The 56,876-nt window shown below is 62.3% G+C and carries 54 protein-coding genes and 1 pseudogene (2 of these 55 running past the window's edge); 31 read left to right on the forward strand and 24 right to left on the reverse strand.

Translation table 11 applies throughout. From position 1 onward, the window contains the following. The 5 genes from FVE66_RS09070 to FVE66_RS09090 all read right to left on the reverse strand — a co-directional run. On the reverse strand, positions 1 to 207 hold the 5' portion of the coding sequence (locus tag FVE66_RS09070) for an acyl-CoA dehydrogenase family protein (protein ID WP_151447055.1). Its footprint begins 963 nt before the window's first position; the window shows 207 of its 1,170 coding nt (coding positions 1-207); it begins with the start codon at positions 205 to 207; its stop codon lies beyond the left edge, outside the window. Between the two features lie 11 nt (positions 208 to 218). Then, complete coding sequence (locus FVE66_RS09075) at positions 219 to 1,772, reverse strand: AMP-binding protein (protein WP_241673103.1); 1,554 nt, start codon at positions 1,770 to 1,772, stop codon at positions 219 to 221. 4 nt (positions 1,773 to 1,776) lie between these two features. Then, entirely contained in the window at positions 1,777 to 2,637 is an 861-nt protein-coding gene (locus tag FVE66_RS09080) for a MaoC/PaaZ C-terminal domain-containing protein (RefSeq protein ID WP_151447056.1), read from the reverse strand. A 106-nt stretch (positions 2,638 to 2,743) separates the two neighbouring features. Further along, entirely contained in the window at positions 2,744 to 3,727 is a 984-nt protein-coding gene (locus FVE66_RS09085; RefSeq protein WP_241673104.1) for a Bug family tripartite tricarboxylate transporter substrate binding protein, read from the reverse strand. A 114-nt stretch (positions 3,728 to 3,841) separates the two neighbouring features. After that, the gene (locus FVE66_RS09090) at positions 3,842 to 4,804 is read right to left on the reverse strand and encodes a Bug family tripartite tricarboxylate transporter substrate binding protein (protein ID WP_151447057.1); all 963 of its coding nucleotides are present in this window, start codon (positions 4,802 to 4,804) and stop codon (positions 3,842 to 3,844) included. Between the two features lie 252 nt (positions 4,805 to 5,056). Here FVE66_RS09090 and fabG point away from each other — a divergent pair, with 252 nt between their 5' ends. The 7 genes from fabG to FVE66_RS09125 all read left to right on the forward strand — a co-directional run bounded on the left by fabG (position 5,057) and on the right by FVE66_RS09125 (position 13,507). Beyond that, positions 5,057 to 5,809 (forward strand): 3-oxoacyl-ACP reductase FabG, encoded by a 753-nt coding sequence (fabG, locus tag FVE66_RS09095; protein ID WP_151447058.1) that lies wholly within the window; start codon positions 5,057 to 5,059, stop codon positions 5,807 to 5,809. Positions 5,810 to 5,855: 46 nt separating this feature from the next. Further along, the gene (locus tag FVE66_RS09100) at positions 5,856 to 7,970 is read left to right on the forward strand and encodes an acetate--CoA ligase family protein (protein ID WP_151447059.1); all 2,115 of its coding nucleotides are present in this window, start codon (positions 5,856 to 5,858) and stop codon (positions 7,968 to 7,970) included. Between the two features lie 45 nt (positions 7,971 to 8,015). Continuing rightward, entirely contained in the window at positions 8,016 to 9,170 is a 1,155-nt protein-coding gene (locus FVE66_RS09105; RefSeq protein WP_151447060.1) for an acyl-CoA dehydrogenase family protein, read from the forward strand. 54 nt (positions 9,171 to 9,224) lie between these two features. Next, on the forward strand, positions 9,225 to 9,965 hold the full coding sequence (locus FVE66_RS09110) for an IclR family transcriptional regulator (RefSeq protein WP_151447061.1): 741 nt from the start codon (positions 9,225 to 9,227) through the stop codon (positions 9,963 to 9,965). 39 nt (positions 9,966 to 10,004) lie between these two features. After that, positions 10,005 to 11,138: a CaiB/BaiF CoA transferase family protein gene (locus FVE66_RS09115; protein WP_151447062.1), complete on the forward strand. Its 1,134-nt coding sequence runs from the start codon at positions 10,005 to 10,007 to the stop codon at positions 11,136 to 11,138. A gap of 126 nt (positions 11,139 to 11,264) precedes the next feature. Then, entirely contained in the window at positions 11,265 to 12,017 is a 753-nt protein-coding gene (locus FVE66_RS09120; RefSeq protein WP_151447063.1) for a metallophosphoesterase family protein, read from the forward strand. Beyond that, positions 12,014 to 13,507, forward strand: a complete 1,494-nt coding sequence (locus FVE66_RS09125) for a serine/threonine protein kinase (RefSeq protein WP_151447064.1) — start codon at positions 12,014 to 12,016, stop codon at positions 13,505 to 13,507. The genes FVE66_RS09120 and FVE66_RS09125 overlap by 4 nt, the downstream gene beginning before the upstream one ends. An 89-nt stretch (positions 13,508 to 13,596) precedes the next feature. Here FVE66_RS09125 and FVE66_RS09130 read toward each other — a convergent pair whose 3' ends face one another. The 3 genes and pseudogenes from FVE66_RS09130 to FVE66_RS09140 all read right to left on the reverse strand — a co-directional run. Next, positions 13,597 to 14,043 (reverse strand): type II toxin-antitoxin system VapC family toxin, encoded by a 447-nt coding sequence (locus FVE66_RS09130; RefSeq protein ID WP_151447065.1) that lies wholly within the window; start codon positions 14,041 to 14,043, stop codon positions 13,597 to 13,599. A 9-nt stretch (positions 14,044 to 14,052) separates the two neighbouring features. Next, positions 14,053 to 14,262 carry a FitA-like ribbon-helix-helix domain-containing protein gene (locus FVE66_RS09135; protein ID WP_151447066.1) on the reverse strand — a complete coding sequence of 70 codons (210 nt, stop codon included), beginning with the start codon at positions 14,260 to 14,262 and terminating at the stop codon, positions 14,053 to 14,055. 258 nt (positions 14,263 to 14,520) lie between these two features. After that, positions 14,521 to 15,354, reverse strand: a pseudogene (locus FVE66_RS09140) (aspartate dehydrogenase); the annotation flags it as partial. 193 nt (positions 15,355 to 15,547) lie between these two features. Here FVE66_RS09140 and FVE66_RS09145 point away from each other — a divergent pair. The 8 genes from FVE66_RS09145 (at position 15,548) to ppk1 (ending at position 23,448) form a co-directional block, all read left to right on the forward strand. Further along, positions 15,548 to 16,243 (forward strand): VIT1/CCC1 transporter family protein, encoded by a 696-nt coding sequence (locus FVE66_RS09145; protein WP_151447068.1) that lies wholly within the window; start codon positions 15,548 to 15,550, stop codon positions 16,241 to 16,243. A gap of 175 nt (positions 16,244 to 16,418) precedes the next feature. After that, the gene (locus FVE66_RS09150; RefSeq protein ID WP_151447069.1) at positions 16,419 to 16,799 is read left to right on the forward strand and encodes a YegP family protein; all 381 of its coding nucleotides are present in this window, start codon (positions 16,419 to 16,421) and stop codon (positions 16,797 to 16,799) included. A 43-nt stretch (positions 16,800 to 16,842) separates the two neighbouring features. After that, positions 16,843 to 17,034: a hypothetical protein gene (locus FVE66_RS09155; RefSeq protein WP_151447070.1), complete on the forward strand. Its 192-nt coding sequence runs from the start codon at positions 16,843 to 16,845 to the stop codon at positions 17,032 to 17,034. 24 nt (positions 17,035 to 17,058) lie between these two features. After that, positions 17,059 to 18,036, forward strand: coding sequence for a DnaJ C-terminal domain-containing protein (locus FVE66_RS09160; protein WP_151447071.1), 978 nt, complete (start codon positions 17,059 to 17,061; stop codon positions 18,034 to 18,036). Positions 18,037 to 18,039: 3 nt separating this feature from the next. After that, a complete protein-coding gene (locus tag FVE66_RS09165) occupies positions 18,040 to 18,360 on the forward strand; it encodes a chaperone modulator CbpM (RefSeq protein WP_151447072.1) in 321 nt (106 codons plus the stop codon). 49 nt (positions 18,361 to 18,409) lie between these two features. Beyond that, entirely contained in the window at positions 18,410 to 19,402 is a 993-nt protein-coding gene (locus FVE66_RS09170; protein ID WP_161993231.1) for a CHAD domain-containing protein, read from the forward strand. Between the two features lie 198 nt (positions 19,403 to 19,600). After that, positions 19,601 to 21,295 carry a SulP family inorganic anion transporter gene (locus tag FVE66_RS09175; protein WP_151447275.1) on the forward strand — a complete coding sequence of 565 codons (1,695 nt, stop codon included), beginning with the start codon at positions 19,601 to 19,603 and terminating at the stop codon, positions 21,293 to 21,295. After that, positions 21,295 to 23,448 carry a polyphosphate kinase 1 gene (gene ppk1, locus FVE66_RS09180; protein ID WP_151447074.1) on the forward strand — a complete coding sequence of 718 codons (2,154 nt, stop codon included), beginning with the start codon at positions 21,295 to 21,297 and terminating at the stop codon, positions 23,446 to 23,448. Before FVE66_RS09175 ends, ppk1 begins: the two co-directional genes overlap by 1 nt. Positions 23,449 to 23,500: 52 nt before the next feature. Here the strand turns inward: ppk1 and ppk2 are convergent, their stop codons facing one another. Continuing rightward, positions 23,501 to 24,394: a polyphosphate kinase 2 gene (gene ppk2, locus FVE66_RS09185; RefSeq protein ID WP_151447075.1), complete on the reverse strand. Its 894-nt coding sequence runs from the start codon at positions 24,392 to 24,394 to the stop codon at positions 23,501 to 23,503. An 11-nt stretch (positions 24,395 to 24,405) separates the two neighbouring features. Continuing rightward, a complete protein-coding gene (locus FVE66_RS09190; protein WP_151447076.1) occupies positions 24,406 to 28,287 on the reverse strand; it encodes a DUF748 domain-containing protein in 3,882 nt (1,293 codons plus the stop codon). A gap of 186 nt (positions 28,288 to 28,473) precedes the next feature. Between FVE66_RS09190 and FVE66_RS09195 the strand changes: the two genes are divergently transcribed. Beyond that, positions 28,474 to 28,917 carry a YkvA family protein gene (locus FVE66_RS09195; protein WP_151447077.1) on the forward strand — a complete coding sequence of 148 codons (444 nt, stop codon included), beginning with the start codon at positions 28,474 to 28,476 and terminating at the stop codon, positions 28,915 to 28,917. Between the two features lie 11 nt (positions 28,918 to 28,928). On the opposite strand, the gene arsC is transcribed toward FVE66_RS09195, so the two are convergent. From arsC to FVE66_RS09250, 11 genes are all read right to left on the reverse strand, one after another. Then, positions 28,929 to 29,354, reverse strand: a complete 426-nt coding sequence (arsC, locus tag FVE66_RS09200; protein WP_151447078.1) for an arsenate reductase (glutaredoxin) — start codon at positions 29,352 to 29,354, stop codon at positions 28,929 to 28,931. Between the two features lie 24 nt (positions 29,355 to 29,378). Next, positions 29,379 to 29,684 carry a hypothetical protein gene (locus tag FVE66_RS09205; RefSeq protein ID WP_151447079.1) on the reverse strand — a complete coding sequence of 102 codons (306 nt, stop codon included), beginning with the start codon at positions 29,682 to 29,684 and terminating at the stop codon, positions 29,379 to 29,381. A 107-nt stretch (positions 29,685 to 29,791) separates the two neighbouring features. Then, positions 29,792 to 30,040: a FitA-like ribbon-helix-helix domain-containing protein gene (locus FVE66_RS09210; protein ID WP_151447080.1), complete on the reverse strand. Its 249-nt coding sequence runs from the start codon at positions 30,038 to 30,040 to the stop codon at positions 29,792 to 29,794. Positions 30,041 to 30,209: 169 nt separating this feature from the next. Next, on the reverse strand, positions 30,210 to 31,202 hold the full coding sequence (locus FVE66_RS09215; protein WP_161993232.1) for a Bug family tripartite tricarboxylate transporter substrate binding protein: 993 nt from the start codon (positions 31,200 to 31,202) through the stop codon (positions 30,210 to 30,212). Between the two features lie 47 nt (positions 31,203 to 31,249). After that, positions 31,250 to 32,287, reverse strand: coding sequence for a 2,5-dihydroxypyridine 5,6-dioxygenase NicX family protein (locus FVE66_RS09220; RefSeq protein ID WP_194164369.1), 1,038 nt, complete (start codon positions 32,285 to 32,287; stop codon positions 31,250 to 31,252). Positions 32,288 to 32,317: 30 nt separating this feature from the next. Further along, positions 32,318 to 33,124 (reverse strand): alpha/beta fold hydrolase, encoded by an 807-nt coding sequence (locus FVE66_RS09225; protein WP_277753157.1) that lies wholly within the window; start codon positions 33,122 to 33,124, stop codon positions 32,318 to 32,320. Then, a complete protein-coding gene (locus tag FVE66_RS09230) occupies positions 33,124 to 35,466 on the reverse strand; it encodes a xanthine dehydrogenase family protein molybdopterin-binding subunit (RefSeq protein ID WP_151447083.1) in 2,343 nt (780 codons plus the stop codon). Before FVE66_RS09230 ends, FVE66_RS09225 begins: the two co-directional genes overlap by 1 nt. Next, positions 35,463 to 35,987 carry a (2Fe-2S)-binding protein gene (locus FVE66_RS09235; RefSeq protein ID WP_151447084.1) on the reverse strand — a complete coding sequence of 175 codons (525 nt, stop codon included), beginning with the start codon at positions 35,985 to 35,987 and terminating at the stop codon, positions 35,463 to 35,465. The genes FVE66_RS09230 and FVE66_RS09235 overlap by 4 nt, the downstream gene beginning before the upstream one ends. Positions 35,988 to 36,006: 19 nt before the next feature. Beyond that, positions 36,007 to 36,873 (reverse strand): FAD binding domain-containing protein, encoded by an 867-nt coding sequence (locus tag FVE66_RS09240; RefSeq protein ID WP_151447085.1) that lies wholly within the window; start codon positions 36,871 to 36,873, stop codon positions 36,007 to 36,009. A 33-nt stretch (positions 36,874 to 36,906) separates the two neighbouring features. Continuing rightward, entirely contained in the window at positions 36,907 to 38,106 is a 1,200-nt protein-coding gene (locus tag FVE66_RS09245; protein WP_241673108.1) for an FAD-dependent monooxygenase, read from the reverse strand. After that, entirely contained in the window at positions 38,103 to 39,062 is a 960-nt protein-coding gene (locus FVE66_RS09250; RefSeq protein ID WP_241673109.1) for an isochorismatase family protein, read from the reverse strand. Before FVE66_RS09250 ends, FVE66_RS09245 begins: the two co-directional genes overlap by 4 nt. Before the next feature lie 31 nt (positions 39,063 to 39,093). Between FVE66_RS09250 and FVE66_RS09255 the strand changes: the two genes are divergently transcribed. Further along, complete coding sequence (locus FVE66_RS09255; protein ID WP_151447086.1) at positions 39,094 to 39,813, forward strand: IclR family transcriptional regulator; 720 nt, start codon at positions 39,094 to 39,096, stop codon at positions 39,811 to 39,813. A 371-nt stretch (positions 39,814 to 40,184) separates the two neighbouring features. On the opposite strand, the gene FVE66_RS09260 is transcribed toward FVE66_RS09255, so the two are convergent. After that, positions 40,185 to 40,880 carry a TetR/AcrR family transcriptional regulator gene (locus FVE66_RS09260; RefSeq protein WP_151447087.1) on the reverse strand — a complete coding sequence of 232 codons (696 nt, stop codon included), beginning with the start codon at positions 40,878 to 40,880 and terminating at the stop codon, positions 40,185 to 40,187. Between the two features lie 335 nt (positions 40,881 to 41,215). Here FVE66_RS09260 and FVE66_RS09265 point away from each other — a divergent pair, with 335 nt between their 5' ends. The 13 genes from FVE66_RS09265 (at position 41,216) to FVE66_RS09325 (ending at position 54,151) form a co-directional block, all read left to right on the forward strand. Beyond that, positions 41,216 to 41,626 carry an FAS1-like dehydratase domain-containing protein gene (locus FVE66_RS09265; protein WP_151447088.1) on the forward strand — a complete coding sequence of 137 codons (411 nt, stop codon included), beginning with the start codon at positions 41,216 to 41,218 and terminating at the stop codon, positions 41,624 to 41,626. Further along, positions 41,623 to 42,012: a MaoC family dehydratase gene (locus tag FVE66_RS09270; protein WP_151447089.1), complete on the forward strand. Its 390-nt coding sequence runs from the start codon at positions 41,623 to 41,625 to the stop codon at positions 42,010 to 42,012. The genes FVE66_RS09265 and FVE66_RS09270 overlap by 4 nt, the downstream gene beginning before the upstream one ends. Then, the gene (locus FVE66_RS09275) at positions 42,009 to 43,181 is read left to right on the forward strand and encodes a thiolase family protein (protein ID WP_206668731.1); all 1,173 of its coding nucleotides are present in this window, start codon (positions 42,009 to 42,011) and stop codon (positions 43,179 to 43,181) included. Before FVE66_RS09270 ends, FVE66_RS09275 begins: the two co-directional genes overlap by 4 nt. A 29-nt stretch (positions 43,182 to 43,210) precedes the next feature. Next, positions 43,211 to 44,686, forward strand: a complete 1,476-nt coding sequence (locus FVE66_RS09280) for an aldehyde dehydrogenase family protein (RefSeq protein ID WP_151447090.1) — start codon at positions 43,211 to 43,213, stop codon at positions 44,684 to 44,686. Between the two features lie 64 nt (positions 44,687 to 44,750). Beyond that, positions 44,751 to 45,515, forward strand: coding sequence for a Phenylacetic acid catabolic protein (locus FVE66_RS09285; protein ID WP_151447091.1), 765 nt, complete (start codon positions 44,751 to 44,753; stop codon positions 45,513 to 45,515). A 56-nt stretch (positions 45,516 to 45,571) separates the two neighbouring features. Then, a complete protein-coding gene (locus FVE66_RS09290; RefSeq protein WP_151447092.1) occupies positions 45,572 to 46,591 on the forward strand; it encodes a 2Fe-2S iron-sulfur cluster-binding protein in 1,020 nt (339 codons plus the stop codon). Then, entirely contained in the window at positions 46,588 to 47,571 is a 984-nt protein-coding gene (locus FVE66_RS09295; protein ID WP_151447093.1) for an alpha/beta fold hydrolase, read from the forward strand. Before FVE66_RS09290 ends, FVE66_RS09295 begins: the two co-directional genes overlap by 4 nt. A gap of 38 nt (positions 47,572 to 47,609) precedes the next feature. Beyond that, complete coding sequence (locus FVE66_RS09300; protein ID WP_161993233.1) at positions 47,610 to 49,211, forward strand: benzoate-CoA ligase family protein; 1,602 nt, start codon at positions 47,610 to 47,612, stop codon at positions 49,209 to 49,211. A 47-nt stretch (positions 49,212 to 49,258) separates the two neighbouring features. Continuing rightward, positions 49,259 to 50,446, forward strand: a complete 1,188-nt coding sequence (locus tag FVE66_RS09305) for an ABC transporter substrate-binding protein (RefSeq protein WP_151447095.1) — start codon at positions 49,259 to 49,261, stop codon at positions 50,444 to 50,446. A gap of 150 nt (positions 50,447 to 50,596) precedes the next feature. Beyond that, positions 50,597 to 51,460 (forward strand): branched-chain amino acid ABC transporter permease, encoded by an 864-nt coding sequence (locus FVE66_RS09310; RefSeq protein ID WP_151447096.1) that lies wholly within the window; start codon positions 50,597 to 50,599, stop codon positions 51,458 to 51,460. 106 nt (positions 51,461 to 51,566) lie between these two features. Further along, positions 51,567 to 52,565 carry a branched-chain amino acid ABC transporter permease gene (locus FVE66_RS09315; protein WP_151447097.1) on the forward strand — a complete coding sequence of 333 codons (999 nt, stop codon included), beginning with the start codon at positions 51,567 to 51,569 and terminating at the stop codon, positions 52,563 to 52,565. Next, the gene (locus tag FVE66_RS09320; protein ID WP_421829427.1) at positions 52,558 to 53,403 is read left to right on the forward strand and encodes an ABC transporter ATP-binding protein; all 846 of its coding nucleotides are present in this window, start codon (positions 52,558 to 52,560) and stop codon (positions 53,401 to 53,403) included. Before FVE66_RS09315 ends, FVE66_RS09320 begins: the two co-directional genes overlap by 8 nt. 25 nt (positions 53,404 to 53,428) lie before the next feature. Next, positions 53,429 to 54,151 (forward strand): ABC transporter ATP-binding protein, encoded by a 723-nt coding sequence (locus tag FVE66_RS09325; protein WP_151447098.1) that lies wholly within the window; start codon positions 53,429 to 53,431, stop codon positions 54,149 to 54,151. A gap of 531 nt (positions 54,152 to 54,682) precedes the next feature. Here FVE66_RS09325 and FVE66_RS09330 read toward each other — a convergent pair. Together FVE66_RS09330 and FVE66_RS09335 are read right to left on the reverse strand one after the other, a co-directional pair. Then, complete coding sequence (locus FVE66_RS09330) at positions 54,683 to 55,519, reverse strand: hypothetical protein (RefSeq protein ID WP_151447099.1); 837 nt, start codon at positions 55,517 to 55,519, stop codon at positions 54,683 to 54,685. Between the two features lie 5 nt (positions 55,520 to 55,524). Continuing rightward, positions 55,525 to 56,409, reverse strand: coding sequence for a nucleotidyltransferase domain-containing protein (locus FVE66_RS09335; protein WP_151447100.1), 885 nt, complete (start codon positions 56,407 to 56,409; stop codon positions 55,525 to 55,527). 203 nt (positions 56,410 to 56,612) lie between these two features. On the opposite strand from FVE66_RS09335, the gene FVE66_RS09340 reads away from it, so the two are divergent. Next, positions 56,613 to 56,876, forward strand: a protein-coding gene (locus tag FVE66_RS09340; protein ID WP_421829430.1) for an IS3 family transposase; it runs 884 nt beyond the window's last position. Within the gene, positions 56,613 to 56,876 belong to an annotated coding region that runs on past the window's edge; the region does not span the whole gene.

Here is a 56,876-nt window from a genome sequence, read left to right on the forward strand (position 1 = left end):
GGGTGCGCTTGGCAACAGCAGGCCGGTGGCGCCGGCCTTGCGCCACAGGTCACGCGGCACGAAACCTTGTTTCTCCCATTCCGGCAGTTGCGGCAGGACCTCGGATTCGAGGAAGCGCACGACGGTGCGCCGGAACAGTTCGTGCTCGGGTGAATAGAGCGAACTGGCGCTGGTGCTGGCGCCAGTACTGGTTGGTGTTGAACTCATGTCATCTCTCGTCAGTGAGCAATTTTCGTTTCTGTCGGCCAGTAGCGTTGCTTGACCAGCCGCTTCAGCAACTTGCCGGCCTCGGTGCGGGGCAGCGCCGGATCGAACTCGACCGAACGCGGGCATTTGATCGGCGACAGGCGTTCCCGGCAATAAGCCATCAACTCGGCTGCCAGGGCGGCGCTGGGCTCCTGCCCGGGCTGGAGTTGCACCACGGCCTTCACCTCTTCGCCAAACTCCTCGTTCGGCACCCCGACCACCGCGACATCGACCACGGCCGGGTGCGCGGCCAGGATGTTCTCTGCCTCCTGCGGGTAGATGTTGACGCCGCCGGACACGATCATGTTCGACAGCCGGTCGGTCAGGTAGAGGTAGCCTTCATCGTCCAGGTGGCCGATGTCGCCATAGGTGCCCCAGCCGCGGTCGTTGTAAGCGGCGCGGGTTTTCTCCGGGTCCTTGTGGTATTCGAAAGTCGGGCCGCCGGAAAAATAGATGACGCCGTTCTGTCCGCTCTCCAGTTCCCGCCCTTCTTCGTCGACGATGTGCACCTGACCGAACTCGGCCCTGCCCACCGATCCCTTGTGGGCCAGCCACTCGATCGAATCCAGCGAGGTGCGCCCGACCAGTTCGGTGCCGCTGTAAAACTCGTAAAGCCGCGGGCCCCACCAGGCGATCATTTCTTCCTTGACGCTGGCCGGGCAAGGCGCGGCCGCATGCACCGCAAAGCGCAGCGAAGACAGGTCGTAGCGCTCGCGCTCCTGCTGCGGCAGGCGCAGCAGGCGTATGAACATGGTCGGCACGAACTGGGCATGGGTGACGCCATATTTTTCGATGGCAGCCAGGGCTGCAGCCGGGTCGAATTTTTCCATCAGCACGGAGGTTCCGCCGGCGCGCAGCACCGACATGTTCCAACGCACCGGGGCGGTGTGATAAAAGGGCGCGGTCGACAGGTAGACGCTGTTGCGATCAAATGCTTTCCAGCTGCTTCTTGCCTGGTCGCCGACCCGGAAGAACTGGTTGGCGGTGGCCAGCGCACGCTTGATGCCCTTGGGCTGGCCCGTGGTGCCTGACGAATAGCAGAAATCGGTGCCTTCCGGACGCTCAGGCAAGCTGACGTCGTCGCCGAACTTGCCGACCCAGGCGTCGTAGCTGGTCAGGCCACGGCCCCCTTCGTCCATCGTCACGCAGTGCACGCCGCGCCCGGCCAGCCGCTCCGGCGAGATGCCATCCAGCGTGGCACTCGAGCAGAACAGCAGCTTGGCATCGGAGTCTTCGATGATGTACTGCACCTCCTCCTGCTTCAGGTGGCGGCTGATGGTGGTGTAGTACAAGCCTATGCGGTGCGCGGCCCACAGGATCTCGAAATAGCGAGGGTGGTTTTCGAGGTAGACGGCGATCACGTCGCCAGTCTGCATCCCGGCATCCACCATTGCCGCCGCGCATTTGCGCGAACGCAATTCAAGTTCGCGCCAGGTCACGCAGTAGTCCGACGGAATCAGGCGATAGGCGACCTGATCCGGGGTTGCTGCTGCATGAAGTTCAAGCGGTGACATGTTCGGTGACATGCATTTACCCTGCGATGTCGGCGTAGCCATTGCTGAGCACGACCTTCTCGCGCTCCTTGGCCAGCGCGCGGAAATGCGCCCCGCCCGCCGTCCGCCAGATTTCAACCCGCAGCGTCTCGCCCGGGAAGATCACCGCGGAAAAGCGCGTGGAGAAGCTCTTCATTTGTTGCGGGCCATCCGGGCAGCAGGCGCGCAGCAGCGCCCGCGCCGCCATGCCGAAGGTGCACAAGCCATGCAGGATGGGACGCTCGAAGCCGGCCGCGCGAGCGACCGATGGCTGGATGTGGACCTGGTTGAAATCACCGTTCAGGCGATACAGCAAGGCCGCCTGCGGCAGGATGGACAGTTCCACCACATGGTCCGGCGCCCGGTCGGGCGTTGCCGGCAACGCTGCCGGTGCCTGGTCTCCGGCCCCGAAGCCGCCATCGGCACGGCAGAAAGAAACGTGTTCAATGCTGGCCAAAGGCAGGCCGCTGGCCTCGTCGAAGATGTCGCGCTGGGTGATCACCAGCGCGCCCTTCCCTTCCCCTTTGTCGACCAGCCCGCTGACGCGGGTCTTGCTGCGCACGCTGGCGGCAGCCTGGACCGGATTGTGGAAGGTCATGCGGTGCTCGCCATGCAGCAACTGCAGGTAGTTGATGCCGGTGGCCGGATCGGCAGCCCACGCATTGGGTGCGCCAACGGTGGCCATCAGGGTTGGCACGACCAGCGTGTCCTTCTCGTGCACGAAGCGCAGCTCGCTTTCGTCGAGCGGATCGCTGCCATAGCCGAGCCCGAGCGCGTACAGCATGCAGTCGCGCGCGGCATAGGTATCCACGCGGTCTTCAAATTTCCAGTTGCGCAGCTTGTCGTAGATGATTGCCAAGATAAATCTCCTTCAGTACTTCCAGTTGTTCTTGCAGCCGGAGCAGCATCGCTCCGGCTCGTTACGCCCCATCAGGTCCCATCACGTCCCATCACGCCGCGTCACATCAATCGGGTTTGAGCTTGGCCGTGGTGATCACTTTTTCCCAGCGGTCTTTTTCCGCGCGGATGAACTTGTCGAAGTCCGCTGCAGAGCCACCTACCGCCACCCCGCCCTGCTTGGCGAAGGTTGCCCTGATTTCAGGGTCGGCCAGCACCGCGTTGAGCGCGACATTCAGCTTCTCGACAATCGCAGGCGGGGTTTTCGAGGAAACCAGCAAGCCGACCCAGACGCCGACGTCGATGTCCGGATAGCCAAGCTCTGCCAGGCCGGGTACGTCAGGCAGGTCGACGCTGCGGGCTTTTGTGGTGACCGCAATCGCGCGCAGCTTGCCGGCCTTGATATGCGGCAGCGCCGTGATCATGTTGTCGACCATGAAATCAACCTGGCCCGCGATCAGGTCTGTCAGCGCCGGCGCGGCGCCCTTGTAGATGACATTCACCGCCGGCACCTGCAGCCGGATTTTCAGCAATTCACCAGCCAGGTGGCCCGACGAGCCACTGGTGGATATCGCCATGCTCAGGCCGCCCGGCTTGGTTGCAGCGTAAGCCTTGAACTGCGCCAGGTTGGTGACCGGCAGCTTGGGATTGACCACCAGCACATTCGGCATGGAGAGAACGTTGATGACCGGCGCGAAGTCGGCCATCGTGTACGGCAGGTTGGTGCGCAGGGTGTAATTGGCGGCGTTGGGACCGAGGCTGCCCATCACCATCGTGTGGCCATCCGGCTCGGCACGCAACATGCCCTGCACGCCGATGATGCCGCCTGCTCCCGGCATGTTTTCAATGACGACCGGGTGCTTCAACTGATCGGACAATTTCTTGCCCACCAGACGGCTGGTCAGGTCAAGAATGCCGCCGGGCGAGCTCGGGGCGATGATGCGGATCGGCTTGCTGGGGAAAGGGTCGGCTGCATGGGCCTGGGTCAGTCCTGCGAAAGATACGGCGAGGCCAAGGGCCATCGTCAACAGGGAGTGCTTGAATGTACGCATGATGTATTCCTTGAGTGCGGTTCGCTGTGACTAGCCGATGCGGGTGCGGCGGCGCCATGCGGCCCGCCGCGCCCGCATCGGCACGAATGCTGATGCGAGCTTGTCAGCCCGCGATCATTCGACTTTCAGTCCGCTCGCGTTCACGACGCGCTGCCATTTGTCGACTTCACTCTTCAGGAAGGCCTTGGTTTCCTCGGGTCCGCCCTTCAGGGGACGCGCGTACAGGCGCTCGATAAAGGCGATCACTTCCGGATCCTTGTTGATTTCAGCCATTGCGTCAGCAAGGCGCTTGAGCACATCAGCCGGAATTTTGGCCGGCGCGGCGAGCAGGTAGCTGGCCTCGACCTCAAAGCCTTTCAAACCCAGTTCCTCGACCGTCGGAATGTTTGGCAGTTCTTTCACGCGCTCGCGGCTGGTGACGGCGATCGCATGCAGGCGGCCCGATTTGACCAGCGGCACTGCGGTCGAAATGCTGCCGAACATCAGGTCGACCGTGCCGGCCATCAGGTCCACCTCGGCCGGGGACACGCCCTTGTACGGAACATGGGTCATGTTGGTGCCGGTCATCAGCTTGAACAGCTCGCCGGCCAGATGGATCGAGGTGCCCATGCCGGCCGAGCCGAAGGTGGGCGAAGCGCCGGGTACCTTGCCTGCCGCGATCAGATCCTTGATGTTCCTGATTTTGGAATTGGCCGGCACCACCAGCAGGTTGGGCGTGGCCGCCAGCTGCGCCACCGGCGCCAGGTCGGTGTCCCAGTTATAAGGATTGCGCTTCAGTGCTGCGTTCGATGCGATGTAGTTGGCGCCGACAGCCAGCGTGTAGCCGTCCGCAGGACTTTGCGTCAGCAGCTGGATGGCAAGGTTGCCGCCCGCGCCGGGCTTGTTGTCAACCACAACCTGTTGCCCGAGTTTCTCGGAAAGTTTGCGCGCATAAGTACGTCCGAGTTGATCAGTCGCGCCGCCTGGAGCGAAACCTACCAGCAGCTTGATCGGCTTGGTCGGATATGCCTGGGCCGCGGCCAATCCGCAAACCGCCAAGCCGGCCAACACCGCCGCAAATTTCAATTTCAAAGACATTTCCAATCTCCTATGGCTATTTTTCTGGCACAAGTTAACTCGGATCTCGCCTGATTTTTTTCTACGAGATACCGAAACATACATCACGTCGCCGAAAAAGACTATCATGTTTTTCCGAGTGGATGTATAGTTTTTCGGCATCTCGCATTGGCAGCAATCATTGGCACCAATCGTTGGCACCAATGCTTGCCGGAGCGCCGGCGTACCGGGCAGCTCGCGTGAGCAAACCGAACAATCGAAAAGGAAAATGAAATGGATCTGCAAATTGAAGGCAAGGTAGCCCTGATCACTGGTTCCGGCCGCGGCATCGGCTATGCAACGGCGGTGGCACTGGCCAGGGAAGGCGTGCATATCGTGATCAACGACATCAATCCGACCGCTGTCGCCGAAGCAGTTGAAAGCCTGCGCAAAGCCGGCTATTCGGCCACCGGCATGGCCGCCAACGTGTGCGACGAGGAGCAGGTCCAGGCCATGGCCGACCACGCGGTGAAGGAATTCGGCAGCATCGACATCCTGGTCAACAACGCCGGTTTCACCCGCGACAAATACCTGACCAAGATGTCCGTGCTCGAATGGGATTCGGTGGTCGACACCATCCTGAAAGGTGCGTTCCATTGCACCCGCGCGGCGCTTCCCTCGATGATGAAAAACAAATGGGGCCGCATCATCAACATCTCCTCGCGCGCCCATTTGGGCAATCCGGGCCAGACCAACTATGCGTCGGCCAAGGCAGGCCTGCTCGGCTTCACCCGTTCGCTCGCCTTCGAGCAAGGCAAATTCAACATCACCGCCAATGCCGTGGCGCCCGGCCTGGTGGAAACCCAGTTGGTGCGCGACCTGGTGACCTACGAGACGCTGCGCACCAACGCGCTGGCACGGCAGCCGATCCAGCGCATGGGCGCGGTCGAGGACATCGCCGATGCAGTGACCTTCCTGGCGTCGCAACGTGCCGGCTTCATCACTGGCGAGACGCTGCATGTGACCGGCGGTCGTTACTCGAGCTGATGCCGGGCAGTCCAGGATAAGCATGTACCAAGGAGAAAAAAGCGAAATGAGACAGTTCCCGGATCTTTCCCGGTTTGTAAACCCGCGCAACATCGCTGTGGTCGGCGCTTCCGGGCGCGAATCCAGCCAGGGCCGCAGGCTTTACGACAACCTCGTGCTGCACTCGGACCTGAGGGGCGAGGTGTACCCGGTCAATCCCGCCTACCAGGTCATCGGCGACCAGCAATGCTGGCCGTCGATTCGCGAGTTGCCGCCGGAAGCCGAGATCGACGTCGCGATCATCATCGTCAATCTCTCCCTGGTACTCGATACCCTGAACCAATGCGTCGAGCGCCGCATTCCGTTCGCAATCGTGATGACCTCCGGCTTTGCCGAAGTCGGCGAAGAAGGCCGTGCACTGGAGGCGGAAATCGCGGACCTGTGCCGCCGTACCGGATTGCATGTGTACGGACCCAACTGCCCGGGTTTCGTCAACGTCCGTGACCGCCTGGGCATGACCTTTTCGCCCGCTTACAAGGACGACCTGAACAGCGGCGGCGTCGGGCTGGCCACCCAAGGCGGCGGACTGGGCCGCAACCTGCTGCAGGGCCTGAGCCACGGCGAGGGTGCGGCGATGTTGTTCTCACCCGGTAATGAAGTGGACCTGGATGTTCCGGATTTCATCGCCTGGATGGCAGATGATCCGCAGATAAAGGTCATCGGCGTGCTGATGGAAGGCATCAAGGATGGCCGCAAGCTGGCCGCTGCGCTGGAGCGCGCGCGCTCGCGCAACAAGCCGGTGGTGGTGCTCAAGGTCGGGCGCTCGGAAGCGGGCATCCTGGCGGCGCAGTCGCATACGGCGTCGGTCGCCGGCTCGGCCAGCGTCAACAGTGCGGTGTTCCGCCAGTTCGGCGCGATCGAGGTGGGCGACCTGGACGAACTGCTGTACGTTGCCCGCATGCTGGCGCGTCCGGCGCCGGCGCCCGGTTCGGGCGTGGCCATATTCACCTTCTCCGGCGGCACTGCTGCGCTGGCGGCGGACATTGCCGGCGCGCTGGATGTGCCGATGGCCGTGCTGTCACCGCAGACCGAGGCTGAATTGCGCAAGGTGTTGCCCGCATTCGCCCACATCCCCAATCCGGTCGACGCCACCGCCGATGTCTTTCGCGACGCGACCATGACCGGAAAATGCCTGAAGATCATTGCGCAGGACCCGAATGTCGGCACCCTGATGTTCCCGATCGCAATGGACTATGCCGGAATCACCAAGGCGATGGCGCAGGCGATCGTCGACGTGGCCGAGGAAACCGGCGCCCATATCGTGCCGGTATGGATGAGCCGCCGCCTGGGCGAAGGCTTCCAGATCCTGGAAACAAAAGGCTTGTTGCCCTTCCTGTCCTTGTCGTCGGCAATGTCGGCGCTGACCCGGCGCTTCCCCGTTGCGGCGGGTGCCAAGCCTGCTGCCGCGCACGCCACGGCAGTGCACGGTGCCACCGACACGCCGGCATCCGGCGCGCTGCGCACGCTGAACGAATCGGCGGGCAAGGCCTTGCTGCGCGATGCCGGCTTCCCTACCCCGCCCAGCCAGGTCGCCAATTCCGCGGAGCAAGCGATTTCCTTTGCCGGCGCCATGGGTTTTCCGGTTGTGCTGAAGATCGTCAGCCCCGACATCGCGCACAAGACCGAAGCGGGCGGCGTCAAGCTGAACCTGCGCTCGGACGATGATGTGCGCCAGACCTACACCACCATCCTCGAGTCCGTCGGCCGTTACAAGAGCGATGCGCGGATCGAAGGGATCCTGGTCGAAAAAATGATGCCCCCCGGCGCACGCGAAGTATTGATCGGCGTGCACCGTGATCCCGCCTACGGCCTGATACTGACTTTCGGCCTGGGCGGCGTGCTGGTGGAAGTGCTGCGCGACGTGACCCACAGGATGATTCCGCTGACGCCGCAAGATGCACGCGCAATGATCCGTGAAATCAAGCATGTCGAGGTGCTCGACGGCGTGCGCGGACAGGCACCGGTCGACTTTGCCGCGCTGGAAGACCTGATCCTGAAGACATCCGCGCTGGCCGAGAGCCATCGCGACACGCTGCACGAGATGGAAATCAATCCGGTCTGGGTCGGCACAGCGGGCCAGGGCGCGCTGCCGCTGGACGCGCTGATCACCTTCCGCGCATGAACATCGGGCCCACGGCCCGCACACTGAATATAAATCGGAGACTGTATGGATTTCCAACTCGATTCCCTGCAACTGGAACTGCGGGACGCGCTGCGCCGCTACCTGGAGGCGGAAGTTGCGCCCATGGTGCACGCGTATGAAGCGCAAAGCCTGCCGGTGCCCAGGAAAACCGTCATGGCAATGAAAGATTTCGGCTTGCTGGGAGGCCTTCTGCCTGAGGAAGTCGGCGGATTCGGCCTGCCGATGACGACCTACGGCATGCTGATCTGCGAAGTGGCGCGCGTATGGCCGTCCCTGCGCAGCATCATCAGCACCAGCAACCTTGCCGCGTCGGTACTGGTCGAAGGCGGCTCGAAGCACCTGATCGAGCGCTACCTGCCCGGCATCCTGAGCGCCGAAAAGCTGGCTGCGTTCGCCCTGAGCGAACCCAACATCGGATCGGACGCAGCGCACATCGAAACCCGCGCCACCCCCACCGCCGACGGCTGGAAGGTCAATGGCCGCAAGCTGTACATCAGCGTCGGCACCATCGCCGACGTCGGCGTGGTGTTCGTCAAGAGCCCCATGGCCGACGGCAAGCAAGGCGTCTCCTGCCTGCTGTTTGAAAACACCATGCCGGGCTTCTCGACCACGGGTATCCCCAAGATGGGCATGCACAGCTGCCCGCTGGGCGAGTTGCTGTTCGACGATGTCGCCATACCCGCCGCGAACCTGGTGGGCAAGGAAGGCCAGGCTTTTTCACTGGCCAAGAAATACCTGAATGTCGGCCGCTGCGTGGTGGCATTCTCGGCGCTGGGCATCGCCGAAGCCGCCTATGAAGCGGCCGTAAAATTCTCGCTGGAGCGTTCGCAGTTCGGCCGCAAGATCGCCGGTTTCCAGCTGGTGCAGCAAATGATTGCGGACATGATGACGCTGGTCGAAACCTCACGCTTGTTGTGCTACCGCGCCGCTGACGCGCTCGACCGCAACGCGCCCGACGCCCAGGCGCTGTGCTCGATGGCCAAGCGCTACGCCACCGACGCCGTGCTGCGGGTGGCCGAGACATCAATGCAGGTGCATGGCGGCGCCGGCTACACCGCCCTGTTCCCGATCGAGCGCTATTACCGCGATGCGCGCCATCTCAGCATTGCCGAAGGCACCAACCAGATCCAGTCCATGCTGATGGCACAGACTGTGCTGGGCGTCTCGGCGATCCGGTAGCCAGATGCAAAGCGGTAAAATCCCTGCCTCAAATTTGCGGAGCCTTGAAATCCCATGCCACAAATAATTCCGACCGCCCAGCGTGCGCTTCAGGTTTTCGAGGTCTTCGCCCGCGAACAGCGCCCGTTGACCAACTCGGAAATGGCGCGCTACCTCGACCTGGCCGACAGCAGCTGTTCGGATTTGCTGTTCACGCTGCGCCAGGCAGGATTCCTGCTTCGTACGCCAAAATCCCGTCACTTCCATCCGACCGGACGTTTGCTGAACATTGCCCAGGGAATCGCGGCATCGGATTCCTTGCAGATCTTCGCCTCCGAGGCGCTGGAAATCCTGATGCGGCAGTCCGGAGAGAGCGCGATGTGCGGCCATATCGATGGCAACAAGGTGAAGATTTTTGCCTGCAAGGAGAGTTCGCGCGCGCTGCGCTACGTGCTGCGGCCGGGTACCGTCCTTGAGGTCCAGGGTACATCCCTCGGGAAAGCGCTGCTTGGGGCCATGGAGCCGGACGAGAGGAACGCGCTGATCGACGCCTTGCCGATGATCGCCACCACGCCCAAGACGATTACCCAGCGGGACGCATTGCGTGCCGAGATCGAGGCCACCAACCAGGGCAACAAGTGCTTCATCGCCAAGGAGGAAGGCGTCGAGGGCGTGTTTGCCATAGCCATAGCCGGCAAGGTCGGCGACCGGCTGACGGCATTGTCGATCGTCGGGCCAACCCACCGGGTTTCGCAAAACATCGACGCCTGCATAAAAATCCTGACGGAAGCACGCGCCGAATTCTTCGAGTCGTAGAATCCACGACATTCACCTTTTAATGCTGGAAGACAGAACATGACTGGTCCACTCAAGGGATTTACCGTACTGGAAATGGCGGGCATCGGCCCGGCGCCATTCGCTGCGATGATGCTGGCCGACATGGGTGCCGACGTCATCCGTATCGACCGCCTGGTGCCAGGTTTCCTGGGCGGCGGCGGCACCATCGTCGACCGTGGCCGACGCACGATTGCGCTGGACATCAAGAAGCCCGGCGCGGTCGACATCGTGCTGCGCCTGATGGAAAAATCCGACGCCCTGATCGAAGGATTCAGACCTGGCGTGATGGAGCGCCTGGGCATGGGTCCCGAGGTGTGCCTGGAACGCAATCCGCGGCTGGTGTACGGGCGCATGACCGGCTGGGGCCAGGATGGTCCGCTGTCACAGGCAGCCGGGCACGACCTGAACTACCTCGCCATCACCGGCTTGCTCAATGCGATGGGCTACCCCGACCGCCCTCCCACGCCGCCGCTGCACGTCGTGGGCGACCTCGGCGGCGGCGGCATGATGCTGGCTTTCGGCGTGGTATGCGCACTGCTGGAAGCGCGCGGCACCGGCAAGGGACAAGTACTGGATTCGGCCATCTGCGACGGCGCCGCCATGCTGGCCACCCCCTACCATGGACAGGTCGCCAACGGAAGCTGGGTCAACCAGCGCCAGTCCAACATGCTGGACGGTGGCGCCCATTTCTATGGTTGCTATACCTGCGCTGACGGAAAAGCCGTCTCGATCGGCCCGATCGAACCGCAGTTCTATCGCGTCATGCTGGAGCGCTGCGGCATTACCGATCCCGAGTTCGAACTGCAATGGGAGCGCGGGCACTGGCCGGCCCTGCGCGAAAAGCTGGCCGCCATGTTCGTGACCAGGACCCGCGACGAATGGTGCGGGCTGCTCGAAGGCAGCGAAGCCTGCTTTGCGCCGGTGCTCGACTTCGAGGAAGCGACCCGGCACCCGCACAGCGTTGCGCGCAACAGTTTTACCAGAACCAGCGGCGTGCTGCATCCTGCGCCGACGCCGCGCTTCAGCCGCACCCCCGGCGTCGCCAGGCCGATTCCCAAGACAGGCGAACACACGCAGGAACTGCTGGCGCAGATCGGCATGTCGGAACAGGATATCGCCGCCTTGCGCGAACACGGCACCATTTCCTGCTAGCAGGCGTCGCCCCCTCGCTGCCAGGTGCGTGCCTGGCAGGCTTGGTCAAGGCCGGGAAACCAAGTAGCATCTTGCAGTGTAAGCATCCGGTCACGACGGCGCGGATGAGAAACACTGGAACGAACCGTGAAACTTGCCCTGCTTTCCGACCTGCATGCCAACCTGCCGGCATTCGAAGCCTGCCTGGCCCACGCCCGCAGTCAAGGCGCGACCCGGATTGCCATCCTCGGCGACCTGGTCGATTACGGCCCCCATCCTGGCGAGGTGGTCGACCTCTGCCGCGAACTTGAACAGGAAGGCGCGCTGATCCTGCGCGGCAACCACGACACGCTGCCGGTCAATCCGGTCCTGACCGGTTCGACCTGGGGTGACATCACCGCTGCCTGGACCCACAGCCGGCTGGACGACCTGCAACGCGACTGGCTGGCGCGATTGCCGCTCACCGCCGTTCTCGGCAGCGCGTTCCTGGTTCATGCCAGCGCAGATGCGCCCGAGCGCTGGCATTACGTGCACGACGAACGGGTCGCAGAGCGCAGCCTGGAAGCCGCCACCCAGAACCCCGACGTCCATCATGTCTTCGGCGGCCATGTCCACGAACAGGCTTTGTACTATCGCGGCGCCGGCCGCAACCTGATGCGTTTCGTGCCGCGCCCCGGCGTGGCGATCCCGGTCGGGCCGCACCGGCAATGGCTGGCCATCGTCGGCTCGGCCGGGCAACCGCGCGATGGCGATCCCCGCGCAAACTACGCCCTGTTCGATACCGATGCCGGGCTGCTGACTTTTCACCGTGTGAGCTATGACTTCCTCTCGGTAGCGCGGGCGATCCGCGCCGAAGGTTTGCCGCAGGTATTGGCAACCCGCCTGGAGAACGGGCTATGAGGCGGTTGGAGGCCGGTGCCGAGCTGGATGGTTTCCGCATCGAGGAATGCCTGCATGCCGGGGCAATGGCGCGAATTTTCGCCGTCACCTATGCCGACGGACGGCCATCGCCGTTTCCGATGGTGATGAAGGTGCCGCACATGGGCGCCGGCGATGGCAGCGAGAATATCGTCGGTTTTGAAATAGAACACCAGTTGCTGCAAGTACTGCAGGGACCGCATGTGCCGCGCTTCGTCGCCGCCGGCGACCTCAGCCGCCTGCCCTATATCGTGATGGAGCGGGTCAACGGCCAGACGCTGGAAGCCTGGATGCAGACCTTCGCCGATGCGCATCGCCCGATCCCGGTTGCAGCGATTGCCGACATGGGCGCGCGGCTGGCGCAGGCGGTCCATAGCCTGCATCAGCAAAATACCTGTCACCTCGACCTGAAACCTGCCAACGCGATCATCGACGAGCAGGGTCGCATCGTGCTGATCGACTTTGGCCTGTCCTGCCATTCCGACTATCCGGACCTGCTGGCCGAGGAGTTGCGCAAGGCGGTGGGTTCTCCTGCCTGGATTGCGCCCGAACAGATCGTTGGCGTGCGCGGCGACCCGCGCAGCGATGTATTTGCGATCGGCGTCATGCTGTACGAGATGGCGACCGGCAAGTTGCCCTTCGGCGCGCCGCAGACACGCGGCGGCATGCGGCAACGCTTGTGGATGAGCCCGCGTCCGCCGCGCGCGTACCTGACATACCGCAGCGACCTGCCGGAGTGGCTGCAGGAAATCATCCTGCGTTGCCTGGAGCCGCAGGCCGACCAGCGTTATCCGTCCGCTGCGCACCTGATGTTCGACCTGCACAATCCCGACCAGGTCAAGATCACTTCGCGCGGACGTGAAACACGGGTGCGCGGGTTCTGGTGGCACTTCAGGCAATGGCTGCGCGCCGCCGGCATGCACTACGAACCGAGCCCCCTGCCCTCGCAGCAAATCATGCAGGTGCCGATCGTGATGGTGGCGCTACCCAACGAAGATGTGAGCGACCTGGCCATGTACGCGCTGCGCCAGGCAACTGCCCGCTCGCTGGGAACCCGCCCCGGCGCCCGGCTGGCTGTCGTGACCGTGGTGAACCCGGCCATTGCCGCCATCGGCGCCTCCAACAGCAGCGGCGGTGAAACCGGACGTCGCCTGCAGCACCTGACCAGCTTCCGCAAGTGGGCCCAGGGCCTGGACCTGTCACTGCACCAGGCCTCGTTTCACGTGCTCGAATCGACCGATGTGGCGCAAGCACTGTTGCGCTATGCCGCAGGCAACCAGGTCAGCCTGATCATCATGGGCGCCGCCACCCATGGACTGCCGATGCAGCGCTTCGTGGCAACGGTGCCGATCAAGGTGGCAATGAACGCGCCCTGCACCGTGATCCTGGTGAAGGAGCCGGTGCCTTTGACGATGGTGGAGCGGGATGTGGCTGGCAGCGAGGAACTCGCTGATACGTACCAATCGGGATAGGAGCGCGGCCGGCCGGGGCTGTTCCGTCCTCATGGTGCAGGTCATTGGCCAAATCGTGAAGCGCAGAGCAGACCGGCGCACGCCATGAATCAGGAATTCGCCCCATCCAGCAGCGGGTTCAAGATCTTCAGCCCGTACACACCCCTGAACGCGACTCCCCTGTCCCCCGTCACGACAGTCATTCCCCGGACCAGCGCCATGGCCGCAATCTGCTTGTCGATGGTGTGTGGATCTCCCTTTTCCCCCGAGAGCAGCAAGCCCCACATCTGGGCGCTTTCCATGTCGAACCCGACAATCCGGTCAGCGAATTCGCCCAGCACGGCATCCAGCCACTTTTCATAGACGATAGCGCTTGGCCGATCATTCAGGCGACGCAGCTTTTCAATTCCGGATCGAATCTCGCCTATGACCTGAACAGGAACGAAGAGGCTTGAGTCCTCAGCGGTATTGAAAAAATGCCGTACACCGGGATGCGCCCCTTTGCCCTTCCGATACTCGCTGAGGATGTTGGTGTCCAGCAGATAGGTGGTTTCCAAATCAACCGCCTAGCGAACGTCAAAGAGATCGTCGCCGCCAAGGCTGGGCATCGAAGCAAGCACCTCCTTGAACGAGCGAGGCTTGGGTTGCTTCTCCAGTAAAGCATGGCGCAGGATTTCCCGATGCTCGGCTTCCGCGCTGCGACCGTGCTCTGCCGCACGGCGTTTCAGTTCCAGGACAAGGGCCTCATCCACATCGCGAACCAGAAGTTGTGACATCGCAATCTCCCACCAGAAGGTTTGCTATCAATGATAGCAATATAGGATGGGCTGACTGCGAATGCAAGCACTCCGAAAAACCGCACAGGCTTTGACATCAATCCGTACGACTGGCGGGCGCGTTCCGATGATTCACATTCATGGCAGGCAAAGCCCGCCGCGTGGCGTCCAACATCGATTCAGTCGGCTCGACACGCACCACGCATTGCGGCACACCGTTAGCCTGGAAATCGGTCTGGATGCAGGCGTCGGGTTGCTTCACGTACCCACGCGCAGCGGAGCAGACATCTTGCGCAGCAGCGCAATCACGCTCTTGGCCGTGATACGGCCGGTCTTGGGATTTTCAGACGGGATGTTTTCTATCGTCATCGTGAAAGACGCCGAGTCCGAATCCACTTCTATCGTGTGTGTATTGCGGGTCACACGCGGATCGGCCCACACCTGCAACTCGGTACGATCCGGCCCGATGCCGGCCAGCGAGAGTGCAATCGCCACATTCAGGTTGGCCGGAAATCCTTTGGCGGCGCCACGTGCGCTGCCCTCATACAGCGTCAGCGGCTCTTTCAGGTCGCTGATGTCGATATTGTTTTCCACCAAGAACGGTGCACCCTGCAGACCCTTCGGCGGCTTGCGGGAAATCATGCGCACCGAGTGGATGGTGCCTTCGGCTGCGGCGCTCACTGCATCAAGGCCGATCAGGGCGCCGGTCGGCACCATGATCTGGGCGCCGGTCTCGCGGCACCGGTCAACCAGGTCCATATGCTCCAGCAAGGCGCCAATCGACAGCACGACTGCCTTCTTGCCGGCGCCAATCACCGGCTTCAGTATGGCCGGCAACAGTTCGGCCGGCGCGCACTCGACCACGATATCGGCGTAGTCGGCCAACTGTTCCACCTTTACCAGCGCCACCTTGCTGTCCAGGGTCGAGAGAAATGACGCTGCCTTGTCCTGATTCCGTGCGCTCGCGGCCACCAACCGGCAACCAGGGACACCCTGATCGAGTGCCCGCGCGACTTGCTGGCCGATCGCTCCCAGCCCGGCGATGCCGATGCGCAGATCCGATTTACTGTTCATTTGAACTCCCTCTGGTGATAGATTCCATGATACGTCAGCTGCCCATGCTCTACAGCATCAGCCTGCAAGATGCGTACCTGATTGACGTACCCGATTCTTGCCGCGCACATTTGCAGGCCGGGCCGGGCTGCAGAGTGCACTATCAAGGGTAATATTGAATTACACCCGATGAGTCTGAATCAGCCACCCGGAAATTTCCGCGAAGCCCTCCATGATCTATCGCCATCTTGAAAAACACCGGTTGGAACATGTCGGATGGTTGCGCGCTGCCGTGCTCGGCGCCAACGACGGCATCGTGTCGACATCGAGCCTGATACTCGGGGTCGCTGCTTCCCAGGCGACGCATCAGGCAATACTGGTTGCCGGCATTGCCAGCCTGGTTGCGGGCGCCATGTCGATGGCCACCGGCGAGTATGTTTCGGTGCAATCGCAGGCCGACACTGAACAAGCTGCCCTCGCCACCGAACTGGCAGAGCTGCAAAGTAATCCTGAAAGCGAACTGCTGGAGCTGGAAGGCATTTATGTCGGCCGTGGTCTGGACCGACCGCTGGCCAGGCAGGTAGCTGCTCAATTGATGGAAAAGGGAGCACTGCGCGCGCACGCCAGGGATGAGCTCGGCATTACCGAAACCCTGAGCGCCAGGCCGCTGCAGGCGGCATTCGCTTCGGCAATGAGCTTTACTGCCGGAGCGCTGCTGCCGCTGCTGGTGGTAGTCCTGGCGCCGCACGCCCAACTGATTCCTTATGTCGCCGCGGCATCGCTGTTCTTCCTTGCCTTGCTTGGCGGCCTGGCAGCAAAGGCGGGCGGCGCCAACGTCGTCAGGGGCGCGATGCGGGTCACCTTCTGGAGCGTGCTGGCAATGGGCACCACCGCAGCCATAGGCGCGCTGTTCGGAACGGTTGTCTGATTGATCGCAGGACTCGCTGCCTGAGCGCCAGGTGCCATTGACTCAGGTCAAATCCCCGTCGCCTGCAGGCATCCATCTATTGTTAATTGGGCATTGGCAGTCGATAGTTGACAGGAAAATTCCGGGCCCAGCAAGATAAAGAACCCGGCCTGCAACCAAACCGAGGAGCACCAACATGTCCACATGGTACGAGTTGACCAATAGCAGCGACGGCCAGTTCCGCTTCGTCCTGAAGTCGGACGAAGGCGGCACATTGCTCACCAGCGAACTTTACAAGACAAAAAGCGCCGCTGAAAACGGCATCGAATCGGTGCAAGGCAACTGCCAGAACGACGCCCGCTACGAGAAAAAGTCGGCATCGAACGGCAAGTTCTATTTCAATCTGAAGGCGGCCAACCACCAGGTGATCGGCACCAGCGGCATGCACGCATCGGGCGAATCGTGCGCCAGTGAAATCGAAAAGGTAAAAGCCGGCGGCGCAACCCAAACCATCAAGGATTTGACCATGCCATTGAAGTCCGGGGCGGGAGCGCCTGCCAGTGAGAAACGCTTGTGAGCGTAGCCCTTGCCCCTTTGTTCAATGCTCCGATGGAGACGGCATGTACTACAAAAAACCGAGTGGCGACTACTTCGAACTGGTGGCGGTGACCCGGATCTACGTGCTGGCGCGCATTCCCGACGGCGATCTTGAAGTCCGCATGGAACTGGCGGACGGCGTCACGCTCGATCGAATGTATTCCCGCCTGGAATACAGCGAGATGATGGTCAGCCCCCCCGATGTGATCGTCTAGCGCTGCGGCAGGAGGAGTTACCGCTTGGAGTTCAAGGACTATTACCAGATCCTCGCGGTCACGCGCGGTGCGAGCGCTGACGACATCAAGAAATCGTATCGCAAGCTGGCCAGAAAGTACCATCCGGACGTATCGAAGGAGGCCGATGCGGACGTGCGGATGAAGGAAATCAACGAGGCCTACGCAGTCCTGTCCGATCCGGAAAAGCGGGCGGCATACGACAACGTCCAGCAGAGCTATCGCGCAGGCCAGGAATTCCGCCCTCCGCCTGACTGGAATGCAGGTTACGAATTCTCCGGCGGACGATTTTCCGATGCAGAAGCCGCGGACTTCAGCGACTTTTTCTCGGAGCTGTTCGGCGGCCGCGGCGCTGGCATGGGCAGGCCGGGCCAACAGGGCCGGCACGCCAGGCACGCTGGCGGCGCGCAGTTCCGGGCACGCGGAGAGGATCACCACGCCAGGATCGTGCTGGATATTGTGGACGCTTATCGCGGCGCATCCCGTTCGATCAGCCTGCGTGCGCCGCAATCGGACGCCAGCGGCCATGTCCACCTGGCCGAGCGGACGCTCGATGTGCGGATCCCGAAAGGCGTGCATGAAGGCCAGTTGATCCGGCTCTCCGGCCAGGGCAGCCCGGGCATGGGCGGCGGCGAAGCCGGCGACCTGTTCCTGGAGGTGAACTTCAAGCCGCACCCGCGCTATCGCGCCGAGGGACGCGACGTCTACGCCACGCTGCCCATCACGCCCTGGGAGGCAGCACTCGGTGGCACCGTCGAAGCCCCGGTGCCGGACGGCGCGCTGGAAGTGCGCATCCCGGAAAAGTCGCAGTCCGGCCGCAAGCTGCGGCTGAAGGGACGTGGCATTCCCGGTTCGACCCCGGGCGACCTCTACCTGGTGCTGGAGATCGTGGTGCCGCCGGCGGATGACGAGAAGGCACGCAAGCTGTACGAAACGATGGCGCGCGAATTCAAGTTCAATCCGCGCCAGGGTCTGGGAGGATGATCCATGAAGCGGGCCAACAAGCCGGAATTGATCGCGGTATTGCTGGATGAAACCCGGCTCACGCTCGACGAGCTGGCGTCAAGCTGCACGGTCAGCCGGCAGTGGGTGATTGAACGCATACAGGCGGGGGCGCTGGACGCCGATCCCGGCATGCCACCCGAGCAATGGCGCTTTTCCAGCCGCGACCTGCTACGCGTGCGTCGCCTGCAGGATGTGGAAAGAACATTCGACGCCAATCCCGAACTTGCCGCCCTTGTCGCCGACCTGTTCGATGAAGTCGGCCGGCTGCGGGCCCGGCTGCGCGCGGCAGGATTCCAGGAGTAAGGGCTTCAGCTGCACTCATCCATTCATCCATTTATCCATTCTCCAGGCGATGCATCAGTTCCCGCAGGATCGACAGCGCGGCGGCGATGAGGATCTGCTTGCTGGGGCGGTAAAGTCGGCGCCGATCCGGCTTGCGCCCGGGATGACGCTTGAGCAGGCCTTCCGGACCATCGTGAAGAATTGCCTCGCCCAGGTCCAGGCCAATGAGGACGGCGTCGCCAAAGCGCACGACGTCGAAAGCGTGCACCAGATGCGGGTGGGACTGCGCCGCCTTCGTTCGGCACTCGGCATATTCAGGAAAATCATTGCGTGCCCCGACGAGCTGCAGGCAGAGCTGGATTGGCTCGGGACCGAGTTGGGCCGCGCGCGCGACTGGGATGTCCTGGCCGGATCGACGCTGGCCGACGTCGCAACGGACATCGCCGACAGTGCGATCGTGCAGCCCGTCAGTGAAGCGGCCCGGGCGCAAGCTGCTGCCAGCCATGTGGCCGCTGCGGCAGCCATCCGTTCGCCGCGCTACGCCAGCCTGGTCCGGGCTCTCTCCGGCTGGGTGCAAGACGCGTCCTGGCGGGTGGCCGGTTCCGATGCCCGGCGGGGTACACTAGCAAAGCCCATCAGGCGCTTTGCACGCAAGACCTTGATGAGCGACCACGAGGCACTGGTCAGACGCGGGCGCCGCTTGAAAGGCGCCGATGCGCAGACAAGGCACCGGCTGCGCATCGCTGCGAAAAAAACCAGATATGCGACAGAATTTTTTGAATCACTGTTTCCGGCAAAGCGCGTGCGCCCTTATGTCGCGGCGCTGGCCCGGCTTCAGGAACAACTGGGATACTTGAACGATGCGGCGGTTGCGTCAACGCTGTTACAGGAACTGGAAGCGGCACAGCCCGAGCTGGGAGCCAAGACCGCCTTCGTACGCGGATACCTTGCCTGCCTTGCCCGAGCAGATGACAGAAGACTGCGCCAGGCATGGAAGCGAATCAGGTCGATGCCATTGCCCCTGCCCTTGCCTGATTCATTGCCCTTCCAGCGCAAGAAATAATCCTGCAGCGCCAGCGGCAAGGCTGCTCCCGGTGCGTGCCCTCGGCCGGCACCAACGCATGCTCCCGCCACGCCCTGGCCCTGCATTCAACACCATCGAGGTCCGGTGAACGATCCAGTCCAAGTCCCTCCGCGGCCGGAGCCGGGCCGCATCGTACGTCCGCGGCTGGCTGCAAACCAGACCGGCTGGTTTCGCTGGATGCCCGGATTGCAGGCCATGCGCACCTATCAGGGCGCATGGCTTGGCGCCGACATCGCGGCCGGCCTGGCGCTGACGGCGATGCTGGTGCCGGTCGGCATTGCCTACGCAGTAGCCTCGGGCTTGCCGGGCATCTGCGGCCTTTACGCGACGATCATTCCGATGCTGGCATACGCGCTGTTCGGGCCCAGCCGCATATTCGTGCTGGGGCCGGATTCTTCGCTGGCCGCACTGATTCTTGCTGTCGTGCTGCCACTGTCTGCCGGCGATCCGCAGCGGGCCATTGCGCTGGCCGGCATGATGGCCCTGGTGTCCGGCCTGATATGCATCGCGGGTGGCATCGCGCGCCTGGGCTTCATCACGGAGCTGCTGTCGAAGCCGATCCGCTACGGCTACATGAACGGCATTGCGCTGACCGTGCTGATCAGCCAGTTGCCCGCACTGTTCGGCTTTACGGTCAAAGGCGATGGACTGCTGGAGAAGGGGCAGGGATTCATCGAGGCCGTACTGGCCGGCAAAACCAATTGGACCGCCCTGCTGCTTGGCGTCGGCACGCTGGCGACGATCCTGGTGCTCAAGCGATTCCAGAGGGTGCCGGGGCTCCTGATTGCCGTGGTGAGCGTCACCCTCGTCGTTGAAGCCCTCGGCCTCGCGCAAGGCGCCGGCGTGTCGGTGCTGGGTTCGCTGCCGCAGGGTCTGCCGGACTTCAGCTTCCCGGTCATCATGGCCAGCGACCTGGTGCCAGTGCTGGTCGGCGGTTTCGCGGTAGCCATGGTGTCGTTCGCCGACACCAGCGTGCTATCGCGCAGTTACGCCGCCCGAACCGGCACCTATGTCGATCCGAACCGGGAAATGCTGGGCCTGGGAGCGGCCAACCTGGCGGCCGGATTTTTCCAGGGCTTTCCGGTCAGCTCCAGCACATCGCGCACGCCGGTTGCCGAAGCCGCCGGGGCCAAGACCCAGCTCGCCTGTGTGGTTGCCGCGCTGGCAGTGGCCGCCCTGCTGATGTTCGGCCCCGGCTTGCTGAGGAACCTGCCCACCGCCGCGCTGGCCGCGGTAGTCATCGCATCGGCACTGGGACTGATCGAGGTCAGCGACCTGCGCCGCATCTACCGTATCCAGCGCTGGGAGTTCTGGCTGTCGATCGGCTGCCTGGTGGGCGTGGCCATTTTCGGCGTGATCCCGGGCATCGGGATTGCCATCGTGGTCGCGGTGATCGAGTTCCTGTGGGACGGCTGGCGCCCTCATTACGCCGTGCTGGGGCGGGTCGACGGCATCAAGGGTTACCACGACATCAGCCGCCACCCGGAAGCCCGGCTGGTCCCGGGACTGGTCCTGTTCCGCTGGGATGCGCCGCTGTTTTTCGCCAACGCCGAACTGTTCCAGGATCGCGCGCTGGACGCGGTGGCAAGCTCGCCCACGCCGGTGCGCTGGCTGGTGGTCGGCGCCGAACCCGTGACCAGCGTCGACGTCACCGCCGCCGATGCATTGTCCGAGCTGGACGACACGCTGCGCGCGGCCGGCATCGAACTGTGTTTTGCCGAGATGAAGGGGCCCGTGAAGGACAAGCTCAAGCGCTTCGGCCTGTTCTCGCGGGTTGGCGAGGAACGGTTCTTCCCGACGATTGGCGAGGCGGTGAACCGCTACCTGAAGGCAAATCAAGTGCAGTGGCATGACTGGGAGGACCGCGCTTGATGACCCCGACTTCACGAACCGCCAAGACGAATCGCCCCAAGCGAACCCAGCGTCCTCCGAAAAAATTATCCCGGACCGATTCGCCCGGTGCCCCCCTCCCCTACCTCGATCGCGAGCTGTCCCAACTGGCTTTCAATCGCCGGGTACTGGCGCAGGCCGAGAACAAGGAAATCCCCCTGCTGGAACGGCTGCGCTACTTGTGCATCGTCAGCAACAACCTGGATGAATTTTTCGAAATCCGGGTCGCCAGCTTGCTGGCGCCGGAGAACATGAAATCGGCGCCGGCGAGCCCGCAGGCGACCGAAGAAGCGATGGAGCGAGGGAGCATCGAATGCCATCGCATCATCGCGCGGCAATACGAGATCCTGAACAATGAGGTCCTGCCCGAACTGGCGGCCAAGGGCGTGTTCCTGCTGGACCACCAGGATCGCAACGAAGCGCAACGCGCATGGGTAAAGTCCTATTTCGAACGCGCGGTACGGCCGCTGCTGACACCAATCGGACTCGATCCGGCACATCCGTTCCCGCAGGTGCTCAACAAGAGCCTGAATTTCATCGCCGAACTGTCCGGCCGGGACGCCTTCGGCCGTGAAAATGCAATCGCCATCGTGAAGGCGCCGCGGGTGTTGCCGCGCGTGATCCGCCTGCCCGATAGCCTGTCCGGCAAGGGGATCTGTTTTTGCCTGCTGTCCTCCATCATTCAAGCCCACATGGCGGACTTGTTTACCGGGCGTACAGTGACTTCCTGTTCGCAATTCCGGGTGACGCGAAACAGCGACTTGTGGCTGGATGAAGAAGAAGTCAAGAACCTGCGGGAGGCGCTGCAGCTTGAACTGTCGACCCGGCAGTTCGGGGTGGCGGTCCGGCTCGAAGTGTCAGCGGGCTGCCCGCCGCATTTGTCAGACTTCCTGCTGGCACAGTTCGCGATCGACAGGAATCGTTTCTATGCAGTGGATGGGCCGGTCAACATGGCGCGCCTGCTCGAACTGATCGACCATGTGCCACAGCCGGCGCTGCTGTTTCCACCCTTCTCGCCCGGCTTGCCGGACACGCTGTCGCAGGGCGACATCTTCGCCATCCTGCGCTCGAAGGATGTGCTGCTGCATCATCCATTCCAGTCGTTCCAGCCGGTCGCAAACTTCATTCGCACCGCGGCGGAAGATCCCGATGTGCTTGCCATCAAGCAGACCATCTACCGCACCGGCATGAATTCCGACCTGATGGAGTCGCTGATACTCGCGGCGCGGCGTGGCAAGGAAGTGACCGTGATCGTTGAACTGATGGCGCGTTTCGACGAAGAGGCCAACATCAACTGGGCCGAAAGGCTGGAACGCGTGGGTGCGCAGGTGGTGTACGGCGTCGTCGGCCTGAAGACGCACGCCAAGCTGGCGCTGGTAATACGGCGGGAACATGGCGAATTGCGCTACTACGCGCACCTGGGCACCGGCAACTACCATCCGACCACCACCAGGTTGTACTCGGACTTCGGACTGCTCACGTCACATGAAGGCATTACCGCCGAAGTCAACGAGATATTCATCCACCTCACCAGCCTGACCAAGCCGGGGAAATTGCAATATCTCTGGCTGGCCCCGTTCACCCTGCAGCGGAAATTGGTGAAAGCGATCCGGAACGAAGCGGCAATTGCCAGCCAGGGACGTCCTGGACGCATCATCGCCAAGATGAATGCCCTGCTCGACGAGTCGGTGATCGACGCCCTGTATGCGGCCTCCCGAGCCGGCGTGAAAATCGACCTGATCGTGCGAGGCGCCTGCGCGCTGCGGCCGGGCGTTCCGGGCATGTCAGACAACATCAAAGTGCGCTCCATCGTTGGTCGCTTCCTCGAACATTCGCGTATCTTCTATTTCCGCAACGACCTCCGGCACGATGTGTACCTCTCCAGCGCCGACTGGATGGGCCGCAACCTGTTCCGGCGCATCGAAATCGCTTTCCCGGTGCTCGACAAGTCGCTCAAGCGCCGCGTCATCGACGAGGGCCTGCGCCCTTACCTGAAGGACAATGCCGATGCCTGGGAACTGGATTCCAGCGGCGTCTACCATCAGAAGAAAGCGCGCAAGAAGACTTCAGCCTGGCGCGCCCAGTTGCATCTGGCCGCAACACTTGGCACCTTGGGTAGCGTCAATGACGCGTGAGGATGCGTGATGATGCGTGAGTGATGGGTGAGTGATGCGTCCAGCGCAGGATTCAGCGCGCGAGCATGCCGTTCTTCAGGCACTCCGAGTGAAATTCGAAGACCACGGTCGGGTCCGGCTGAACCAGCTTTTCGTCCTTGCCCGCGTACGGCAGATGCGACAGGATGTCGCGCATCAGGTTCAGGCGCGCAATGCGCTTGTTGTCCGCGCGAACGATGCGCCAGGGGGACAGCATGTTGTGCGTCCTGACCAGCATGGTGTCGCGCGCCGCGGTGTAAGCCTTCCAGTTTTCCAGGGCGACGCCATCGATCGGACTCACCTTCCATTGCGTGAGCGGATCGTGCTTGCGTTCATCCAGCCGCTTGGCCTGTTCGTCGCGGGAGATGTCCAGGTAGTATTTCATCAGCCTGATCGGGGCATTGACCAGCATCCGTTCGAAGTCAGGAACGGATTGCATGAACTCCTCATGTTCCTCCTTGCTGCAAAACCCCATCACATGCTCGACGCCCGCGCGGTTGTACCAGCTGCGGTTGAACAGGACCAGTTCCCGGGCTGCCGGCAGATGCGGAACGTAGCGCTGGAAATACCATTGGCTGCGATCGCGGTCCGAAGGCGTGCCGAGCGCAACGACGCGCGTCTCGCGCGGACTCAGGTGCTGGACGATGCGCTTGATGACGCCGTCCTTGCCTGCCGCATCCCGCCCCTCGATCAGGATCAGGATTTTCTGGTTGCAGCGGATGAAGTGACGCTGGAGCTTGACCAGTTCGATCTGCAGCAAGCGCAGTTCCTTCTTGTATTCCTTGGCGCTGATGGAAGGCAATTCAGGGACTTTCAATGCGGATTTTCTCCTGCCTGCTTTCGCGCTGCTTGCGGCCTGGGGATTCTTGTCCGCTGGCTGTGCATCGGTTGCCTGCGACTCTGCCGGCGGCGTCGCGGTTTTGGACATCTGCCTGCTCCTTACTTTGCTCCCAGGCTGAAATCGACCCGGCTTTGCTTGAGTTTTTCCTGCTCCGGCTTCGCGGCCGGGGCGCTGACAATGAAGATGCGCTCCGATCCGACCTGGCCGTTTTTCACCAGATAGTTTTTCACATCCATGGCGCGCTGGTTTGCCAGTTCGCGCAGATCGTCGTCGCTGACCTTGATGTTGGCCAGCATCAGCGCCTCCATCTCCGCCACCGGCAATTTTTTCGCCAGGCCGATGATGGAGCGCGGCTTGCCGGGGATTTTTTCCTGGTCATAGGCCGCGGCAAGATATTTCGGGTACTCGTCGGGCGCGATCGTGACCGCGTCTGCCGATGTTGCCGACTCACCTTCCTTGACCAGTGCTTTCAATTTCTGGGCCTTGACCTTGTGGTCCAGCGCCTTGCGCTTCAGTCCCTCCGCATCCTTCACGGGGTCGGCCCGGCCGGCTACGTCCAGCTTCAGGCTGGGGCGGTCGTGCAATGCCGTGCCCAGCGACTTGAGCTTCGACTCCGCGTCCGCCAGCAGCGCAGCGCTGCCGTAGTCGAATTCCAGGTGACTCATTTCCTGCCCGCCGCCGAACATGTTCGCGATCAGGCTGAACGGCGCAGTCACCGCCTTGACAATCAGGTTGACGATTACCTTGACGATCAGGCCGCCCATGCTGAACTTCGGATCATCCAGCGAGCCGGCGATCGGCAGGTTGAGATCGATATTGCCGTGGCGGTCCTTGAGCAGGGCAACCGCAAAGAGCACAGGAAGCTTGGTAGCAGTGGGACTGTCCACCTTCTGGCCGAAGGTCAGCTGATTGAGGATCAGGTGGTTCTCTGCCGTCAGCTTGCGGTCTTCGACCCGATACTTCACGTCGAAGGAGAGCTTGCCCTTCTCGATGCCATAGCCCGCATACTTGGCGGCATAGGGAGTGAGCGGCGAGAGTTCGAAATCGGTCAGCTTTGCCAGCAGATCAAGGAACAGGTTGCCGGACAGTGGATTGACCTTGCCGGTGATATCGAGTTGCCCCTGGTTGTTGACCCGTCCCTTGATGCCGACGTCGGCCAGCGCGCCGGGGTCGGACGAGAGGCCGGTCACGGCGCCGCCAAGATCGGTCAGGTCGGCGGAGTAATTGGGCTGGATGAAGTGGTCATGGAAATCGACATGACCGTTCTGCAGTGACAGCCTGGCGATCGTGATCGAAGGCTTGCCGGCAGCCGGAGGCGCTGGCTGCGATGACTGTGATGCCTGTGATGCCTGTGATGATGCTTGCGAAACCTGCGCCCTCGGGGCTGCAGGGGCCGCAACTGGCGCACCCTGCGCGCTTGCCAGATTGGCCGCACTGGCATTCCCTGCAGGCGTTCCGGTACCGGTTGGCGCGCCGGCAGCCTGATCCTCCTGGACCAGGATTTTCTGGACATTGAAGCTGCCGTCCGGATTGATCACCAGATGCGAGTAGAAATCCGCGAGCGAGATTTCGGCGATGCCGATGCGCAGGGACGGCTGCGTCATGGCGTTGACCTGGCGCAAGCGCAGCGATTTCCACTTCAGGAAATCTTCAGTGCTGGCATTGTCGACCGTGGCCAGGTTATCGACCCGGGCATTGCCCGCAAAAGCCGCCTGCAATGCGCCGCCCGGCGTCAGGCCGAGTTGCAGCAAGCCCTTGGCGCCGACGCTGCCGTCGGTGACCGTGATGTTGATTTTTTCCGCGAAATACGGCTGCAGCGGCAGCAGGGCCAGGCCCCTGACATCGAGATTGAGCCGGGCTGCCAGCGGGTTCATAGCAGCATCGCCGTTGACCAGCAGGCGCCCCGACTTGCCGAGCCGGGCTTGCAGGTCGAGCTTGGCCTTGCTGTCTTTCCGGTTGGAGAGATTGCTGGCCCGGATCCGGATGGCATTCGTCGCCAGCGTAGCGACCTGGCCATGCGTGACGGATTTGAGGGTGGCAGCGTAGCCGTCGACCGACAGCGTCTTCAGCGCAAATTGCCAAGGCGCGGCAGTGTCTGCGGACTTGACCACCTTGGTGCGTTCGGTGTCTCTGGCTTTGCTTGCTTTGGCTTTCTCTACCTTGGCTTTGTCTGCCTGCGGCTTGCCGGCCTTGCTGCTGGCGCTTGCTGCCGGCTTCGCGCTGGCCGGGGGCGCCATCAGATTGGCCAGGTCGATCTGGCCATCGGCGCCGCGGATGGCGATCACCGAGCCGTTCGTCGTGCTCAGTTCATCCAGCGTGAACGAACGCTTGCCGAGATCGAGTGCGCCGCCCTTCAGCGCCAGCGTGCCGATCGTCAGGAAGTCGGCCTGATCAACACTTTTCCCCTTCTTGCCCCGTTTTTCCTTGCCTGACTGCGCAGCGGCCGGCGGTCCAGGCTGCCGCAGCCGCAGCGCATCAAGCTTGCCCGCCAGTTCAGTCAGGCCGACCTGAAGCGCCTTGCCGCCGTCGGCACTGACCTTATAGCGCGTCGACAAGTCCAGCGCCCCGTCCATTACATCGAAACCCACCAGCCCTGCGTAGTAGGGCGCGTAGCGTTTCAGGCCTAGCCGCCCGAGCTGGACAATTCCTTCAACCGAGAGTGGCGCCATGCTTGCCTGCCCAGTGTGCTTGAACGTTTCCCCGCCATCGGTGGCGAACGAGGCTTCGACCGCCGCCGGTTTGCCGGGCTCGGTGGTGAAATTTTTCACATTCAGGTCGAGATCCTGCACCCGGGCCTGGAACGGCCTGGCCATACTGTCGTCGACAAACCGGACCACGCCACCAGCGAGCTTGATCTCGTTAGCCTGGAGTATGAATGGGGGTACAACTGGGACTGCAGCGCCCTTGTCTGCGCCCTTGGCCGGCGCTGTGGGCGCGGCTGGCGTTTCAGGCGCCAGCCGCGCCAGGTTCAAGCCGCCGCCCTTTTCACGGCGCACGTGCAGTTCAGGCCGGTCCAGTGCGATCTGCCGCAAAACAACCTTTCTGCTCACCAGATCTGCCGAGGCAATATCCACCGCCAGGCGCGGAAACGACAGCAGCGGACCATTTGCCCCCTGCGTCATGGCGACACCATTCAGCGCAGCCTTGCCGGACAGCGTGATGGCCGGCGCGCCCCCGGGCGGCTGCATGAACGTGATCGTCAGGCCCGCGTCCAGCCGGCCTGACGGCACCTGGAACTTCAGGTCGACCGGCACATATTTCAGGTAGAAGGGCACATCCACATTCTTGATGTCGATCTGCGCCGTGCTCTCTCGGGTTTTGCTGAATGGCTTGGACTGGCCACCGAGGCTGAATGGCGCGCCGTTCACCTTGGCCGACAGCGCCGGCTTGACGTAGATATCGGTGGCGTAATCCAGGTTGGACACGAAGGGAATCGAAAACTCGATATCCGAGACCACATGACGCGCCTGTTCCGGACGGTCGTCGAACTCGACCTTGCCGCCGTGCAGCGCGATATTGTTCAGCGAGAAGCGGGCCGGACGTGCCTCCGGCGGCGAGGGCTTGCTCAGTTCGGCAATGATGTCGCTGATGTTGTAGCTGTTATCTTCATTGCGCACCAGCCTGACGTGGGGCTTGTTGACGGTGATTTCCTCGATCACCGGCGCCAGTTTCAGCAGCGACTGGGCCTGCAGGTTCACATACAGCTCATCGACGCTCAGCACGGCAGGGCCACCACTGCGCTCGCCCAGCGTGAAACCGTTGACCCGCGCCGAAAGGTGGATCGGGTTGATGTGGATCTCCCGGATCGCCACCGGCCGGTGGAATTTTTCCTCCAGCGCGCGAATGATCAGCGGCTTGACCGCATAGGGCACCACCATGAATCCGGCGGCCCAGAGGACAAGCACGACAGCGACTGCCCACAACAGGGTTTTCCTCAGTACGGGATTCTTGGCGAAAGCGGGGATGGCGGGAGTTTGCACGCTGTTGGCACTTGTGGTTTATGGCGACAAGGGACGGAGCAAGCACGTGTTGTCGCGTGAAAGATCATGGTGAGGACCGACCCTATGATAATCGACCTGCAATCGACCTTGCCGGAATATCCGATTATCCGATGATGAACCGCACGAGCGCCGCCATTGGCACATGGCCTGGTGCAAAATAGCCGCATGAAACTCCGCGAAAAGTCCGTCCGCAAAAAGTCCGTCAGCGAAAAGTCCGTCCGCGAAAAAATCCGGGCATGGGCAGGAACCATCAAACGGGATGGCGTGACCCTCTGGTTCGCCTGCAAACATCCGCACACACCACTGGCCGCCAGGGCACTGGGGGTTTTCGTCGTCGCTTACGCGCTCAGCCCGATCGACCTGATCCCCGACTTCATTCCGGTGCTTGGTTACCTTGACGACGTAATCCTGCTGCCAGCCCTGATCTGGCTGACGATCAGGATGATCCCCGCCGGCGTGCTGGAAGCAAGCAGGGTCAAGGCTGCGGAATGGATGGAAAGGGAAGGACAAAAACCGCGAAGCAACTGGGGAATCTTGCTCGTGCTTGTGGTCTGGATTGCCGTCACTGCGGGAATGTGGACCTGGTTCGCGAAGGCGCCGGGCTGGTAGGCCACCCTCGCCTACTTCGCCACCCGGCGTCCCTGCGCATCGATCACCACTTCGCCATCTTCCTTGACGAACGCACCTTGCTGCGGCAGCGGCAATATCTCCAGGACTTTTTCCGACGGGCGGCACAAGCTGGTTCCTTGCGGCGTCACGACGAACGGCCGGTTCAGCAGGATCGGGTGGGCGACGATGGCGTCGAGAAGCTGCTCATCGCTGAGCGCCGGATCATCCAGCTTCAGTTCCGCGAACGGCGTTCCTTTTTCGCGTAGCGCCTGCCTGACGGTCAGGCCGGCATCGGCGATCAGCTTCTTCAGCTCGCCCCGGCTGGGCGGCGTTTTCAGGTACTCGATGACCTGCGGTTCGACGCCTGCGTTGCGGATCAGGGCCAGCGTGTTGCGGGACGTGCCGCAATTCGGGTTGTGATAGATGGTGATTTTCATGTTGGATGAACTGCGCTAAAGTAGCTAACGTAGCAGATTGACCCCGATCGCCACGACGGACAACAGGATGGCAACCCCGGCGGCCGCCAGCGCCAGGCTCAGTTTCCTGGACAGTTCAGCATGGCTGACCGACAAGGCGTTGATCTGCTCGGCCATGTTCCTGACCAGCTCGGCCTGCGCAATCTCCGCGCGTTCCAGCGTTTCCAGCCGCCCTGCGACGGTCGATATCTGCGATTGCGGACTCGCTTGCGGATCGACAGGTTCCGCGCGCCGCTTTTGCCAGTCGGAAAACCCCTTGATTGCCGACTTCAGAAGCTCTGCTCCTGCCAAAATTGTTCCTGGATCTACTGCCACCTGGTGTGCCTCTCTGGATTAGTGTCTACTGCATTTTTTACAGCCCGCCAAACAGAGACAGCCTGGCACATTGGAGTCAACCACTATGATGGGCGCCCCTCGCGCTTGACTTCGTCGATATCGCGAGCAGAGAATTTTCCCTTGGGCAAGGCAGCGCGCAATTCACGGGCACGAGCCAGTCGTTCGGCAGGCGGCATCCTGGTCGGCAGCAGCACGGATTCGAGGCACACAATGGCCTCGCTGTTCAGGCTCCGCCGGTGACTTTCCGCGGAGGCTTTCAGGCGCTCGTACACGGCCTCTGGAATGTTCTTCAGGGTCAGGGTAGTTGACATGGCGCGTTCACCATAATGGAACCACTATGCCTGCATTTTGCCATAAGCCGAAAGTCCAATGAAAAAAGCCCCAGGCGGGGCCAATTTCATCTGGTGGAGAAAGGGGGATTCCCCTGCCGCTGCAAACCGCGATCGCGCTGGCATGCGCGGCTGCCCTGATCGATGCTGATCAATCGATGCTGATATTTGCGCGCCGCGCCGCCTCGGTGTATTTGGCGATCTCGGCCTTGAGCATTGCAGCTGTTTCCTGCGGCCGCAGGCCAGATGGGCTGATGCCCGACTTTTCCATTTGCTGCCGGATTGCCGGCGTAGCCAGGATGGCGGCGATTTCGCGGTGCAACCGCTCGATCACTGCAGGCGGGGTTCCGGCACGTCCGAACAGGCCGACAAACACGTCGACGGCGAAGCCGGGGATGCCGGATTCGGCCACAGTCGGCACATCAGGCAAATTCCTGGAGCGGGTTGCCGAAGATATCGCAATCGGGCGGATGCGCTGCGCCTGGATCAGCGACATCACCGGCGCAATGTCGGCGACCAGCAGATCGATTTCGCCGCCAAGAATCGCCGAAACAGCCGGTGCGGTGCCCTTGTAGGGAATGAATGTCATGGTCGTGCCGGCACGCTGGTTGAACAGCTCGCCAGTCAACTGGAACAGCACGCCCGCGCCACCGAAGTTCAATGCCCCGGGATTGGCCTTGGCGCGATCGATCAGCTCGCGCGTCGTCCGAACCGGCAGGTCGAGCTTGGTGCTGAAGACGATCGGATAAGTGCCCAGTACCGTGATCGGCGCAAAGTCGTTGACCGGGTCATAGTTGAGCTTCTTCTGCACTGCCGGGTTGATGGCCATCGCCCCGCTGGCGCCGATCAGCAGGGTATAACCATCATTCGGCGCGTTCTTGACATTGACCGCAGCGATTGCGCCGCTGGCGCCCGGGACGTTTTCGACGACCACCGGCTGCCCCAATTTTTGCGACAAGGGCGTCGCAATCAGGCGGGCCAGGATATCGGTGCCGCCGCCGGGAGCGAAGCCCACCACAAACTTGATTGGCTTGGCAGGATAAGCCGCATCGCCCTGAGCCTGCGCCTGCGCCTGTGCCTGCGCTTGAGTCTGGATCACCAGGCCAGCCGCCAGCACACCCACTACCGTTTTGATCCATTTCATATTCATGACTTGCCCACCCCTTGCACGTTTTCTTGCGTTAGAAAAAATCAGGCTGAAACCTTCATCTCGGGATGAACCACATCCCCCTTGTCCAGTATCCGGACCCCATCCAGCCACAGGCTGCACTGGCGCATCGGCAGGTCCATGTGGCATGCGGTATCGTTGGTGCCGCCAAGTTCCAGGTTCGGCCCGGTCGAGAAAAGCACATTGCCGTAGAAGGACAGCGCATTCATCACATGCTCTTCGGCCAGCTGACGGGTTGCCGAAAACTGGTACCAGCGGGCCTTCTCGTTCAAACCCCAGCCGATATGCGAAATCGCAAAGGCGCGCGGATCATTGAAGCGGTCCATGTAATCCTTGATGAGCTGGGCATCCATCCCGTCACCTTCTATCGCAACCACATACCCCTTTTCCACCCGCAGCACGACCTTCGACTGCACGTACTGCTTGAAGGCCGCGATGATGTCCCCCGGCTGCAGCACGACCGTGCCGTTGATACCGCCGTCGTTACCCTGGGTAAAGGCAAAACCCGAGGGAAAATGGTCCCAGCGTCCGGCCTCGAAGGTATAGCCGTACTCCGAGATCACCGGATACTGGCCAAGCTCGTAGCGAATGTCGGTCCCTGCCTCCGAGGTGAATCGCAACTCCTTCGCCTTCTCCAGCAGGGATTTGGCGAACTCCACCCGGCGCCGTAAATCTTCAGTCGGGAACATCTGCTTCAGGACATGCAGTGGCTCCATCACCCTCAGGATCCGTGCGCCGGCCGCCTGGATTTCCGCCTGCTCGCGCGAGAACAACAGCCCGACCAGGTCAATCACCATGTCGGCCGACTTGAGGGTTTCCAAAGCAAGTTTGTTGCCAACCAGCGGATGACGGCCCTGGACCGCCACCGCATTGCGCTGGCTGCGCGAAACGTTCAGGTTGAAGGTCTGCGCGCCCAATTGCTGGGCAGCGACCATGAAGGCCTGGGCGTAATCAGCCCACTCCGCACCAGCGCTGAGCACGACCACCACTTCGCCGGGACTGACTTTGCACAGCTTCAGCTGGGCCAGGAAAAGCTCCAGCATTTCGGCATCAATTTTCATAAGCGATTTCAGGCTTCCTGAGTGGAGGGTCTATGAAGCGGGTTTATGAAGCGCATGGGCGAGGCTGGCGCACAAGCCCTCGAAGTCATCCACCTGGAGCTGGTGGCCGGCAGCGGCCAGGCGCGTTACGCGCAAGCGCGGGTTCAAGCCCTGCATTTCGCGCACATCGTCCTCGGACACCACGCCGCCCTTGCCGGCGCAGATCAACGCTACCGGTACCTGCACCGCTTGCAGGTCTGCGTGCATGTCTTGCTGGTGGAAGTCGTCATAGGTCACATGAACCACGCGCTCATCGCAGGTGGGCAGCCACTCTGCCCGCTTGAGCAGCAGCTCCTCTGGCCACGGCGCCTGGTCCGCAGCGCGCAATGCCAGTTCGCCCTCCCCGCGTTGCGCGGCGCGTAGCAGCTTCAGCGTGCGCTCCATGGGAATCGGGTAAAGCCGGCGGCCGGGCCCGCTGGTGGGCGGGTCTAGCAATATCAATTGGCTGATGCTTGAGGCATCGATGCGGGCCGCATGCAGCGCGATGCGCGCCCCCATCGAATGCCCGAGCACCACATGCGGCCCCAGTGCCAGCGCCTCGGCAAAAGCCAGGATGTCGTTGGCGCAGGCATCCACGCCGTAGTCCAGGTGCGGCCCGGACTCGGACAGGCCACGGCCGCGAACATCGAGGATGTAGCAGTCGTGGGTAAGTCCCAGCCATTGGCCGACATGATCCCAAAGTGCGGCAGGACTGACGATGCCCGGCACCAGCAGCACAACCGGGCCCGTTCCGCCATAGCGCAAATAATGTTGCCGGATGCCGTTGGCGCGGACGTGTTTGCCGTAAAGGAAGCTCATCAGGCCGGCTTCCCGGACTGGCTGGCCTGCCTGGCCTGGCCCGATCGAATCATCGCTGCCAATTTGTCGAGCGACATGGGGAGCCGGGTCACCGATACGGAACTGGCAGACAACGCGTTTGAAACCGCATTCGCCAGGGCTGCGCCTGCGCCGATGATGCCGCCCTCGCCTGCGCCCTTGACGCCGAGCGGGTTGGATGGGGAACGCGCGATCTCCAGGCTCAGCGCATCGACATTCTCGAAATCGGTGCTGGTCGGCAGCAGGTAGTCGCCGAAACTCCCGGTGATCAGCTGGCCGGCCTCGTCATAAATGAATTCGTCAAGGAAGGCGCCGCCCATGCCCTGGACTGCGGAGCCAATCGCCTGGCCATGCACGATCGCCGGGTTCAGGATGCGGCCGAGATCCTCTACACACAGGAAGTTTTCAACCCGTACCTGCGCCGTGCGCGGATCGACGCTGACATGGGCCAGGTGGACCCCGAAGGTAAAGGTCAGCCTGTCATTCGCGAATGAGGCTTCGGCGCATTCCTCGCCCCATTCCAGCGGGTCGCACTCGGGCAGTGCGGCAGCCAGCGACTCCAGCGTGGCGAGGATGGTGTTATCGCTGGCGCGGACCACGGCCGCGTTTTCCCAGGCCAGGCCTGCCGTTCCCTCCAGGCCCAGCAGCCGTGCCGCGCGCTCCAGCAAGCGTTGCTGCATTACCTTGGCCACGGCGGCAACTGCGCTGCCCCCCATGACCGCGGATCTGCTGTGGTAGGCGCCAAAACCCTGCTTGAGGTAGGTGGTACTGCCGTGATAGACGCGAATGGCGTCGAAGGGCACGCCGAGCTCATCGGCCAGCACTTGGGCCATCACGGTCTCGTGCCCCTGCCCCGCGCTTGACGATCCCACGAACAGATCGAACATGCCGCCACGGCGCAGCTCCAGCCTGGCGTGCTCGGCCGGCCCGCCGCCGGTCGATTCGACAAAACAGGCCAGGCCTGTGCCATGCAGCCGTCCGTCAATCTCGCGACCGTCCAGCGCCTTCAACTTGTCGTAGTCGAAGTGCGACAGCGCGATATCGAATACGCGGGGAAAATCGCCGGTGTCGTAGATCGTGCTCGGCTGCCCGGGAACCAGGGCGCCCGCGTCATACGGCATCTGGTCGGACCTGATCAGGTTCCTCTTTCGCAGCTCGACCGGATCAATGCCAAGGTCGGCCGCCGCAAGGTCGATCAGCCGCTCTCGGAAAAACGTGGACTCGTATCGGCCCGGCCCGCGGTAAGTGCCGGACGGGGTCTTGTTGGTCAGTACCGCGCTGACGTCGAACTCGAGATTGCCGATCGCATAGGGTCCCTGCAGGAACTGGGTTCCCTTGCCAGCCATCACGCCGGCGTTGGTGCGGACATAAGCGCCGATGTCCGAAACCACCTTGCCACGCATCCCCAGTAATAGGCCATCGGCATCCAGCGCGATCTCCAGTTCGCAATGCATCTCGCGCGAATGATTCATCGCCATCAGGTTCTCACGCCTGTCCTCGATCCATTTCACCGGCCTTCCCAGCCGCTTCGCGGCAAAAGGGATGACAAAATCTTCCGGATAGAAGTCGCCGCGCACGCCAAAGCTGCCGCCGATGTCAACCTCGATCATCTCGACCGATGTCGCCGGCAGGCGCAGCATGTCGGCCAGGATCGTCCGGTTGGCAAACGGCACCTTGCCGGCGCCCCATACCCGCATGCGCTCCGCGCCAGCATCCCATTCCGCGACCAGGCCGCGCGTTTCCAGCGGAACCGCGCTGTGGCGATGAATGTAGAAGCTTTCCTTGCGCGTGTAATGAGCATTGGCAAATGCCGCTGCGGCATCGCCGCGCGCAACGCGATAGGAAGTGGCCAGGTTGCTTCCCTGTTCGGCGTGGAGTACCGGTCCGCCTTGCGCCGCGCGAAGCGAGTCGACCACCGCCTCGAGCGACTCGTATTCCACGAACACCGCTTCGGCCGCATCTTCGGCCACATAGCGGCTCTCGGCGACTACCAGTGCGACCGGCTCGCCGACGTAGCGCACGATGGATTGTGCCAATGGCCACTGCAGGAATTTTTCCATGCCCGGCAGGGGACAAGTACGTTGCGGAATGGTCTTGGCGTACTCGGCGATGTCGGCCCAGCTCAATACCATCACCACGCCCGGCATATCCAGCGCAGCACTGGCGTCGATGCCCTGTATCCTGCCGTGTGCTATCGGACTGCGCACCATCACGGCATGCAACATGCCCGGGCGCTTGATGTCGTCCACGTAGGTGCCGCGCCCGGAAACGAAGCGCTCATCCTCGCGCCGCTCGACGGCGCGGCCGATCATGGGCTCGCTCATTGGGCGCCCCCCACGGCCGGATCAGACGAATCGGCCGCAATTGAATTCATTGCCCGTTGCCCGGCGGTCGCCATGATGGCATCGATGATCGGGATGTAGCCCGTGCAGCGGCAGATATTGCCCGAGATCGCCTCGCGCGCCTGCTCGCGGCTGGGTTGCGGATTCCTCTCCAGAAAGGCATGCGCGGTGGTCACCATGCCGGGCGTGCAGAAGCCGCATTGCAACGCATGGTGGGAGCGGAAATTCTGCTGCAGGTCGCTCAACTGCCCCTCGGGCGTCAGCCCCTCGATGGTGACCACATCGCAGTTGTCGGCCTGGACGGCAAACATCAGGCAAGCGCGTACCGATTCGCCGCCCAACAGCACAGTGCAGGCCCCGCATACGCCATGCTCGCAACCGAGATGGGTTCCTGTCAGGTCCAGGACCTCGCGCAGGAAGTCAGCCAGGGTCAGCCGTGGTTCGACCTGTTTTTCTACCCTCTTCCCGTTGACTCGCAACTGGATTTGAACCTTGTCGCTCATGATTGCTTCCTGTCCATGGTCATTGGAGCGCGCACGCTTGCTTCAGCGCGCGGGCAGTCAATACCTCGACCAACTCGAGGCGATACTCGGATGAGGCATGGTGATCGCCCAGGGGACTGACCGCCGCGCGGGCTGCGCGCGCAACCTGCGCGATCAGGTCCTCGCCTGGCTGCTGCCCGGCCAGCAGATCCGATGCAGCATCCAGCATGAAGGGCTTGTCGCTGGCCGCGAAGATGATGCATTGGGCCCCGATGCAGCGCCGCTGCTGGTCCAGATCCAGCGTACAGATCACGCCCGCCATGGCGAAGTCACCGGTTCGCCGTGACACCTCTTCGAATCCCCAGCCGCGTCCTGGCGGCCAAGCCGGGAATTCGACTGCAACGATCATTTCGTCCGGCTGCAGCGCAGTCGAATAGACCTGGCGGAAAAAGTCCTCAGCCTTGAGCCGCCGCTGTCCCTGCGTGCTTTGCAGCACGATGCTCGCATCGAGCGCCATTGCCAGTGCCGGCCATTCCGCTGCCGGGTCAGCATGCGCCAGGCTTCCGCCGATGGTGCCGCGGTGACGAATCTGCGGATGCGCGACCTTGCGCATGACTGCCGGCACCAGCGGCATGCACTCGGCAAGCAATTCGCTTCTCTCGAAATCGACATGCCGCGTCATCGCGCCGGCACGGATGGTGCCGTCGGCAAGCTGTTCGATTTCCTGCAAGTCGGTCAGCAGCCGCAGGTCGATCACATGCGCGGGATTGGCCAGGCGCAAGTTCATCGCAGGCACCAGGCTCTGCCCTCCTGCAAGCAGCCGCGCGTCGGGCCCTAGCTCGGCCAACCTGGACAATGCCTGCTCCAGGCTGGTCGGTGCTTCGTACTGGAATCGGGGTGGCTTCATGATTTGATTTGTGTTTCAGCGCACGGTTATCAATCAGATCTCGACGTTCACGGCATCGTACCGGAACAACCAGTCATAGCGCTCTCGTATGCGCGCCGGGTCCCACTCCGCCGATGTATAGGAATCGGCCAGCACCGGATCTTCCAGCTGCGCGTTGTGGAAGCGTGTCAGGTTCTCTGCAGACTTGTTGACGATGCGGGTCGTGCGTTCGACCCGTGCCTTTTCGTATCGGAGCAAAGCAGCAACTGGATCCGTGCTTTCCTGCGCGAGCGCGCGGCCAAGCACATAGCCGTCTTCAATTGCCATGTTGGCGCCTTGTGCCAGGTACGGCAAGGTGGAGTGGCATGCATCGCCAAGCAGCGTGACGCGGCCGTCGCTCCATTTCTGCAGCGGGGAACGCAGGAACAGCGCCCATTTGAATGGATGCTCGATATTCGAAATCATCAGCTGGACATCCGGATGCCAGCCCTGGTAATCAGCGGCGCACTCGGCGATTGTTCCGGGCTCGGTCCAGGACTCGACTTGCCAGTCATCCCGTTCGACATGCCCGACGAAATTGAGCAGCCGTCCGCTACGCACTGGATAAGTAATGATGTGACCTCGCGGGCCGATCCAGTTGGCGCCCACCGGCCGGCGCAAATGGGCCGGCAGCCGGTCGATCGGAATCATGCCGCGCCAGCACATGCCACCGGTGAAGGTGGCCTTGTCCTCGCCGGCCAGCTGCCGCCTGATCCTGGAATGCAATCCATCAGCACCGACCAGCACATCGCCGCGGACGCTGGTGCCGTCTTCCAGAATCAATTCGACCCCATCGGCGTCCTGCCGGAAACCGGTGCCGCGCGATGCAATGTGAATGGCGTCGGCCTTGCAAGCACGCACGGCATCGACCAGCACCTGGTGCAAGTCCGCCCTATGCATCAGCAGATAGGGAACACCATAGCGCTCGACCGATTCATCGCCCAGATTGAACAGCGGCGTGGTCTTGCCACTGCTCCAGATCCTGATTTCCTTGCCACTGGCCTGCACCGCCAGTTTTTCGACCGCATCCTTCAGCCCGAGCGCATACAGGACCCGGACTGCGTTCGGCCCCAGCTGAACCCCTGCCCCGATTTCCTTCAGCTCCTGGGCCTGTTCGAAAACGTCGACATCAACGCCGCGCTGCAACAGCGCCAGTGCGCCGGTCAGACCGCCAATGCCGCCACCAGAAATCAATACATGCAACTTGCTGTTCACCGCTGGACTCCTTTCGCGCTGCCGACATCCTGGCGGCAATTTTCTTCGATCATACGGCTCGCCTCGGCCACTGACACCACGTCCGCATATTTGCTGTCCATGTCGAACAGATTGACGGCATGCGAGACCTGGGAGCGGTCGAACACGCACTCATGCGGCACCACCACCTGGAAGCCGAATGAAGACGCATCTACGACGGTCGCACGCACGCACCCGCTGGTGGTCGTGCCGGCGACGAAAACGGTTCTTACACCGCGGTCGATCAGGTAGCTGAGCAGCGAGGTTCCGAAGAACGCGCTGGCATGCTGCTTGGGGACCAGCAGGTCGTCATCGTGGGGCGCGACTTCCTTGACGAACTCATAGCCGCGCGCCGGGATCGACATGACCGCCGGCGCCTTGTCCGCCCAGCGTCCGCCGTAGTTGCTGCGCTTGGGGGCCACATAGGGATAAATCACGGGCAATCCGTTGGCGCGAAAGCTGCTGATGAGCTTGCCGATGTGAGGCACTGCTTTCCAGCCGAACTCGCCACAACTGGTGGGATATTCCTTGATGGCCTCCCTGATCGGAAGCGGGCGCTCCCCGACCGAGCGGTACTGCAGGTCGATTACCAAGAGGGCAGCAACACCCGGCTTGAAAGACTTCTGGCCAAAGCCGATGGCCTGGTAAAGATCAAGCTCTGCCGGCGGGATCACTCCACTCCACGGGAGATCGTCGTTCGGCATGAGGATGTCGGAGTTCGCTGGCATATGGCCTTCTGATTCGGTATATTTCAGAACTTGATTCTGCCAGCCAGAATTTTGAGCGTCAATATCTATTTCGCCGGGCCGGTCAAAATGAGTAAAAGGAGCAAGGGGATCTGGCGCATCCAGTCCAAGTCCCTTGCCGCCGCTGGTTTTCCCGAACAGAAAAACCAGCCCCTGAAATGCGATAATCCGAACCGAGCCAGCCTGGCTCATCCCCCAAGCTAGCAAGCGAAGCGCTAAAAAAATGACCGAAAAAATCGATGGCGTGGCCGCAGTCGAGCGCGCACTGACCATCATGAACGCGTTCAGGATGCAGGATCAGACCCTGAGCCTGCACGAGATCGCCCAGCGAACAGGTTTCTACAAGAGCACGATCCTCAGGCTGATGGCGTCGTTGATCCGCTTCGGCTGCATCGAACAACTTCCGGACGCCAGCTACCGCCTCGGCCATGCCGTAATGACCTGGGGCAGCATCTATCGCAACTCGCTGCGGCTGGAGGACCTTGTCATGCCGGTCCTGAACGAGCTGGTCGACGCTACCGGCGAGGGGGCATCGTATTTCCGCCGCGAGGGGGACGTGCGGCTGTGCCTGTTCCGGGTCGACCCGCGCAGGTCAGTCAGGGACCATATTTACGCCGGCCAGGTGCTGCCCTTGCAGCAAGGCGCGGCCGGTCGGGTGCTGGTGGATTACGAAGGTGAACGCTCAGGCTGGCCGGACTCGCGCGTGATCGTGACCATCGGCGAGCGCGAGCCGGACATCGCAGCGATTGCGGCGCCGGTATTCGGCACCGATCAGCGGGTGATCGGTGCGGTCGCAATTTCCGGGCCGTCGATCCGCTTCACGGACGAGGTGTTACCGGACTACTCCAGCGCTGTGCTCAAGGCAGCGATCCATCTTACGCAACGGCTGGGCGGCGATGCGCAATGGCTCAGGGATGGACTGCACCCCAAGTCACAGGCTTGATGCGGGCGGGCCGCTATAGCGGCATTATGGGCATGATGGGCGTGCCGATCCTGCAGAGATGAAATTCGCATCCGATCACGGCAAGCTCAGTTTTTATATACCGGGCCAAGATTTTTTATATACGAGCCGGCCGTTCAACTCCCGTCCTCAATTCGCAAGTGATGCAACGCATCATCCACAGTGTCCGGACAGGTCACCGCGCATACCGATGCTCGGCCAAGCCCGATCGCATTGGGCAGCTTGACCACAAGCTCAAACTGACGCCACCGAGAAAACTTCAGATTTCTCAAAACGCCTGCAGCTACCAGTCGACCGGTGGGGCAACTTTCCCATGTCGAGCGCCGCCGCTTCCAGCAGGTATGCGAGTCGCCTTATTCCGCGGGAGGCGCCTTCTTGCGCGTCCGAGCCGGCTTGGCCGGTTCGGTTCGCGGCAACAGTCCCTCGCTGACCATCGTGAAATAGGTATCGATGATCTCGTCGATCGACACCGACTTGCGCGGGCTGTACCAGCGTGCCAGCCAGTTGCACATGCCGAGTATGCCGAACGCAATCATCTTGGGATCGCTGCCGCGGGCAAACTGACCGCTCTGCTGGCCCGCGGCGATCAGCGACGTCCACATTGTTTCGTAGTCTTTCCAGACGCGCAGCATCATTGCATGCAGCTCCTCGTTGCCACCCATGACGCCGTCGCGCAGGAAGATCGTCATCTCCAGGCAATGACGGTCAAAGCGCTTCAGGTGGTTGCGGATGGCCATGCGCAGCTTGTCCACCGCCGGCAAATCGCTGGCAATGACTTCCTTCATGCCGTCGATCAGGCCCACCGTCTGTGGTTCAACGATGGCAATCAGGATCTCGGTCCGGCTACGGAAATAGTAGTACAGCGCCTCACGCTTGATACCGACGGCCTGGGCCACATCGTCCAGCGAAGTGTGGGCGTAACCCTTGCGATCGAACAACTCGGTGGCGCTGTGCAGGATGGCCTCGCGGCGCAAGGCGGACTTGCGGGGTTTGCCCGTCTGCGTGGTCTCGGTGTCTGGCCGCGTAGCGGCGGTTCGCGAACTTTCCATGGGATGCGTCCTTGGTCCTCTGAGCGGGTGACGGGGTGGGCGGATCACTGCTGCAGGCGTGTGCCTCGCCTGTCTGTTTCCGCTCTCACCCCGCACCAAAAATTTTATGATTGCGTAAATTTCACAGCCATTTTTTGGCCGCAAATCTACGCAGCGTAAATTCCAGATCGAAGTCTACACTATACCCGCGCTGTACTTCCCCTAAGGGAAAGTGATTTCCACCACACGGAAACCCAAAGCCGGATCGAATTTTTATTTACGTTAGAGTAGAAAATTCTTGCGCATCCAATATTTTTCTTTTACGCTTCTGTAAAAACAAGGAGCAAGGAAGACATATGGTTTCGAAAGTACATGAAGGCAGGGAGTACCCCCCCTTTCGCATCCGCCCTGACCGGGAGCTGGTACGCAAGTACTGGACTTCGATGGGGGTTGATCCGGAGCGGCGCGAAGTCCCGCTCACCTACCTTATTTTCCTGCGCGGCGAATCGCAGGGTGTGGACCTGTTCCGCGACCTCGACATTCCGCGCCGGCAGGCCCTGCATGGTGGCCAGCGATACGAGTGGTTCGCGCCGGTCGGGCCGGACGACGAACTCGATGTCGTCGTGCGTATCGACCGGGTACTGGAGAAAGCCAGCAAGAGTGGCCCACTGTGGTTCGTCGATGCGACCTACGAATACCGCAATGCCGGCAGCGGCGCGCTGGTACTGAAAGAAGTGACGCGACTGATCAAGCGAGGCCTGCAATGAAGACCGGACAAGTGCTGTTTGACGTAGAGATCCCCGGCTCCAGCCGCGAGCTTATCGCGCTGTTCTCAGAGGCGACCGAAGACCCCAATCCGATCCACGTCGATGACGATTTCGCCCATGACTGCGGGTTCCCGCAAGTGATCCAGCAGGGTCCGATGACGACTGCCCACTTCGGGCGCCTGCTGGCTGAAGCAGTCGGCGCCGGCCAGGTGAAGATGCTCGACGTGTCCTTCAGCGCCCCGGTTTTCCCGCTTGAGGCATTGCGCCTGAATGCAGTCGTCGGCGAAGTGCGCGACGGCCGGGCGCAAGTGGTGCTGCAAGCGCAGAAGGCGGACGGCGTGGTGACCGCCAAAGGCACCGCCGAAGTCGTCGCGGAGGCCGCATGAGCACAGCGCCTCCCTGCACGGTCATGGTCGCCGGCGGCGAAGTCGGCCCCTTCGGACGCTTTGTCGACATTTCAATGAGCGCGCTGTCGCGCCCGGTAGTCGATGCCGCGCTGCGCGACGCTGGCGTGGCGGCTTCCCAGCTGCAGGCGGCCTATGTCGGCAACGGCTTCGGCGGCCTGATCCAGGGGCAGGAAACCATACTGGGGCAGATCCTGCTGGCCGATTCAGGCATCGACACCATTCCCATCCATAACCTGAAGAACGCGTGCTCCAGCGGCGCCGACGCGCTGGCCATGGCGTGGAGCGCAATCGCGTGGGGCCAATACGAATGCGTGCTGGTGCTCGGCGTGGAAAAGATGACCCATGCCGACCGCGCGCGGCCCATGCTTGCACTGGCGTCGGCATCCGACCTGGCGCCGACCGAGCCGGGCCGCTCGGTATTCATGGACCTGAATGCGGCGCGGGCCAAAGCCTACATGCAGGAATACGGCGCCACGCAGCGCGACTTTGCCATGGTGGCGGTAAAGAACCGCGCCCACGCCGTGCTGAATGAAAAGGCCGCCGAGCGCGAGCCGCTGACGCTGGAGCAAGTGCTCAATGACCGCATTGTGATCGATCCACTGACCCGCTCCATGTGCGGCGGCATTTGCGACGGCGCGGCAGCCCTGGTGCTGGTCAGCGCCAACTACGCGAGGCGGCACGGGCTCACCGGACCGACCATTGCCGCCTCTGCCGTGGTCTCCGGCAAGCCCAAGGGCGGCAGCGGGGGAAGCGCGACGGCGCGCGCAGGCTTGCTGGCTTTCGAGTCCGCCGGCATCAGCCCGCGCGAGGTTTCGCTGGCGGAAGTGCACGATCCAAGCGCACCACAGGAATTGCTGGATATCGAAGACCTCGGTCTATGCGACCGCGGCGAAGCGGCTGCGATTACCGCGCGTGGCGCAACCGCGCTGGGCGGTTCCTTGCCGGTGAATGTTTCCGGCGGATTGGCGCATCGCGGCCATCCGGTCGGCGCGACCGGCGTGGCGCAGGTCGTAGAGATCAGCCGACAGCTGACCGGACGCGCGGGCAAATCCCAGGTAATGGGCGCACGGGTCGGCCTGGCGCAAATGGCAGGCGGACTGGTCGGCAAGGATTCGGCCATCGCCTGCGTTCATCTCCTCAAGTGCTGACACGCGTCGGCCAATTTCAAGGACTGTTAATGAGCTACACAATACCCTCCTCCTACGATCATTTCGTCAACGGCCAGTGGATGCCCTCCAGCGGCACGGCACGGCTCGAGTGCGCAAGTCCGCTGACGCAGGAGATCCTGACCACCGTGCCCGATGCGACCGCGGCCGACCTCGATGCGGCGGTTGCCGCCGCGGCCGCTGCCCAGCCGGGCTGGGCCGATGTGCCGGCGCGCAAACGCCAGGCCTTGCTGGAAGCGGCGGCCGACCGCCTGGTCGCCGAGGTGGAGCGGCTGGCCTGGCTGGAAACCGCCAACACCGGCAAGCCAATCAGGGAAAGCCGCGCCAACGTGATGACCGCGGCAGACCGCCTGCGCTACTACGCCGGCGCCTGCCGGGTATTCGAAGGCGTGGTGGTGCCGGTAACGCGTGACATCACCAGCTATGGCCTGCGCAAGCCGCTGGGCGTGATCGGCATCATCGGCGCCTGGAATTTCCCGCTCAACATGTTCGTCGGCAAGATCGCGCCGGCCATTGCAGCAGGCAACTGCGTGGTCTACAAACCTGCGGACGCAACGCCGGTGACTACACTTGAAATCGCCGCTCTGCTGGCCGAATGCCTGCCGCCGGGCGTGGTCAATGTCATCACCGGCCGCGGCGATACCGCCGGTGCCGGATTGGTGGCGCATCCGGGGGTGCGCAAGATATCGGTGACCGGATCGAGCGAGACCGGACGGCGGGTGATGGCCGGCGCCAGCAGCACCATCAAGCGCCTGACGCTTGAACTCGGCGGCAAGAACGCGCAGATCGTCTACCCCGATGCCGACCTCGACCGGGCGGCGCAAGGCATCCTGCTCGGCGCCTTCATGAACCAGGGCCAGGTCTGCACCGCCGGTAGCCGCATCCTCGCCCACCGCGACATCGCCGCGGGACTGAAGGAGCGCATCCTGTCGCTGGTGCCGCGCTTGCGCGTTGGCGATCCGTTCGATCCGGCGACCCGGATGGGCACGGTGTCTACCCGTACCCATTTCGACCGCGTGGCCAGTTACATCGAACTTGGCAAGCGCGAGGGCGGCCGCCTGCTGTGCGGCGGCGAGCCAGTTCGGGTTGACGCCTGGCCGCGCGGCCTGTTCATGGCGCCGACCCTGTTCGAGGGGCTGGCCGCCAGCGCGCGCGTGGCACAGGAAGAAATCTTCGGCCCGGTCGCGACCTTTTCGGAATGGGATGACGAAGCAGCCATGCTGGACGAGGTGAACGGCGTCGAACAGGGTCTCGCAGCCGGCGTCTGGACATCCAGCCTGTCCCGCGCCCATGCGGCGGCGGAAGCGGTGCAGACCGGCCGGGTCTGGGTCAACTGCTACAACCTGTTCCCCTCAGGCGCTGCCTTCGGCGGCAGCAAGGCCAGCGGCTTCGGCCGTGAAGACGCCTTCGAAACACTGCTTGACTTCACCGAGGTCAAGAACGTGATCGTCGACGCGGCCCCCGACTATCGCAGTTTCTACGAATGACGGGCACGCAGCCCGATTTTATTTGACGTCCATCGTCCAAGCCCACATCCAAGGAGCATTTTCAATGACTACCGCAACGCTCTCCCCTTCGGCCCACGCCCAAGGCCCTGCCACCGCAGCAGATTTCTGGAACCTCGATCCCGAATACCGCGACTTGCTGCTGAACCTGATCAACATCCACGTGGTCAGCGAACTGTACGGCGGCGACTGCTTCGAGCGCAGCATCCTGCGCGCGCCCACCCCGGAACTGAAGATGCGCATGGCGAAAACCGTAATGGAAGAATACGGACACCACGTTCGCTATCGCAAGCTGATGGACGAGCTCGGCCTGGACTGGGAAGAGTACGCCCGCAGCAAAGGCCACCTGAGCACCTTCGACACGCCGATGGAATCCTGGGCTGACCAGGCTGTTTTCCTGGCCCTGGTCGACCGTGCCGCCGCGCACCAGTTCCGGCATTTCGTCCAATCCGGCTACGAGCCCTTCCGCCAGGCGGCGCAGGACACGCTGAAGGAAGAATATGGCCACGTCGGGCTGGGCATGGACGCGGTCAAGCAACTGCTGGAAACGCCGGAGGGCCGCGCCGAGGTCGAGAAAGCCACCACCAAATGGCTGCAGGTCGGCCTGCAGTCCTTCGGTTCGGACAATTCGCGCAAGAACGAGCGTTATCGCCATTTCGGCATCAAGCAGGACACCAACGAGAACATGCGTGCCGCGTACTGGCAGCAGGTCCGTGCCTTCATTACCGAAGACTGGGGCATCGCCTTACCGGAAGATTTCCGCGAGATCTGGTCACCCTCGGCAACCGACGACACGGAACGCGCGTACTGACCCATTGCGGTCAGCCCGATTGAGCCGGCCATAGCGGCCGGTAACGGAGTATTGAAATGTTTTCACTGGTGGTCGAAGGAACGGACAAGGCAGTACAGGCGGGGGCAGACGAGTCTCTGCTCGACGCCTGCCTGTCGCGCTCGGTGCCCCTTCCCTACAACTGCCGCTCGGGCGAGTGCGGCGAATGCCTCGCCCGGCTGGTGAGTGGCGAAGTGCATGAATTGCCGGGCGCGGATCCGGCGGTCTACAGCGACGCAATGCGCAGCGAGGGGATGATCCTGACCTGCATGTGTTTTGCGCGCTCCGACGTGGTGATCAGCGTCCCCTTGCGCGACGGTGGCGATCCGAGGATCACCGAGTTCGACGCGGTGATCGAGAACGTCACCTGGTTTGACGAGCGTACCGCGAAAGTCCTGATGCGCTGCCCGGCGCCGGTCGAGTTCCGCAGCGGCCAGTACTTCGAGTGGCTCGTGCCTGGCACCTCGGGTCCGCGCGCCTATTCCGCGGCCAACGCCTGCGGCAGCTCGCACCTCGAGTTCCTGGTGCGCGTCCACCCCGGCGGCGAAATCAGCTCGCGCCTCAAGCGCCATGAACTGGCAAGCGGCGATGTGGTCAGCCTGCGCGGGCCCTACGGTGCCTATGCATTCAACCCGCGCGACGACGGCAACGCCCTGTTCGTGGCCGGCGGCACCGGGCTGGCGCCGGTCAAATCAATTGTCGAGGCGGCGCTGCAGGCCCGCAGCACGCGCCCGATGGTCGTGTTCTACGGCGCCCGCAACAGGTCTGAACTGCAGTGCGCGCAGGCACTCTCGCAGTGGGCCGCGGAACATCGCCAGCTGCGCTTCGTTCCGGTACTGTCCGAGGAACCGGCCGATTCGGCGTGGACCGGGCGGCGCGGCACCGTGATCGACGCAATGAAGGAAGAGCTCGGCGAGTCATTCGGAGCCCAGGCCTACCTGTGCGGTCCGCCGGTGGTGATTGAATTGGCCACGGCCCTGCTGGAACGCCAGGGCGTATTCCGCGCCGATATTTATTGCGACAAGTTCGTCCCGGCGATGTCGCGCGAGGGAGCATGAAGATGCAGGTGCGCGCAATCGCCGATGCAGCAAACGACCAGGCGGCACAGGGCCGGGATCCCGGCGCGCCGCTGCCGGTCCGGGCCAGCGATGGCATATTGCTGGGGGCACGGCTGTTCGCCAATCCCGCTGCAAAGGCGCGCCTGGTGGTCAGCCACGGCAACGGCCTGGCCTCCTTCGGCTACCGCGTCTTCTGGGAAAACTTGCGGAAAGATTTCGAACTGGTGGTAGTCGACGTACGCGGCCACGGGATGAGCGAACCGGGTGCGGCAGGACATCATCACTGGCCGCAATTCGTTGCCGACCTCGAGACCTTGCGCGACACCCTGGCGCAGCAGCTCGACCCGCGCCCCACCTTTGGCGCTTTCCACTCGCTGAGCGCGGTGGCCAGCCTGCTGCAGTCCCATCACCATGGCCGGCGCTGGGACGGGCTGGTGCTGTTCGACCCGCCGCTGGCGCCCCCTGCGGGGCATCCGCTCAGGCGCGCGCATGAGCGTGACGTCGAAATGCTGGTCGAGGGCGCGTTGCGCCGGCGGCCCTCGTTCGCGCACCCCGCGGAGCTGGCGGGACGATTCGCCCGCCCGGAGATATTCGGCGCTTGGGAGGACCCGGCCCCGATGGACATGGCCTGCGCCACCCTGCGCCCGGACAGCGACAGCCAGGAATGGGTGCTGGCCTGCGCGCCGGATCGCGAAGCCTTCGTCTTCCGGACCAACATGGACGAGCGCGCATGGGAAGCCATGCTTGCCCCGCCGTGCCCGATCCACATTATCGCTTCGGATCCGCATGCGCCCCAGCCGGGCGCGCCGGCCTTGACCTCGCTGGCCGCGCATCAGGAAGCGGGCGTAAGTTATGACGCCATCGCCGGTACCGGTCACTTCCTGCAACTGGAACAACCCGGACAATGCCGCGCCGCGCTGCGCAGGTTCATTGCAAGTTGCGGGCAGGCGGCGATGATGAATCCAGTCCAGACAACATAATAACCAATAGAAGCACTCAGCAATTCAAGGAGACAAGCGTGAATGCAGTCATGCAAGAGAAAAGGCCCGCACCGGGGCTGGAAGGCAATGTCGTTGACTACCTGTTCGAGCACCGCATGGCGCCGGCAGAAGCGCAGCGGCCCTACCTGATCACGCCTTCCGGCAATTTTTCCTTCGGCGACCTCTATCGGCGGACCTGCCAGGTCGGGCAGATGCTGAAGGCGCAAGGCGTACAGCCCGGCGACCGGGTGATGTTCAGCCTGCTCGACGGCCTCGATTTCGTCGCCACATTCCTTGGCGCGATGAAGATCGGCGCAATCAGCCTGCCGCTCAACACCTTCCTCAAGGCCGCCGATTATGCGTACTACATCCGCGACAGCGGCGTGCGCGCCGTGATCGTCGACCATTCCCTGGTCGGGCGCATCGACGAGATACGGCATGCCGGGGATTTCCCCAAGCTGCTGTTTGTCGCCAATGGCGCAGCGGAGGGATACCGCGCATTCGAACCGGAAGTGGACCGGATGCCGCAGGCGCTCGACACATTCCCCCGCCGCCCGGACGAGGCCGCATTCTGGCTGTACAGCTCGGGCAGTACCGGTGCGCCCAAAGGCGTGGTCCACACCCACGACCACATCTACTGGGCGACTGAATTGTTCGGCCTGGGGACGGTCGGCATGGACGCTTCGGATGTGATCCAGTGTCCGCCAAAGATGTTTTTCGCCTACGGCCTGGGCAACCAGGTGTACTTCCCCCTGCGCACTGGCGCCGCCATCGTGGTCGAATCAGGCCCCATCAAGCCGCAAGCAGTACTCGACAAGCTGATCGCCCACAGGCCGACCCTGATGATGTCGGTGCCAACCCTGTACGCCGGCGTGCTGGACCTGATGCGGGGCATGGACCCCGACGCGGTACGCCAGGCCTGCAGCCGCCTGCGCTGCTGCATCAGCGGCGGCGAGCTGCTGCCGCCGGCGCTGAATCGCCAGTGGCTGGCGATGACCGGCAAGGAAATCATGGACGGCGTGGGGACGACAGAACTGACCCACATGTTCATGATCAATCTGCCGGGCCAGATCGTCCCGGGCAGCTGCGGCAAGCTGGTCAAGGGTTACGAAGCGTACTGCCTCGACGAGGAAGGCAAGCGGCTGCCGCTCGGGGAGATCGGCAACCTGTTCGTCAAGGGACCGACTGCGGCGCAGATCTACTGGAACAAGCCGGAGAAAACCGCAGCCACGATGTGGGACGGCGGCGTGCTCACGGGTGACAAGTGCTACCAGGACGCGGAAGGCAATTTCTTCTATGTGGGCCGGATGGATGACATGCTGCGCGTGGGTGGCATCTGGGTCTCGCCGGGCGAGATCGAGTCGGTGCTGGCAGAACATGCGGCCATCCTCGAGTGCGCGGTCATCGGCGCGGCGGACGAGCATGACATGATCAAACCGAAAGCCTTCGTCGTGCTGCGCCCTGGCGTGCAAGCCGACGAGCCATTACGAGATTCGATCCGTGAACTGCTGCGCTCAAAGCTGGCCCACATCAAGTGTCCGCGCTGGATCGAGTTCGTGCCCGACCTGCCCAAGACCGCCACCGGAAAAATCCAGCGTTTCCGCTTGCGTAGTGGCGACACCGCGGGCCAGCCGGCCTGAACACCCCCTCCCCCCCCCTGATGAACATTAAAAATACGGAGACCTGCATGACTACACGTCGACAAGTACTGACCCGCGGCGCCGCCATACTGGGCGCAGCTTCCACCGGACTGATGCTGCCGCATCTCGCCCGCGCCCAGGGATCGAAACTCAAGATCGGCCTGATGCTGCCTTACACCGGAACCTTCGCGCAGTTGGGCGTCGCGATCGAGAATGGCGTGCGCATGGCCATCAATGAACAGGGTGGAAAGCTTGGCGGACGGGAAATCGAATGGTTCAAGGTCGATGACGAATCGGACCCGTCGAAGAGCGTTGAAAACGCCTCCCGGCTGGTGCAACGCGACAAAGTCGACGTGCTGATCGGCACCGTGCACTCGGGCGTACAGATGGGCATCCAGAAGGTCGCTCGCGAAGCGCGCGTGCTGAACCTGATCCCCAACGCTGGCGTGCAGGCCGCGACCGGCTCGCTGTGCGCGCCGAACGTGTTCCGCTCTTCCTTCAGCAACTGGCAGGCCGGCTATTCGTTGGCGCCGGCGATGATCCAGCGTGGGCACAAGAAGGCGGTCTGGATCACCTGGAAGTACGCAGGCGGCGACGAGATCTTCGAAGGCTTCAAGGAGGGATACACCAAGGCCGGCGGCACCATCGTCAAGGTATTGGGCCTGCCCTTCCCTAGTGTCGAGTTCCAGGCGATGCTGACCGAAATCGCGTCGATCAAGCCGGACGCGGTCGCCTGCTTCTTCGCCGGCGGCGGCGCCGCCAAATTCATCCGCGACTATGCGACTGCGGGCCTGAAGGGCAAGATCCCCTTGTACGGCGCCGGCTTCCTGACCGAGGGCGTCCTTGAGGCTACCGGGGCGGCAGCCGAAGGCATCGTCACCACGATGCACTACAGCGATGCGCTCGACACCCCGCGCAACAAGAAATTCCGTCTCGAATACGCCAAGGCATTCAAGGTGCAGCCGGATGTCTACGCGGTACAGGGCTACGACACCGGCCTGCTGCTGGCGCATGGCGCCAACGCGGTCAAGGGCGACCTGTCGGCGAAAAAGGCGCTGTACCAGGCGATGGAAACAGCAGTCATCGACAGCCCGCGCGGCAAGTGGCGCATGAGCAAGTCGCACAATCCTGTGCAAGACATGTACCTGCGGGTCGTGGAGAACAAGGAAAACAAGGTGCTCGGCGTGGCGGCGAAAGCGCTGGCCGACCCGGGCAACGGATGCCGGATCGCGTGACGACGCCTGGCCCCTTGCCAGCACGTGGCCGCACCGGACCCGCATCGTGGGCTGGTGCGGGTCCGGCGGACGGGCCAGCCCTGCAACCATTCCTTCGCGCAAGTGCCGCCGCCGTGCGGCACTTGTGCGTCCAATCCTGAGCCCTGTTCGATGGATATTGCCAACTTCCTGATCCAGCTTCTCAACGGTGTGCAATACGGCCTGCTGCTGTTCATGCTGGCCGCCGGCCTGACGCTGATCTTCGGCATCATGGGGGTGGTCAACCTCGCCCATGGCAGCTTCTACATGCTGGGCGCCTACCTGGCCTGGTCATTGTCGGGCCTGTTCGGCAACTTCGCCGTGGCCATCCTCGCCGGTGTCGGCCTTTCGATCGTGTTCGGGCTGCTGCTGGAGCGGCTGCTGTTCCGCCACTTCTATCAGCGCGACCATCTCGACCAGGTTCTGCTGACCTTCGGCCTGATCTACATTTTCGAGGAAATGCGCTCGATCCTCTGGGGCGACAACGTGCATGGCGTGGCCATTCCGGAGGCGCTGGGCGCATCCATTGCCCTGACCGAGACTCTCAGCTACCCGGTGTACAGGCTATTCATTTCCGGCGTTTGCATCGCGATGGCGATCGGCCTCTACCTGCTGATCTCGAAAACCCGGCTGGGCATGAAGATCCGGGCCGGCGCGTTCAACAGCGACATGACCGAATCGCTCGGCGTCAACATCAAGCTGATCCACATGACCGTCTTTGCCCTTGGCATCGGGCTGGCCACCGTGGCTGGCATGATCGCCGCACCAGTTTCCAGCGTGTTCCCGAACATGGGCTCGCATGTGCTGATCATGTGCTTCGTGGTGGTGGTCATCGGCGGGATCGGCTCGGTGCGCGGCGCGCTGATCGCGGCCATGCTGGTGGGACTGGTCGACACCTTCGGGAAAGTGCTGCTGCCCTCCATGGCGGGCATGCTGATCTACATGCTGATGGCGGCGGTGCTGCTGTGGAAGCCGGAAGGCCTGTTCAAGCACTGATGGCGGCCCGGCCGCCAGCGAAATCCGGAACAAACCCGGAACAAACCCTAAACAACACCCGAAACCACACCACTACGGCCACTCACCCCAACCGAAAAGTCAACGCATGAGTTCATCCAAAGCCAATCTCGAGGTCCTGCCCCGCGGCCTGCAATTCGCCCTGTTGTTGGCAGCCGTGCTGCTGGCCGTCTTCCCCTTTGTGGGCGCCGACTTCTACCTGCAGGTGGTCACGCGCATGATGATCCTGGCGATCCTTGCCATGAGCCTGGACCTGCTGCAAGGCGTGGCCGGCATGGTGTCGCTCGGCCATGCCGCGTATTTCGGCATCGCAGGCTATGCGCTTGCCTTCCTGATGCCGCCGGGCGAGCCGGCCAGCCTGTGGTGGACGCTGCCGGCGGCAATGCTGGGCTCGGCACTGGCGGCGCTGGTGATCGGATTTTTCGTGGTGCGCACACGCGGTATCTATTTCATCATGGTGACGATGGCCTTCGCCCAGATGGTCTTCTACCTGTTCTTTGACAACAAGCCCTTGGGCGGGTCGGATGGCATCTACATCAACTTCAAGCCGGCGGCGGGCCTGTTCGACCTCGAAGACAAGAAGGTCTTCTACTTCTTTACGCTGGCCTGCCTGGCCGCGACCTACTTCCTGTTGCGCCGCCTGCTGTTCAGTCCGTTTGGCCGGGCGCTGGCCGGCATACGCGTGAACGAGCATCGCATGCGTTCGATGGGCTTTTCCACCTTCGGCTACAAGCTGACCGCATTCACGCTGGCCGGCGCGCTGGCCGGCCTTGCCGGCTACCTGTGGGGAGCCTTGTCCGGTTATGTGAATCCGGAGCTGATGGGCTTCCACATGAGCGCCCACGCGTTGATGATGGTGATCCTCGGGGGCATGGGAAATTTCGCAGGCGCGATCCTCGGTGCATTCTCGTTTGAATATGTGCTGCACATGTTCAAGGACCTGGACAAGATCGGCAGTTTCGACGCCGGCAAGCACTGGCAACTGTGGATGGGTATTTTCATTGTGATCGTCGTGGTGATTGCGCCGCGCGGTCTGCTGGGCCTGATGGAGGGATTCATGCGCAAGAAGGAGAGCGGCGATGAATGAGGCATTGATGCCCATCGGCCAGTTGCTGCACCCCGCCCCAGCGCAGCTTGCGCAACAGGCGCCGGCCCGCGTGGCGGAACAATCGGTCCTGCTGTGCGCCAGCAACCTGACCCGGCAGTTCGGCGGACTCAAGGCGGTCAACGATGTATCAATCAACCTTTGGCGCGACCGCATACACGCGGTCATCGGGCCCAATGGCGCCGGCAAGTCGACCCTGACCAACCTGCTGTCCGGCGACCTGCAACCAAGCTCGGGCCGTGTGGTCCTTGCCGGCCAGGATGTCACCGGCTGGGCGCCTGAAAAAATTTCCCACGCCGGCCTGGGCCGCAGCTACCAGAAGACCAATATCTTCCTGCCCTTCACGGTCTGGGACAACGTGCTGCTGGCGGCCCTGTCCCGCGATCCGCAACAGCCGTGGAATCCCGTGCACTGGTTTCGCAAGGCGGCGCAATCGAAGACCGCGGTCGAACTCGCCGGCCGCGCAATCGAACTGGCCGGCCTGAAAGACCGGCGTCACTCGATTGCCGGCGCCGCCAGCCACGGCGAACAGCGCCAGCTGGAAATTGCCATGACCCTGGCCACCGGCCCGCAAGTGCTGTTGCTGGACGAGCCGCTGGCCGGCATGGGCACATCAGAGGCAGAGCGGATGCTGGAGCTGCTGCTGGAACTGAAGAAAGGCCACGCCATGTTCCTGGTGGAACATGACATCGACGCGATATTCGCCCTGGCCGATCACCTTACCGTGCTGGTCGACGGGCAGGTGCTGGCCAGCGGCGTGCCGGCGGACATCCGCTCCAACCCCGAGGTGCAGGCGGCCTACCTGGGCGAGGCCTACTGAATTGGCGCAGTGCAGGAGACATGAAATGAAGACCACTGGCGAAGAATTGATTGCGGTCACCGGATTGAACACCTACTACGGCGCCAGCCACATCCTGCGTGGCGTCGATTTCTCGGTCCGCCGCGGTGAGACGATCGGGCTGATGGGGCGCAACGGCATGGGCAAGAGCACCCTGCTCAAGAGCATCATGGGACTGGTCAAGCCGCGCTCGGGAACCGTGCGCGTGATGGAGCGCCCGATGACGGGCCGGTCTCCCTATGAAATTGCGCGGCTGGGCGTGGCCTACGTGCCCGAAGGACGGGGTATTTTCGGCAACCTGAGCGTAAGCGAAAACCTGAGGATGTCGGCCCGCGCGGGCACCCGTGGCCAGCGTGACTGGACCTACGAGCGGGTGATGGAGACCTTCCCGCGCCTGAAGCAGCGCTTGCGGCACGGCGGCCAGCAACTCTCCGGCGGCGAGCAGCAGATGCTTACAATCGGCCGCGCACTGATGACCAATCCGGACGTGCTGATCCTGGACGAGGCGACCGAGGGCCTGGCGCCGCTGATCGCGCGTGAAATCTGGCGCATCTGCAGCCTGATCCGCGAGACCGGCATCAGCAGCATCATCGTCGACAAGAACTGGAAGCAGGTGACGCGGATCACCGATCGCAATGTCATCCTCGTCAGGGGCGAGGTGGTATTCGCGGGCTCCTCCCAGGCGCTGGAGGACAAGCCGGAGCTGCTGGCACAGCATTTGGGGGTTTGAGCGCGAACATTTGTTGCCGCCGACACTCCGATTGCAGCACCAGCAGACTGGCGTTTTGGTTCCAATCGGATATTGGGCAGCTCGTGCATGGACAGTTCCAGCAAGGCCAGGACTGAGCCGCCGCCTTGCTCGCGCTGGACGAGGCAGATGCGGCGCTTCAGACGGGTTATACAAAAGGCAGGCACACAAGCCGGTCCAGCAACTCCCGCCGCCCGACACGGCGCACTCCGCCATGTTGGTACAGAGCGGCCGGCGTCGAACAGGCTGCACGGCGGGTAACAAAGCGAGAAAAAGCGGCTCGATCAGAAAAAGCAAAGCCGCAAGTGATTGGTTCACTGCGGCCTTCTTTGATTTGACTGGCGGAGAGACGGGGATTCGAACCCCGGATAGGCTATGAACCTATCTAGCCTGGCCCACTTCTTCCCTTATGTTTCAAGAGGATAGAAAGCATGTGCTGCGCTATTCGTGGACGACGCGCGTGGCTTATTCAAGTCCGGCAACGGAGTGCCTGACCGGACCTATAGCGCTAAATCAGGACTGCTGCTTCGACCCATCCGAGTGCTCCGACCAAAGACGATTCAGTTCTGGTTTGCGCTTTTCATAGAGGCGTCCCGGGACGATAGGCGCGGCTTCAACGGCCGCATTGTAGTCAGCGAATACAATGATGAGAGATGAGATCGGCGATCCTTCCGCCTTTATTCGTTGTAGTCGTTCCACTACTTTCTCTGAGCACTTCTGAGCGCTGCTGAATGAGAGCGCGGTCCCTAACATCTCGCCTGACATAAGCAAGACCAGCATCGCGCTTATTGTCCGGGCGATGTTCAAAGCAGGTCCGGCCGATATGAAAGGTAGCAGTAGCAAGGAGGTCAGCGCTATCGCCAGAAAAATGATCAAGATGCTCCAAGACCTTCGCGCCGCTTGCCCGTGAAGGTCGGCGGTCCAGAATGCGCTCTCTTCGAGCATCTCGGCCAGCCGCTTATTTTGTTCTGTCGCGCTTGATGCGTAATAGGCCGGGTCTTCCCTTGCTTCGCCTTCTTCAGAAGTTGACGAGAAGCGACTGAGTAGATCGCGTCGCTGATCCGGTGTGAGTCCCCCTAAGCTTGACGAAACCAAGACGGCCCGTCTCCCCTGATTCGCGCGCGCCTTGACCTCTTCATAGATCGTCTTCTGCCAAGCATAGACCGCTAACAACAGTAGACCGATGAGGGCGGCAGCGTTCGAGGTCGAGGGCCAGAAGACAGATGCAATAGCAGCGCCTGCGAGAAGCACTTGTATTTTCCATAAGTTCGACTGATGACTTAATGCCCGGTCAAATTCCGCCCTGACCGCACCATTTAGACGCTGATCGAAAGAGTTTGAGAATGTCATCGTGTTCATCCTGTGAAGACCGGAAAATTCCAATTAAATATAAGGTCCCACCGCCCAAAAGCTCTTTCATGCTGCCCAGCGATCCTAAAACTGAAAGCTTCGTCGCTCCAGTCTTTTGCGCGTTGGAGCGCCGTAAGCGCTCCAACTCGTTGAAATGGAGTGGTGCAAGCTGAGATCATAAATCCGTCATTCGGGAATCGCGGGTCTGGAAAGTCCGCCAATCCATCGTTCAACATGGTGTCAAACAACCTTTTCAAATCTATGTCATACACGATTGTTTGTTCATTGTCCGCGTAAGCCGCGGCTCGCATCTCAAGGTAGAAAGAGCGAATATCCACATTCCGGTACGCTTTCCAAGCCTTCAGAAATCGAATTAGCGGCTTCACCCTTCCGTTAAGTCGGGTATCAATCTTCTGAACATACGCGTTGTGAGACTCGGGAGCGCTGAACATCCACCCGCCATTACAGTCGGGCATCTCAAACTGACGGAACCCAAGTACCGTCGTCCCGGTCGAGAGTACAGGGACAATCTCGGTCATTTCAGCACCGTCAAGTCCGAAGGGAACCTGCACGGCGGGCGAATTTACTCTGATACCGACAGTAAAAGGGAATCGTTCTCGAAGCGAGGCTGCGATTGCGGCCAGCGTCGCACTCGAATCGGCGTTGAGATTCTCTGGGGGGATGACTGCGAAGTAATCCACATCGCTAATCCCTGAGAGATTCGTTCCATTTCCAAACGAACCCGATCGAAAGAATTGAGTCATTCCGAAGCTTCTTTCAAGCTTCAGACGAATCGATTCCCGATGACTGGCCGCGATGGCAGCTTCGGCACGAGAAGCTCGCAGTCGATTTAAAAGCTCGTTAAAGGCGGCCTCGACTGTAACTGCCATCAAACACCTCGTTGAGTTAGGGGATGGTTGGTTGGTGATATTGTAGATATTTGTGCAAAATAGCACATATCCACGGCCCCCCGCCCCGGCGCCTATCACGCCATAGAGGGCGGGGGGCCGTGGGTATGTGCGGGCCACGAAGTGGGCTGCTGCCGGTTTCAAAGACACCCAGTTAATGTGTGAAATGAAACTGGAGGTGGTTCATGGGAACGAGAAGGCAATTCAGCCGAGAGTTCAAGCTTGAAGCAGTCAAGCTGGTAAAGGAACGAGGTGTGTCGGTGGCGCAAGCTGCCCGTGACCTCGATGTGCACGAGAACGTGCTGCGCAAATGGGTACGTGAGGCGACTGCGGACCCACAGCAGGCATTCCCTGGCCAGGGCGTAATGAAGCCCGACCAGGCTGAGCTGGAGCGTTTGAGGAAGGAGAACGCCAAGCTGCGCATGGAGCGTGACCTGTTGAAAAAAGCG

It is taken from the genome of Lacisediminimonas profundi, assembly GCF_008831265.1.
In the GTDB taxonomy this organism is placed as follows: domain Bacteria; phylum Pseudomonadota; class Gammaproteobacteria; order Burkholderiales; family Burkholderiaceae_D; genus Lacisediminimonas; species Lacisediminimonas profundi.

Excerpts from the sequence above, each read along its gene's own strand:
- FVE66_RS09075 (WP_241673103.1), bottom strand. The coding sequence starts at position 1,772 with ATGTCACCGAACATGTCACCGCTTGAACTTCATGCAGCAGCAACCCCG.
- FVE66_RS09085 (WP_241673104.1), bottom strand. The coding sequence starts at position 3,727 with ATGCGTACATTCAAGCACTCCCTGTTGACGATGGCCCTTGGCCTCGCC.
- FVE66_RS09090 (WP_151447057.1), bottom strand. The coding sequence starts at position 4,804 with ATGTCTTTGAAATTGAAATTTGCGGCGGTGTTGGCCGGCTTGGCGGTT.
- fabG (WP_151447058.1), top strand. The coding sequence starts at position 5,057 with ATGGATCTGCAAATTGAAGGCAAGGTAGCCCTGATCACTGGTTCCGGC.
- FVE66_RS09100 (WP_151447059.1), top strand. The coding sequence starts at position 5,856 with ATGAGACAGTTCCCGGATCTTTCCCGGTTTGTAAACCCGCGCAACATC.
- FVE66_RS09105 (WP_151447060.1), top strand. The coding sequence starts at position 8,016 with ATGGATTTCCAACTCGATTCCCTGCAACTGGAACTGCGGGACGCGCTG.
- FVE66_RS09110 (WP_151447061.1), top strand. The coding sequence starts at position 9,225 with ATGCCACAAATAATTCCGACCGCCCAGCGTGCGCTTCAGGTTTTCGAG.
- FVE66_RS09115 (WP_151447062.1), top strand. The coding sequence starts at position 10,005 with ATGACTGGTCCACTCAAGGGATTTACCGTACTGGAAATGGCGGGCATC.
- FVE66_RS09125 (WP_151447064.1), top strand. The coding sequence starts at position 12,014 with ATGAGGCGGTTGGAGGCCGGTGCCGAGCTGGATGGTTTCCGCATCGAG.
- FVE66_RS09135 (WP_151447066.1), bottom strand. The coding sequence starts at position 14,262 with ATGTCACAACTTCTGGTTCGCGATGTGGATGAGGCCCTTGTCCTGGAA.
- FVE66_RS09145 (WP_151447068.1), top strand. The coding sequence starts at position 15,548 with ATGATCTATCGCCATCTTGAAAAACACCGGTTGGAACATGTCGGATGG.
- FVE66_RS09150 (WP_151447069.1), top strand. The coding sequence starts at position 16,419 with ATGTCCACATGGTACGAGTTGACCAATAGCAGCGACGGCCAGTTCCGC.
- FVE66_RS09155 (WP_151447070.1), top strand. The coding sequence starts at position 16,843 with ATGTACTACAAAAAACCGAGTGGCGACTACTTCGAACTGGTGGCGGTG.
- FVE66_RS09165 (WP_151447072.1), top strand. The coding sequence starts at position 18,040 with ATGAAGCGGGCCAACAAGCCGGAATTGATCGCGGTATTGCTGGATGAA.
- FVE66_RS09170 (WP_161993231.1), top strand. The coding sequence starts at position 18,410 with ATGCATCAGTTCCCGCAGGATCGACAGCGCGGCGGCGATGAGGATCTG.
- FVE66_RS09175 (WP_151447275.1), top strand. The coding sequence starts at position 19,601 with ATGCCCGGATTGCAGGCCATGCGCACCTATCAGGGCGCATGGCTTGGC.
- ppk1 (WP_151447074.1), top strand. The coding sequence starts at position 21,295 with ATGACCCCGACTTCACGAACCGCCAAGACGAATCGCCCCAAGCGAACC.
- ppk2 (WP_151447075.1), bottom strand. The coding sequence starts at position 24,394 with ATGTCCAAAACCGCGACGCCGCCGGCAGAGTCGCAGGCAACCGATGCA.
- FVE66_RS09195 (WP_151447077.1), top strand. The coding sequence starts at position 28,474 with ATGAAACTCCGCGAAAAGTCCGTCCGCAAAAAGTCCGTCAGCGAAAAG.
- arsC (WP_151447078.1), bottom strand. The coding sequence starts at position 29,354 with ATGAAAATCACCATCTATCACAACCCGAATTGCGGCACGTCCCGCAAC.
- FVE66_RS09210 (WP_151447080.1), bottom strand. The coding sequence starts at position 30,040 with ATGTCAACTACCCTGACCCTGAAGAACATTCCAGAGGCCGTGTACGAG.
- FVE66_RS09215 (WP_161993232.1), bottom strand. The coding sequence starts at position 31,202 with ATGAAATGGATCAAAACGGTAGTGGGTGTGCTGGCGGCTGGCCTGGTG.
- FVE66_RS09220 (WP_194164369.1), bottom strand. The coding sequence starts at position 32,287 with ATGAAAATTGATGCCGAAATGCTGGAGCTTTTCCTGGCCCAGCTGAAG.
- FVE66_RS09225 (WP_277753157.1), bottom strand. The coding sequence starts at position 33,124 with ATGAGCTTCCTTTACGGCAAACACGTCCGCGCCAACGGCATCCGGCAA.
- FVE66_RS09230 (WP_151447083.1), bottom strand. The coding sequence starts at position 35,466 with ATGAGCGAGCCCATGATCGGCCGCGCCGTCGAGCGGCGCGAGGATGAG.
- FVE66_RS09235 (WP_151447084.1), bottom strand. The coding sequence starts at position 35,987 with ATGAGCGACAAGGTTCAAATCCAGTTGCGAGTCAACGGGAAGAGGGTA.
- FVE66_RS09240 (WP_151447085.1), bottom strand. The coding sequence starts at position 36,873 with ATGAAGCCACCCCGATTCCAGTACGAAGCACCGACCAGCCTGGAGCAG.
- FVE66_RS09250 (WP_241673109.1), bottom strand. The coding sequence starts at position 39,062 with ATGAGCCAGGCTGGCTCGGTTCGGATTATCGCATTTCAGGGGCTGGTT.
- FVE66_RS09255 (WP_151447086.1), top strand. The coding sequence starts at position 39,094 with ATGACCGAAAAAATCGATGGCGTGGCCGCAGTCGAGCGCGCACTGACC.
- FVE66_RS09260 (WP_151447087.1), bottom strand. The coding sequence starts at position 40,880 with ATGGAAAGTTCGCGAACCGCCGCTACGCGGCCAGACACCGAGACCACG.
- FVE66_RS09265 (WP_151447088.1), top strand. The coding sequence starts at position 41,216 with ATGGTTTCGAAAGTACATGAAGGCAGGGAGTACCCCCCCTTTCGCATC.
- FVE66_RS09270 (WP_151447089.1), top strand. The coding sequence starts at position 41,623 with ATGAAGACCGGACAAGTGCTGTTTGACGTAGAGATCCCCGGCTCCAGC.
- FVE66_RS09275 (WP_206668731.1), top strand. The coding sequence starts at position 42,009 with ATGAGCACAGCGCCTCCCTGCACGGTCATGGTCGCCGGCGGCGAAGTC.
- FVE66_RS09280 (WP_151447090.1), top strand. The coding sequence starts at position 43,211 with ATGAGCTACACAATACCCTCCTCCTACGATCATTTCGTCAACGGCCAG.
- FVE66_RS09285 (WP_151447091.1), top strand. The coding sequence starts at position 44,751 with ATGACTACCGCAACGCTCTCCCCTTCGGCCCACGCCCAAGGCCCTGCC.
- FVE66_RS09290 (WP_151447092.1), top strand. The coding sequence starts at position 45,572 with ATGTTTTCACTGGTGGTCGAAGGAACGGACAAGGCAGTACAGGCGGGG.
- FVE66_RS09295 (WP_151447093.1), top strand. The coding sequence starts at position 46,588 with ATGAAGATGCAGGTGCGCGCAATCGCCGATGCAGCAAACGACCAGGCG.
- FVE66_RS09305 (WP_151447095.1), top strand. The coding sequence starts at position 49,259 with ATGACTACACGTCGACAAGTACTGACCCGCGGCGCCGCCATACTGGGC.
- FVE66_RS09310 (WP_151447096.1), top strand. The coding sequence starts at position 50,597 with ATGGATATTGCCAACTTCCTGATCCAGCTTCTCAACGGTGTGCAATAC.
- FVE66_RS09315 (WP_151447097.1), top strand. The coding sequence starts at position 51,567 with ATGAGTTCATCCAAAGCCAATCTCGAGGTCCTGCCCCGCGGCCTGCAA.
- FVE66_RS09320 (WP_421829427.1), top strand. The coding sequence starts at position 52,558 with ATGAATGAGGCATTGATGCCCATCGGCCAGTTGCTGCACCCCGCCCCA.
- FVE66_RS09325 (WP_151447098.1), top strand. The coding sequence starts at position 53,429 with ATGAAGACCACTGGCGAAGAATTGATTGCGGTCACCGGATTGAACACC.
- FVE66_RS09330 (WP_151447099.1), bottom strand. The coding sequence starts at position 55,519 with ATGACATTCTCAAACTCTTTCGATCAGCGTCTAAATGGTGCGGTCAGG.
- FVE66_RS09335 (WP_151447100.1), bottom strand. The coding sequence starts at position 56,409 with ATGGCAGTTACAGTCGAGGCCGCCTTTAACGAGCTTTTAAATCGACTG.